The following is a 57,671-nucleotide window of genomic DNA, read 5'->3' as shown; positions in this document are numbered from 1 at the left end:
GGCGGGTGACCGTACGGGCGGCCCTGGGCGAGGGGCTCGGTTTCGTCCGCCGGCAGCCGATCCTGGTGAAGCTGCTCGCCTGCACCACCACGTCGAACTTCTTCGTCATGGCCGCGAGCGCGATCGAGGTGCCGTTCCTGCGCCGGGAGCTGCACGCCTCGCCGCTGGTGATCGGGCTGGTCTTCTCCGCCGGCGCGGTCGGCGGCCTGGTCGCCGGCGCCCTGGCCGAGCGGCTCTCCCGGCGGATCGGCACCGCCCGGATCATCTGGGTGGCGATGGCCGCGCCCGGACCGCTCTACCTGCTCATCCCGCTGGCCCGCCCGGGCTGGGGCGTGCTGCTCTTCGCGGTCGGGTTCGCCGCGTTCTCCGCCAACGCGGTGCTGTTCAACGTGGCGGCGATGTCGTACCGGCAGCGGATCACCCCGGCGCCGCTGCTCGGCCGGGTCAACGCCGCGTTCCTGTGGATCTGCTACGGGGTGATCCCGCTCGGCGCGCTGCTCGGCGGCACGCTCGGCAGTCAGCTCGGGCTGCGGCCGGCGCTCTGGATCTGCGTGCTGGGCATGTGGGGCGCCGCGGTCTTCGTGGTCTGCTCCCCGCTGCGCCGGATGCGTGACTTCCCGGCCGACGCCTGACGTCAGCCGGCGGAACGTCCGTCCGCCGCCGCACTAGCTCCATGCCAGCCTGGCGAGTTCCTGCTTGAACTGCTTCAGCGTCAACGTGCCGCCCTCGGGTGGCTCCAGCCGGAGGGAGTACGTCACCTGCCGTGCCTCCCACCACACCGTCCATGACCCTCCGTCGTTGCCGGTAATGGTGCCTTGGCGCGAGCCGATGGGGAGGGTCGCGACGGCGGCGGGAAGGTCCACTGCGGCGGTGCGCCGCGCGCTCACGCTCAGCACGGAGCCCCCAGGGCCGTTGTAGCCCTGATACCAGGCCTCGTCGGTCGACATCCAGTGTCCGGAGAACGGACTCCACCGCTTGTCCGAGCGCAGGCCCGGCAGATCACGCTCGAAGTAGGTCGGAGGCGTCGACGCGGTGGCGGCGTCGCGGAGGATCCGGTCGCCGAGGGGTTCCCGCAGCGACGCGACGACGGGCACAGCCGAATTGGCGGTGGCGCAGTCGACTGCGTCAATGACTCGAGCCTTCACCGCGACGACCAGCTGACTGTTCTGCTCCGTGATCGTGGCCTGCGGTTGCCGGAGCTCCTTGCACTGTACGTCCGAACCGGTGTACACGGTGATGTCGGTGCCGTTGCTGGCGACCATCGCTGATGCCCATGGCAGCGTGGCGAGCCCGTCCGGGGACGCCGTAGGGGCGGCCGACGGTCGGGGCACCGCCTGCTCGGTCGCGCGTCGACTGAACCAGAGGCCGCCGATGAACGCTGGAACGACGACGACGACAGCTACGGCGACGTTCGTAATTTGCCGACGACGGGACACCCGGGCCGGCAGGGGCCCAACTGGTACCTCGCCGGCATCGGCGGCCCTGCGCTCGCGGAGCCCGTCATCGATCGCCATAGCCGCCTCCGCATTGTGGTGGGACGTGCGGGAACGGATCGTACGGGATCACTCGGCCTATCGAGGCGCACGGTGGCGACGGTCTCGTCGGACAGCCGACCCCGACCCCGCACCCGTGAGCCGGAAGCGAGAATCCGGCTGGACCCGCTCGTCGCGATGGCAGCGAAGCCTCCCGCGGGCAGCGACGGAGAGGCTACGCGAACCAGTCGATCGCCTGTCCGTGTCCTCGGGTCCAGGCCAGCGGCGTCCCGTCCAGCGCGAGCACGTTGAAGAACGCCTCGCCCGGCGGCTGCGGCAGCGCGTCGTGGGGCAGCACGTCCGGGGACTCGTTCGCTATCCAGTGCCCGGGCAGCCCGCGTACCACCTCGGCGAACGCCCGCCGGCGCGGAGCCGGGACCTGGTAGAGCACGGAGGTGTGGAACACCACCAGGGTCGCGCCGGCTGGCGCCCGCGCGACCAGCGCCGGTAGGTCGTCCACCAGGTCGCCGCGCATCAGCACCGGCGGGTCGGCCGCGGCGACGGCCGCCGCGGCCCGCAGTCGGGCGCGGCGGTGCGTGTGCTCCGGCCAGATGAGGGCGTCGAGCCAGGCGACGTCCGCGGGGTCGGTCACGTCGAGCGGGTTCAGGTCCAGGCCGGCCCGCCACACCACCTCGGGTAGCCGGGTCGGCGGTGCCATGCCGGTCGCCGCGCACTCGAGGACCGGTGCACCGGAACCCACCTGGTGGTCGCCGTAGCGGTAGGCGTACCGATCGGGATAAAGGCAGAGCCCGGCGGACGCGCCGACCTCCAACATTGCGAGTGGCTGCGGTAGCGCGGCGAGCACCGGTAGCAGTACGGCACACCGCCCGGCCTCGTTCGTCTGCGTGGCCCGGCTGCGCATCTCCGCCGCGATCGCCGGCCAGTTCGCCACCGCGTAGTCGTGAAACGCGGCGGGGTCCTCTACCGGGCCCCCGAGCAACCGAACGACGCCGAACAGCAGATTCGGCTGCCGCTTGCTCGGGGGCAGCGTGCCGAGCAGGGCGAGCACCTCGTCGTCGCGGGAGACCGCCAGTGCCAGCCGCTCGTACGCGGGTGACACCCCGGGTGCCTCGCGCGTGGCGAACTCGAGGTAGCTCGCGGCGATCGACATGTCCCCATGGTCGCACCGCACTCCGCAGGGCGAGGTCACGCCGATCAAGGTGGGCGGGGCAGAATTTTCCCGGACCGCTGTCGAATCCGGCCGGACCCGCTCGTCGGGATGGCAAGAAGGTGGAACGACAACCTGAGGAGAACCTGATGGCCCAGTACGCAGTCCTGATCTACTCGCCCGCGCCGGCCGACCCCATGGAGATCACGCCCGACTACCTGGCGCTGCTGGAGCGGTACCCGGCCCAGGTCGAGGAGCTGGGCGGGAAGATCGTCACGGGGTTCGCGCTCCAGCCCAGCACCACCGCCACGGCGGTCCGCGGCGACCTCGTCACCGACGGCCCGTTCATCGAGGCCAAGGAGGTGGTCGCCGGGTTCTTCATCCTGGAGGCGCCGGACCTGGACGTCGCCCTGAAGATCGCCAAGCTGAACCCGGCCACCATCGACGGGGGCGTCGAGGTACGGCCGCTGTTCGTCCCCCCGTCCGAGTGAGCAACGCCGGCACGGCCGCGGCCGAACGCGCCGTGGCGGACGCGCACCGTCGCGAGTGGGCCTTCGTGCTCGCCGCGACGGCGCGCGTCGCCGGCGACCTCGACGTCGCCGAGGAGTGCGTGCAGGACGCGTACCTCGCCGCGCTGGACGCCTGGGCGCGGGACGGCGTACCCCACAAGCCCGGCGCCTGGCTGACCGCCACCGCGAAGCGCAAGGCGCTGGACGTCCTGCGCCGGGAGAAGGTGTTCCGGTCGAAGATGCCCCTGCTCGTGGAGCCGGCGGAGGAGGAGGTCGTGGAGGAGCCCGACGAGGACGCGGTGCCCGACGACCGGCTGCGGCTGGTCTTCACCTGCTGCCATCCGGCGCTGGCCCGGGAGGCCCAGGTGGCGCTGACCCTGCGCCTGGTGTGCGGGGTGAGCACCGGCGACATCGCCCGCGCGTTCCTCGTCTCCGAGCCGACCATGGCCGCCCGGGTCACCCGGGCCAAGAAGAAGATCGCGGCGGCCCGGATCCCGTACCGGGTGCCGGAGGCCAGCGAGCTGCCCGAACGGCTGGACGCGGTGCTGACGGTCGTCCACCTGCTCTACACGACCGGGCACACGGCCCCGTCCGGCGCCGACCTGGTCCGCGCGGACCTGGTGGACCGGGCGCTGCACCTGACCCGCATGCTGCTGGCCCTGATGCCCGACGAGCCGGAGGTCCGCGGGCTGCTCGCGCTGCTGCTGCTCACCGACGCCCGCCGGGCCACCCGGACCGACGCGGAGGGGCGGCTGCTGGTGCTGGCGGAGCAGGACCGGTCCGTCTGGGACCGGGCCGTCATCTCCGAGGGCAACCGCCTGGTCGTCGGCGCGTTCCGGACCGGCCGGGTCGGCCGGTACGCCCTCCAGGCCGCGATTGCCTCGCTGCACGCCGTTGCCTCCAGCTACGCCGCCACCGACTGGCCCCAGGTGGTACGCCTCTACGACGAGCTGCTGAAACGCTGGCCCTCGCCGGTCGTCGCGCTCAACCGGGCCGTGGCGGTGTCGATGGCCCACGGCCCCGAGGCCGCCTTGGACGAGGTCGAAGCGCTGGCCCGGGACGACCGGCTGGCCGGATACCACTACCTGCCGGCGATCAGGGCCGACCTGCTGCGCCGGCTCGGGCGGCAGCGGGAGGCGGCGGACGCGTACCGGGCGGCGCTGGACCTGGTGGACAACGACGCCGAGCGGGAGTTCCTCACCGCCCGCCTCGCCGAGGCCGACTCCGGTCGATCGTCGTGAGCCATCCGCCGCCCGCGCCCGGGTGACGAGGGGTCCGCCGTCGGGAGATCTCCTCGAGGTGCTGACGCTGGTGCTGCCGGACCATCTCGTCCCGGCCTCCTGGTCGTAGTCGGGATCCGGCGGGACCCACCGATGCGAGCCGTCGCTGTAGTGGAACCGCTCGTCGCCGCGCCGGATGACGCTCACCGGACCCAGGAACCAACGATCCAGCTGGCCGGCCGGCACCCAGGTCAGGTCCTCGGCGGCCCACACCAGGTACGACCCCATATACAGGGCCATCGACACCGCCGCGCCGTCGAACTCGGCCCGCAACTCCATGCGCCGGGTCTCGCAGGGCCAGGGCGAGCCGCAGCCGCCGCAGCTCCAGATCGGCAGGACCGGGCCGTGTGTCGTCACGGCAGGCTGTCCTGGAAGCGGCGGATGGCAACGCGAGCATGCCAGCAAGAGGCCCATTCCGCCTGATAACAGGGGTACGGACCCAGCCCCGCCCACCACCACCGACCCGACCCGATCCGACACCATGCTCGGCCAAGGCAGCGAGCCCCGGGCGCGGGAACGCCCGGGGCTCGCTGGTGCCGACGTACGTCAGCTGCAGCCGCTGGTGGAGCCGCAGCCCTCGCAGACGTAGCAGCTACCGGCGGGCCGCATCTTCGTACCGCAGGTGAAGCAGAGCGGCGCGTCGGCGGCCTTGCCGAGCACGGCCTCCAGCAGCTCGGTGCTGGAACCGACGGACGGCGCCGGCTTGGCGGCGGCGACCTCCGCGACCTCCTGCGCCGGCTGGGCGACCGCGCCGGTCTTCGGCTCCTCCGGCTTGGTTTCGACCGGGGCGGAGGCGGCCATCGCGGTGAGGTCCGCACCGCTCGCCTCCGCCTCCGCCTCGGCCCGCAGCTGGGCGGCCCGCTCCTTGGCGGTGAAGATGCCCAGCTCCGCGCGGCGCTCGTACGGCAGGAAGTCCAGGGCCAGGCGACGGAAGATGTAGTCCATCACCGAGGCCGCCATCCGCACGTCCGGGTCGTCGGTCATGCCGGCCGGCTCGAAGCGCATGTTGGTGAACTTGCTGACGTACGTCTCCAGCGGGACGCCGTACTGGAGACCGATGGAGATGGCCACCGAGAAGGCGTCCATCACGCCGGCCAGGGTCGAGCCCTGCTTCGACATCTTGAGGAAGACCTCGCCGAGGCCGTCGTCCGGGTAGGACGACGCGGTGAGGTAGCCCTCGGCACCGCCGACGGAGAAGGAGACCGTCTCCGACGGGCGCTTCTTCGGCAGCCGCTTGCGCACCGGCCGGTACTCGACGACCTTCTCCACCACCGGGGCGGCCGGGGCGGCCTCGACGGCCGCCGGCTCGGCGGCCTTGTTGGACTTGGCCACCGAGAGCGGCTGGCCGACCTTGCAGTTGTCCCGGTAGATCGCCAGCGCCTTGAGGCCGAGCTTCCAGCCCTCGAAGTAGATCTTCTCGACGTCCTCGACGGTGGCCGCCTCCGGCATGTTGACCGTCTTGGAGATGGCGCCGGAGACGAACGGCTGGATGGCCGCCATCATCCGCACGTGACCCATCGGGGCGATCGTCCGCTCGCCCATGGCGCAGTCGAATACCGGGTAGTGCTCCGGCTTGAGCCCGGGGGCGTCCACCACGTGGCCGTGGTCGGCGATGTGCTCGACGATCGCCTCGACCTGCTCCTCGGGGTAGCCGAGGCTGCGCAGGGCGCGCGGCACCGTCTGGTTGACGATCTGCATCGAGCCGCCGCCGACCAGCTTCTTGAACTTGACCAGCGCCAGATCCGGCTCCACGCCGGTCGTGTCGCAGTCCATCATGAAGCCGATGGTGCCGGTCGGCGCGAGCACGCTGGCCTGCGAGTTGCGCCAGCCGTTCTTGTCGCCGATCTTGTTGCCGAGGGTCCACTGCTTCGTGGCCTCCCGCTGGATGGCGGTGGCCACGGTGCCGGCCGGCTTGATCTCGTCGTTGGCCGCGGCGTGCTTGCGCATGACCCGCTTGTGCGGCTCCGCGTTGCGGGCGTAGCCGTCGTACGGGCCGACGACGCCGGCCAGCTCGGCCGAGCGGCGGTAGGCGGTGCCGGTCATCAGCGAGGTGATCGCCGCGGCGACCGAGCGGCCCTGCTCCGAGTCGTACGGCAGGCCGGAGGCCATCAGCAGGGCGCCCAGGTTGGCGTAGCCGATGCCGAGCTGCCGGTAGGCCCGGGAGGTCTCGCCGATCTTCTCGGTCGGGAAGTCGGCGAAGCAGATCGAGATGTCCATCGCGGTGATGACGAACTCGACCGACCGGACGAACTTCTCCACCTCGAAGCCGCCGTCGGCGCGGAGGAACTTCATCAGGTTGAGCGAGGCCAGGTTGCACGAGGAGTTGTCCAGGTGCAGGTACTCCGAGCACGGGTTCGACGCGGTGATCCGGCCGGTCTCCGGGCAGGTGTGCCAGTCGTTGATGGTGTCGTCGTACTGCAGACCGGGGTCGGCGCACTCCCAGGCGGCCTGGGAGATGCTGCGGAACAGCTTCTTGGCGTCGACCGTCTCGATGGTCTGCCCGTCGAGCCGGCCGCGCAGGTCGAAGCCGCCGCCGTTCTCCACCGCGGTCATGAACTCGTCGGAGACCCGGACCGAGTTGTTGGCGTTCTGGTACTGCACGCTGACGATGTCCGCGCCGCCCAGGTCCATGTCGAAGCCGGCGTCGCGCAGCGCACGGATCTTGTCCTCCTCGCGCGCCTTGGTGACCACGAACTCCTGGATGTCCGGGTGGTCCACGTCGAGGATGACCATCTTGGCCGCGCGCCGGGTGGCGCCGCCGGACTTGATGGTGCCGGCCGAGGCGTCCGCGCCGCGCATGAAGCTGACCGGGCCGGAGGCGTTGCCGCCGGAGGAGAGCAGCTCGCGGGAGGAACGGATCCGGGACAGGTTGACGCCGGAGCCGGAGCCGCCCTTGAAGATCAGCCCCTCCTCCTTGTACCAGTCGAGGATGGAGTCCATCGAGTCGTCGACGCTCAGGATGAAGCAGGCGCTGACCTGCTGCGGCGACGGCGTGCCCACGTTGAACCAGACCGGCGAGTTGAAGCTGAACACCTGGTGCAGCAGCATCCAGGTCAGCTCGTGCGCGAAGATCTCCGCGTCCGCCGGGGTGGCGAAGTAGCCGTGCTCCGCACCGGCCTTGCGGTAGGTGGTGACCACCCGGTCGATCAGCTGCTTGAGCGACCACTCCCGCTCCGGGGTCCCCACCGCGCCCCGGAAGTACTTGGTGGTCACGATGTTGGCCGCGTTGACGCTCCAGGACTCGGGGAACTCCACCCCGCGCTGCTCGAAGTTGATCGAGCCGTCCCGCCAGTTCGTCATCACGACGTCGCGGCGCTCCCACGCCACCTCGTCGTACGGGTGGACCCCCTCGGTCGTCCACACCCGCTCGACCTTCAGCCCCGCCGGCGCACCGGCCCGGGTCCGCGACTTGCTTGCTGTCACGCCGTCCCCCGCCATCTCATCCGCCCCCTCGTCTGCGCGGTCACCCACCGCGCATCGTCGCTGTCAGAAATCCGAAAAACTCAAGTGGTACGGCCGGCGGCCTCGGCCGGCTCGGCCCCGGCGCCCTCCCGGGCGATTGCGGCGGCCCGTAGCGTCTCGATCTCGCGCTCGAAGTCGGCGAGCGAGTCGAAGGACCGGTAGACGCTGGCGAAGCGCAGGTAGGCCACCTCGTCCAGGTCGCGCAGCGGCCCCAGGATGGCCAGCCCGACCTCGTGGCTCGGGAGCTCGGCGGCCCCCTTGGCCCGGACGGTCTCCTCGACCTTCTGCGCCAGCAGCGCGATCGAGTCGTCGTCGACCGGCCGGCCCTGGCACGCCTTGCGCACCCCGCCGATGATCTTCGTACGGCTGAACGGCTCGGTCACCCCGCTGCGCTTGACCACCGCGAGCACCGCCTCCTCGACGGTGGTGAACCGCTTGCCGCACTCCGGGCAGGAGCGCCGCCGCCGGATGAGCTGGCCGTCGTCGGCCTCCCGCGAGTCGACGACCCGGGAGTCGGCGTACCGGCAGTACGGACACCGCATCGCCTGACCTCCTTCATCGATCCGCGGGCGCACCGACGCGCTCCCGGGCACGCCGTCACCCGCGGCGAGACCATCGTCGGATGGCCGCCGCCGGGGTCGGCGGTACGGGAGTGCGGTCGGTAGCCGAACCCAACCTGTAGGCGACTTACGCCCGTGTGACTACTACATCTAGGGGTCGACCGTATGTCGTCGCCCAGGCGAGGTCAAGTTGGCCGGCGTGTCCGGCGCGTCATCAGAATCACTCACCCGCCCCACCTCCCCCGAGGGTCGCCGAAAGCCCAACGGGCGACTCCCGCCACGGTGACGCTCAGTTGTTTCATCGAACACGCGTTCGAAGTCGACGTATCATTTATCAGAACAGGCGTTCGGAATTCTCGGATTTCGCCCCGACACGCCGACAAGAGGTCGTACAGATGTTTGAAAATGGCCGATCTCACCTATACGGTCAACAACGACCGGGCGCGGCGTGTCGCCTCCGGCCGGTCGGCAGCACCATCAGCGCGCACCACGAGCCGCCAAGGCACCCAGCGCCGACCAGGGAGGGACGGACGTGACCGAGGACCGGGCCAGCCGGCAGAAGAACCCGCAGCCGATCGACGGGGCGGGTCCGCCGGCGACCCGACGGCCCCGCGCCGCGCGCAGCCGGACGGGCCAGCCCGCCGTGCGCCCGGTCACGCCGGTGGTCAGCAGCTTCCCCGACCCCGCCACCGTCGACCTCACCGCCCGGCAGCGCCGGATCCTGGAGTTCATCCGCACCTGGGTGGAGCGCCACGGCTACCCGCCGAGCGTGCGCGAGATCGGCGAGGCGGTCGGCCTGGTCTCCCCGTCCAGCGTCGCCTACCAGCTCAAGGAGCTGGAGAAGAAGGGCTTCCTGCGCCGCGACCCGAACCGGCCCCGGGCGGTCGACGTCCGCGCCCCCAGCGACGCCGACGACGAGTTGAGCCGCGCACAGCGGCCCACCCCGGCGTACGTGCCGATGCTGGGCCGGATCGCCGCCGGTGGCCCGATCCTCGCCGAGCAGGCGGTGGAGGACATCTTCCCGCTCCCCCGCGAGCTGGTGGGTGAGGGCGAGGTCTTCATGCTCCAGGTCAAGGGCGACTCGATGCTCGACGCGGCGATCTGCGACGGCGACTGGGTGGTGGTCCGGCAGCAGCCGACCGCCGAGGCCGGCGACATCGTGGCGGCCATGCTCGACGGCGAGGCGACCGTGAAGACCTACCGGCGGCGCGACGGCCACGTCTGGCTGATGCCGCAGAACCCGGCCTTCGAGCCGATCCCCGGCGACGACGCCACCATCATGGGTCGCGTCGTCGCGGTGCTGCGCCGGATCTGACGCCCGTCCCGGGTGACCGCCGCACGGCGGTCACCCGGTGAGGCGTCGCTCAGTAACGGTCGCCGCGGTACTCGCGGCCGCCGGGCACCTGCCCGTACTGGCCCCGGCCGTCGTCGTAGCCGTTGCGGCGGCCCGCGCGCGGCTCACGGTAGTCCGGGTCTCGCCGGGGCGGCTCGGCCCGGCCACCGCCGTACACGCCTCCGCCCTGCGGTGCACCGCCGTAGACCCCGCCGCCCTGCGGGCGACCGCCACCGCCGCCGTAGACACCGCCGCCCTGCGGACGGCCGCCCTCCGCGGGACGCCCGCCGCCGTACACCCCGCCCGAGGCGGGTCGGCCCGGCGCGCCGTTCACCGGCCCGGCACCGTAGCCGCCGCCGTACACGCCGCCGGGCGGACCGTCCTCGGCACGGCGGTCGTCGAAGCCACCACTCAGCGGGGTTCCGTCCCGGTCCGGCCCGTCCGCCCGGTCGGTCGCCGGTGCGGGCCGGCGCCGAGCCCGGAGGATGCCGAAGATGCCCGCGCCGACCAGCAGGGCGCCGAGCACGCCGACCGCCGCGATCAGGTACGTGATCTCGTCCAGGCTCAGCCCCTCGACCCAGGACTTCTCGGCGGCCGGCTTGGCCACCCCACCGGCCGTCGGCAGCGCCTCGATCCCCTTTGTCGACGGGACGTAGCTGAGGATGTCGATCGGGTCCTCGGGGGCGAGCTGACCACCGTCGGAGACCGTGACGAAGGACTTACCGTCCGGGGTGTAGGAGATCGCCTCGCCGAACGGGTCGGTCAGCGGGGTGACCCGGGGGGTGCCCTTGGTCAGGGCACCCACGATGTCACCGCCGGTCACGTCGTACTCGAAGGCGTCCGCGTACGTCCGCAGCACCACCTTCTTGCCGTCGGGCGAGCGGGCCGCGCCGGTGACCAGGAGCCGGCCGGTCGGGCCCAGCTTGTTGTCCGTGGTGGTCTTGGGGAGCGCGACGTCGCCGACCTTCCGCATCGGCACCGGGTCGGTGTCGCCGGTCTTCAACGCGGCCGCCGGAGTGAAGATCTCCGACTTGCCGGAGAGCTCCTTGGTGATGATCAGCGGCTTGTTGTCGTCGCCGATCAGCAGCGCCTCGGCGTCGTGCGGCTTCTTCTCCGGGTACGCCAGCCGGTGCAGCACCGGCTGCTTCGACCCGTTGACCGGCATGTGCCAGACCGCGACCCGCTCCCGGCGCGACTTGCTGGTGATGTTGTCGCCGGTGTCGGCGATCCAGAGGGTCTTACGGTCCGGCGAGAGCGCCAGGTCCTCGGTGTCGAACGGCCCGGCCCCGGAGTAGCGGACCGGGTCCTTCGCGATCTTGCACTTGGTGTCCAGGTAGAAGACCCGCTTGCGGCTGTCCTGGTCGCTGCTGTCGTTGATGACGATGTAGCCGCTGCTCGTGGCCACCAGGCCGGAGAGCTCCTTCAGCCGATCGTCCTCGACGGTGCACTTCTTCTTGCCGGGGGCCGCGGCCTGCACGGGGGCCGCGGCGGGACCTGCCAGGGCGATCCCGGCGGGCGCCACGGTTGCGCCGAGCAGGCCGAGCGCAACCGTGACCGAGGAGACAACGTGCCGCATGGAGCCCAGTGTCGCATGCCCGGTTACCCGGGTGGGTGACACCGGAGGCCTCATCGGCCGGCGCCGACCCGCTCCTCCTCGAGGAGCCGCTCGCCGGCGCGGAACGGCACCAGCTCGGCGGCGAGCGCCTCGCCCACCCGCACGTGCAGCAGCGTCCCCTCCGGGAGGTGGGAGGTGCTCAGCACCTCGCCCTGCCGGTGCAGCCGGGCCACCAGGTCACCCCGGTCGTAGGGGACCACCGCGTGCACCTCCACCGCCGGGCGGGGCAGCCGCTCCTCGATCGCCTCGCGCAGCCCGTCGACCCCCCGCCCGCTGTGGGCGGAGACGAAGACCGCATCCGGCCAGAGCCGCTTGAGCCGCAGCAGCGTCTCCTCGTCGGCGGCGTCGGTCTTGTTGACCACCAGCAGCTCGGGCAGCCGGTCAGCGCCCACCTCGGCGAGCACCTCGCGGACCGCCCGGACCTGCTCCTCCGGGTCCGGGTGGGTGCCGTCCACCACGTGCACCACCAGGTCGGAGTCGGCGACCTCCTCCAGCGTCGAGCGGAACGCCTCGACGATCTGGTGCGGCAGGTGCCGGACGAAGCCGACCGTGTCGGAGAGGGTGTAGAGCCGCCCGTCGGAGGTGGTGGCCTTGCGGGTGGTCGGGTCGAGGGTGGCGAAGAGCGCGTTCTCGACCAGCACACCCGCCCCGGTCAGGCGGTTGAGCAGGCTGGACTTGCCGGCGTTGGTGTAGCCGGCGATGGCGACCGAGGGCACCGCGTTGCGGGACCGACGGGCGCGCTTGGTCTGGCGTACCGTCTTCATGCCCTTGATCTCGCGGCGCAGCCGCGCGATGCGGTGCCGGATCCGGCGCCGGTCGGTCTCGAGCTTGGTCTCACCGGGACCGCGCAGGCCCACGCCGCCGCCGGCGCCGCCGCCGCGGCCGGAACCACCGGTCTGCCGGGAGAGCGTCTCACCCCAACCGCGCAGCCGCGGGAGCAGGTATTCGAGCTGGGCCAGCTCGACCTGCGCCTTACCTTCCTTGCTCTTGGCGTGCTGGGCGAAGATGTCGAGGATCAGCGCCGTCCGGTCGACCACCTTGACCTTGGTGCGCTGCTCCAGGTTGCGCAGCTGGGACGGGGAGAGCTCACCGTCGCAGATCACCGTGTCGGCGCCGGTGGAGAGCACCACCGCGCCGAGGTCGTCGACCTTGCCCCGGCCGACGTAGGTCGCCGGATCCGGCCGGTTACGCCGCTGGATCAGCCCCTCGAGCACCTGCGAACCGGCCGTCTCGGCCAGCGCCGCCAGCTCGGTGAGGCTGTTCTCCGCGTCGCCCTGCGTGCCCTCGGTCCAGACGCCCACCAGGACGACCCGCTCCAGCCGCAGCTGGCGGTACTCGACCTCGGTGATGTCGGTGAGCTCGGTCGAGAGGCCGGGGACCCGCCGCAACGCCTGCCGCTCCGACAGCTCGAACTCACCGGTGGTGGCGTCGAGCTCGTCGTCTTCGAAGGGAACGTAGGTCTCCTGGTCTCGCAAACTGATCTCCTGTCCGTTCTGTCTGCTACCGAGCGGTTTCGCGCGTGTACCGGTCATCCTGACATGTGGCAACGCGCGACGCACCTGCTATATGCCCGTGGCGCACGTCCCCAAAGGCGGGGCCGGATGCCGGGCGACCTGGGTGGGCGGGTAGAAATGCGGAGCGAGCCGCTCAGCGTCGACGGAGGGATTTTCCGTGGCCATCACCCGACTTCCGAGTGCAGGATTCTCGATCACTATCCGGATCGCGGTGACCGCGGACGCCTCCTCGATCGGCCGACTGACCACCGCGGTGGGCGAGGCCGGCGCGATCGTCACCGCGCTCGACGTGGTCGACTCCGATCCGACCAGCGTGATCGTCGACCTCACCTGCGACACCGCCGACGCCAGCCACGCCGACCAGGTGGTCGACGCGCTGACCGCGCTCGACGGCGTGGACGTCCGCAAGGTCTCCGACCGGACGTTCCTGCTGCACCTGGGCGGCAAGATCGAGGTCAACTCCAAGGTCTCGCTGCGCACCCGCGACGACCTGTCCCGTGCGTACACCCCGGGCGTGGCCCGGGTCTGCATGGCGATCGCCGAGAACCCGGCCGACGCCCGCCGGCTGACCATCAAGCGCAACACGGTCGCCGTGGTCAGTGACGGCTCGGCCGTGCTCGGCCTGGGCAACCTCGGGCCGGCCGCGTCGCTGCCGGTGATGGAGGGCAAGGCGGCGCTGTTCAAGCGCTTCGGCGGGGTGGACGCCTGGCCGGTGGTGCTGGACACCCAGGACACCGACGAGATCGTGGCGATCGTCAAGGCGATCGCACCCGCGTACGGCGGGATCAACCTGGAGGACATCGCCGCGCCGCGCTGCTTCGAGATCGAGGCCCGGCTGCGCGAGGCGCTGGACATCCCGGTCTTCCACGACGACCAGCACGGCACCGCGATCTGCGTGCTGGCCGCGCTGACCAACGCGCTGCGCGTCGTGGGCAAGCAGCTCGCGGACGTCCGGGTCGTGGTCTCCGGGGCCGGCGCGGCCGGCACCGCGATCATCAAGCTGCTGCTGCGCCAGGGCGTGGGCGACATCATCGCGTACGACCGGCAGGGCGCCCTGCACCGCGGCCTGCCCGACCTCAACCCGGCCTGGCAGTGGCTGGCGGAGCACACCAACAAGGAGAGCTACTCCGGCGACCTGCCGGGGGCAATCCGGGGCGCGGACGTCTTCATCGGGGTCAGCGCGCCGAACCTGCTCACCGGCGACGACATCGCCACGATGGCCAAGGACGCGATCGTCTTCGCGCTGGCCAACCCGGACCCGGAGGTCGACCCGCGGGAGGCGCGCAAGCACGCCGCCGTCGTCGCCACCGGCCGCTCCGACCAGCCGAACCAGATCAACAACGTGCTCGCCTTCCCGGGCGTCTTCCGCGGCATGCTGGACGCGCACGCCGAGGAGTTCACCGAGGAGATGGCGATCGCGGCGGCCCGGGCCATCGCGGACGTGGTCGGCGAGGAAAAGATCAACCCGACGGTGATCGTGCCGAGCGTCTTCGACTCGCGGGTGGCCCCGGCGGTCGCCGCCGCGGTCCGCGCCGCCGCCCAGAACCCGGCGACCACCCCGCCCCCGGCCGCCGACCCGGGCCCGACCGACCTCCCGGAGATCGCCGCCAACGCCAGCGCCACCCCCTGATCCCACCTCCGGGTGCGTTTCTCGTCGCCCTGGCGGCAGGAAACGCACCCGAACCCGCACCGCCGGCGCCGCCGCTTCCGCCAATGCCGCCCGCAACTCCCGGCGGATGACCGACCGCGGGTGGTGGGTGCCGGCGGGTGGAGGCGGACCGGGCGGGCCGGCGGCCTCAGCCGAGCAGGGCCCCCGGGGTGAGCTCACCGGTGGCGACCAGGACCGCCGGGCCCGACAGCCAGCAGGAGTCCTCGGTCACCGTGACCGTGAGGCGTCCGCCGGACACATCGACCGCGACCGCGCCGGTGTCCAGGCCCGTGTCCCGCAGGGCCACCGCCGCCACCGCGCAGGCGCCCGTGCCGCAGGAGAGCGTCTCCGCCGAGCCGCGCTCGTAGACCCGCATCAGCACGTGCCCGGCGGTGCCGCCCACCGGCTCCCCCGGGACGGTGAACTCGACGTTCACCCCGGCCGGGAAGACCGCCGGGTCGACGTCCGGCGCGCGGGTCAGGTCGAGCCCCGCCAGGTCCAGCCCCGCCGGCAGGGCGCAGACCAGGTGCGGGTTGCCGACGTCCACCGCGGCGCCGGGCAGGGTCAGCCCGCCCAGGGTGGCGGTGGCGGTGGCGTACAGCAGGGGGCGGCGCATCTCCACGGCGATGGCCTCACCCTCGACCCGCGCGCGCACGACGCCGGCCCGGGTGGCCACCGGCAGCGCCGCGCCGGACGGCGTGGCCAGGCCGGTCTCCAGCAGGTACCGGACGAAGACCCGGGCCCCGTTGCCGCACATCTCGGCGAACGAGCCGTCGGAGTTCCAGTAGTCCATGAACCACTCGGCGTCGCCCGCCAGGGCGGCGCCCTCCGGGTGCTTGGCGGCCCGCACGACGCGCAGCACGCCGTCCGCGCCAATCCCGCGCCGCCGGTCGCAGATCGCCGCGACCAGCCCCGGGGTGAGGTCGAGCGCGCCGTCCGGGTCGGGCAGGATCACGAAGTCGTTGCCGGTGCCGTGGCCCTTGGTGAACTCCACGCCCCCATCATCCCCGATGGTCGGCGACCAGCCGCAGCGCAGTCTCGACAAACGCCGGTGACGCCGAGTCCAGCCAGTGGATGCGCGGGTCGCGCCGGAACCAGGACCGCTGCCGCCGGACGAAGCGGCGGGTGGCCCGGATTGTCTCGTCGTGCGCCTCCACCTCGGTCAGCTCCCCGGCGAGGAACCGCAGCACCTGCTGGTAGCCGAGCGCCCGGCTGGCCGTACGCCCCTCGGGCAGGCCCTGACCGACCAGCGTCTGGGTCTCGGCGACCAGGCCGTCGGCCCACATCCGGTCCACCCGCAGCGCGATCCGCTCGTCCAGCAGGGCGGTGTCCAGGTCGACGCCGAGCTGCACGGAGGGGTAGTACGGCGTCGGCTCGGGCAGCGAGGCGGTGAACGGCGCGCCGGTCAGCTCGATCACCTCCAGCGCGCGGACGATCCGCCGGCCGTTGCCGGGCAGGATGCCGGCCGCCGCGGCCGGGTCGGCCTCGGTCAGCCGGGCGTACAGCGGGGCCGGGCCGACCGCCGCCAGCTCCGCCTCCAGCCGGGCCCGCACCGCCGGGTCGGTGCCGGGGAACTCGAACTGCTCCAGCACCGCCCGCACGTACAGCCCCGACCCGCCGACCAGCAGCGGCACCTTCCCCCGGGCCAGGATGTCGTCGACCGCCGCGCGGGCCAGCCGCTGGTACTCGGCGACGCTGGCCGGCTCGGTGACGTCCCAGATGTCCAGCAGGTGGTGCGGCACGCCCTCCCGCTCGGCCGGGGTCAGCTTCGCGGTGCCGATGTCCATGCCCCGGTAGAGCTGCATCGAGTCGGCGTTGACCACCTCGCCGTCGAGCGCGTGCGCCAGGGCGATGCTCAGCGCCGACTTGCCGGCTGCGGTCGGCCCGACCACGGCCACGACCGTGCCCCTCACGCCGGCGCCAAGTTCGCCACGAAGTAGGAGACGCCGTAGGGCGCGGCGGCGTAGCTCAGCTCACCGCGCCAGGCGCCGCCCGCCGCGCGGACCGCGCCGGCCAGCACCTGCCAGGGCGCCCACCCGGCGACCTTCAGCTCCGCCGAGAGCACCGGGTCCAGGCCGAGCAGGGCGTCGGGGTCCGCGTCGGCCAGGGCCTTGGCCACCCCCTCGTCGTACGCCTCGGCGCGCGGGTCGTCGTAGCCGGGGGCCTGCCGCCCCCGGCACGCCGACCCGTCCCCCATCACCAGCAGCGCCACCCGGGGGCGGTACTCGTGCACCTGGTCGACGAAGCCGCCCAGCTCCCCGGCCGTCGCCTCCGGGCTGACCTGGGCGCCGACCACGCGCACACCGACCCGGTGCTGATGGAGCAGCCACGCCCCGACGGTGAGGCTCAGCGGCAGCGCCGCCCCGCCGTCGGGCAGCGCCGGCACGAGCGGGACGGTCAGATCGAGACCCCAGGGGCGCAGCGAGCCGGCGGCGGGCGGGATGATCCAGCCCGTCGTCGGGCCGGAGCCGAGCACGACCACGCAGTCCGGTCCGGCGGCGAGGAGCCGGGTGACGGCCCCGGCGGCGGCGGCGCGGAGGTCGTCCAGCTCGGGCGCGGCGGCGCCGGCCAGCTCGGGCACGATCAGCGGCGGGTGGGGGCAGACGGCGGCGGCGACCAGAGGCACGCCCTCACCGTAGCGGGATCCCCCGGTGCGTCCCCGCGCCGATCCGGTCATTCGAGCGGTAGGACACCGTATGGTCACGGTCGACGACAGGCGCTCGACGCGGACGGGGTCGGACCTGTGACAATGCCCGGAGTAACTTTGCTGCGCCGTGGCGGCGATCGCGGGGGCTCTACCCGTCGACGCCGGGAGAACGAGGATGGGCACATGAGCGACTGGACTGCCTTCGGACGGGTGGACGCGGACGGCACCGTGTACGTCAAGACCGCCGAGGGCGAGCGGGTGGTCGGATCCTGGCAGGCGGGGGCCCCGGAGGAGGGGCTGGCCCACTTCGCCCGACGCTTCGCCGACCTGGTGACCGAGGTGGACCTGACCGAGGCCCGGCTCAACTCCGGCGCCGCGGACGCCGGCGGGTCGCTGACGACGATCCGGCGGATCCGCGCCTCACTGGCCGAGGCGCACGTCGTCGGTGACATCGACGCGCTGGCCGCCCGGCTCGACAAGCTCGCCGAGGTGGCCGAGGCGAAGGCCGGCGAGGCGAAGGCCGCCCGGGACGCCGCCCGGGGCGAGGCCCTGGCGCGCAAGACCGCCCTGGTCGAGGAGGCCGAGAAGCTGGCCGCCGAGTCGACCGGCTGGAAGACCGCCGGGGACCGGCTCAAGGAGATCCTCGACGAGTGGAAGACCATCCGCGGCGTCGACAAGAAGACCGACGGTGAGCTGTGGAAGCGGTTCGCCGCCGCCCGGGACGGCTTCACCCGCCGCCGGGGCGCCCACTTCGCCTCCCTCGACCAGCAGCGCAAGCAGGCGCAGACGGTCAAGGAGGAGCTGGTCGCCGAGGCGGAGAAGCTGAAGGAGTCCACGGACTGGGCGGTCACCGCCAACCAGCTCAAGGACCTGATGACCCAGTGGAAGGCCGCGCCGCGGGCGTCCAAGGAGGCCGAGCAGAAGCTCTGGGAACGGTTCCGGGCGGCGCAGGACGAGTTCTTCACCCGGCGCAGCGAGGTCTTCTCGGCGCGGGACAACGAGCAGCGCGCCAACCTGGAGCGCAAGCAGGCCCTGCTCGCCGAGGCCGAGGCCCTCGACGTGGACGCCGACCCGAAGGGCGCCCAGGCGAAGCTGCGGGAGATCCAGGCGCAGTGGCACGAGGCCGGCCGGGTGCCGCGGGAGGCCGCCGCCGGGCTGGAGCGCCGGCTGCGGGCGATCGACGACAAGGTCCGCGAGGTGATGGACTCGGCGTGGCGCCGTACCACCAAGGAGGAGAACCCGCTGCTCGCGCAGATGCGGGCGCAGGTCGCCGAGGCCGAGGAGCGGCTGTCCCGGGCCCGGGCCGCCGGTGACGCACGCCGGATCAAGGAGGCCGAGCAGGCGCTCGCCTCCAAGCGGCAGTTCCTCCAGCTGGCCGAGCAGGCCGGCTGAGCTGAGCCGTTCCGGGAGCTCCGGTCCCGCTTCGGGACCGGAGCTCCCGCATGTCCGGGCCGGCACGGGGCGGTCCCGGCCGTCGCCGGTCGGTCAGTGCGCGGCGCAGCCGGTGGTCGGCGCGGGCGCCGCGGCCGGCGCGCCGATCGTGGGCAGGCCGAGCAGCACCCCGGGGGTACGCGGGGAGCGGCCGGCCTCGGCTGCGTCGCCGGCCCGGGTACGCCGGTGCGACAGCGGCTCGCCGTCGGCGTTGAGGTGGTGCGGGGCGGCGTACGTGACGGTGGTGTGCACGATGTCGCCGGGGCGGATCTGCCCCGCGAGGGAGCCCGCGTCGAAGTGCACCAGGCGGCCGTCGCGGGCGCGGCCGGACATCCGGCCGGTGCGCTCGTCCTTGCGCCCCTCGCCGACGGCGACCAGCACCTCGACGGACTCCCCCACCAGCTTCCGGTTCTCCGCCCAGGTGATCTCCTCCACCGTGGCGATCAGCCGCTCGTAGCGTTCCTGCACGACCTGCTTGGGGAGCTGGCCGTCCATCGTCGCGGCGGGGGTGCCGGGGCGCTTGGAGTACTGGAAGGTGAAGGCCGAGGAGAACCGGGCCGCCCGGACCACGTCGAGGGTCCGCTCGAAGTCGGCGTCGGTCTCGCCGGGGAAGCCGACGATGATGTCGGTGGTGATCGCCGCGTCCGGCATCGCCGCCCGGACCTTCTCGATGATGCCCAGGTACTTCTCCGACCGGTACGACCGGCGCATCGCGCGCAGCACGTCGTCGGAGCCGGACTGCAGCGGCATGTGCAGCGAGTGGCAGACGTTCGGCGTCTCGGCCATCGCGGCGATCACGTCGTCGGTGAAGTCCTTCGGATGCGGGCTGGTGAACCGGACCCGCTCCAGCCCGTCGATGTCGCCGCAGGCGCGCAGCAGCTTGCCGAAGGCGTACCGGTCGCCGAACTCGACGCCGTAGGAGTTGACGTTCTGCCCGAGCAGGGTCACCTCCAGCACGCCCTCGTCGACCAGGGCGCGCACCTCGGAGAGGATGTCGCCGGGGCGGCGGTCCTTCTCCTTGCCGCGCAGGGCGGGCACGATGCAGAACGTGCAGGTGTTGTTGCAGCCCACCGAGATCGACACCCAGCCGGCGTACGTCGACTCGCGCCGGGTGGGCAGCGTGGAGGGGAAGACGTCGAGGGATTCGAGGATCTCCACCTCGGCGGCGGCGTTGTGCCGGGCCCGCTCCAGCAGCACCGGCAGCGAGCCGATGTTGTGCGTGCCGAAGACCACGTCCACCCAGGGGGCCTTGCGGACGATCTCGCCGCGGTCCTTCTGGGCGAGGCAGCCGCCGACGGCGATCTGCATCCCGGGATGCTTGTCCTTCACGGGGCGCAGATGACCCAGGTTGCCGTAGAGCCGGTTGTCGGCGTTCTCCCGGACGGCGCAGGTGTTGAACACCACCACGTCGGGGTTATCGTCGGCCTCGGCGGCGCGCACGTAACCGGCCTGTTCGAGCAGGCCGGCGATGCGCTCGGAGTCGTGCACGTTCATCTGGCAGCCGTACGTACGCACCTGGTAGGTGCGCGGGCTGCCCGCGGCTGCGGTAGTCATGACCCGGACAGCGTATCCGGGCCGAGCTGGTCTGACCGAACGAGGAGGAGCCGTGTGCCGGAGCATCAAGACCCTGCGTGAGCCGTACGTCCCGGTGGTCACCGAGGAGGACGTCCGCGCGGCGGCGTTGCAGTACGTCCGGAAGATCTCGGGCTTCCGGACGCCCGCCGCCCACAACGCGGCCGCCTTCGACGCCGCGGTGGACGCCGTGGCCGCCGCCACCGCGGCCCTGCTCGACCAGCTGGTGGTGCGCGGCCAGCAGCCGACGGCCCGCGCCTGACGCCGCCCGACGCGCGCCCCGGTCGGCCCGCCGACCCGCGCCGGCGGGCCCCGGGCTCAGGCTGCGGCGAGCGCCGGGGCGACCGAGTCGGGGGCCCACCGGGAGCGGTGGCACTGCGACCAGCCCCGGCAGCCCGGGTGGGCCACGGTGCAGAGCCGCTGCTCGCTCAGCACCTCGCCGTCGTCCGTCTCGGTGACGGTGAAGTGCACCGGGCGGATCGTGCCGTCGGGGGCGACCAGCAGGTGCCGGCCGGCGTCGAGGGTGTCGTCGCGCATCAGGCAGTTGCGGTCCAGCAGCCGGGCCAGCGCCGCGATGCTGGGCAGCTCGGGCAGCCGCTCGGGCACCCCGTAGCAGTCGACCATCGTGCCGAACTCCCCCGGCGCCTCCCACACGTCGCAGATCACCGCGTACGTGGGCAGCCGGGCCGGGTCGGCGACGGCGAGGGGCATCACCACCCGGCCGAGCGCCTCGGCCAGCGCGGGGTACACCTCCACCGGTGCCGCCCCGTCGATTCTCCAGTTCCACAGCTCGGTCATGCCGCCTCCTCGCTGTGCTCGTCCCACCGGCCTCCGGATCGGGCCTTACTGACGATGGTGGGGTGCATATGACCTCAGCCGGGGGCAAGTTACCGGTCTGTGACCATTCCGGGCAAAGATTCCTCGGGCGCCGTTGCCCCGAGTAGCGGGAAGATGACAGTTTATCGGGTATGGTGCCCCGTCCGGGCGGACGACATGACAGTCAGCGGACCCGGATCAGGTGCTCGCCCCGGGGCAGCAGCTCGCCGATCACCGTGCCGCCGGGCACCTCGCCGGCGACCAGCAGGCCACCGGAGGTCTGCGCGTCGGCCAGCAGCAGCCGCTCCCCCTCGTCGGCGGCGCCGAAGTCCGTCCACGGGGTCACCCAGTCCAGGTTGCGGCGGGTGCCGCCGCTGACGTACCCGTCCCGCAGCGCCTCGCGGGCCCCCGCCAGGTACGGCACCCGGGCCGCGTCGATGGCGACCGTCAGCCGGCTCGCCCGGGCCAGCTTGGCGGCGTGCCCGAGCAGGCCGAAGCCGGTCACGTCGGTGCCGCAGCGGACGCCGGCGGCGACCGCGGCCCGCGCGGCGTCCCGGTTCAGCGCGCTCATCGAGGCAACCGCCTCCGGGAAGCGCTCGCCGGTGGCCTTGTGCCGGGTGTTCAACACCCCGACGCCGAGCGGCTTGGTCAGCGAGAGCGGCAGGCCGGCGCGGCCGGCGTCCAGGGTGATCAGCTCCTCGGGCCGGACCACGCCGGTGACCGCGAGGCCGTACTTCGGGCCGTCGTCGTCGACGCTGTGCCCGCCGGCCAGGTGGCAGCCCGCCTCCCGGGCCACGTCCTGGCCGCCGCGCAGCACCTCCCGGGCCAGCTCCACCGGCAGCTTCTCCCGCGGCCAGCAGAGCAGGTTGAGCGCCACCAACGGGGTGCCGCCCATCGCGTACACGTCGGAGAGCGCGTTGGCGGCGGCGATCCGGCCCCAGTCGTACGCGTCGTCGACGACCGGGGTGAAGAAGTCGGCGGTGCTGACCAGGCCGGTCCGCTCGTCCAGCCGGACCACCGCGGCGTCGTCGCCGTGCTCCAGGCCCACCAGCAGGTCGGCGGTGCCGCTGGCCGGTCCCAGCCCGGCGACCATCGCCTCCAGCTCGCCGGGCGGGATCTTGCAGGCGCAGCCGCCGCCGCGGGCGTAATCGGTCAACCGGATCGCATCGGTCATCCCCACATGATCTCCGTGAAACGCGGCCGCCGCCACCCGGGCGGACCGGCGCGTGACGGAATTCGGACTCCCGGGGACGGCGGGGACCGGTGTTACCGCACCGTGACCATCTGAGTTGCATTCCGCCACGTGGGCCCGCCTACAGTGGCCCAACCGGGGGTCGACCGACCCCGCTTCCGGGACGAATGGCAGGGACGGTGGACGACGTGACGACGGGCGAACCGCTCATCGTGCTGGACGGGGTCAACAAGTACTTCGGCCCGCTGCACGTGTTGGACGACGTGTCGCTCTCCGTCGGCAAGGGCGAGGTGGTCGTGGTCATCGGCCCCTCGGGCTCCGGCAAGTCGACGCTCTGCCGGGCGATCAACCGGCTGGAGCCGATCAACTCCGGCACCATCACCTTCGACGGCCAGCCGCTGCCCGCGGAGGGCAAGGCGCTGGCGAAGCTGCGCAGCGAGGTCGGCATGGTCTTCCAGTCGTTCAACCTCTTCGCGCACAAGACGATCCTGGAGAACGTCACCCTGGGCCCGGTGAAGGTCCGCAAGGAGAAGCCGGCCGCCGCCCGCGAGCGCGGCCTGGCCCTGCTGGACCGGGTCGGCATCGCCAACCAGGCCGAGAAGTACCCGGCGCAGCTCTCCGGCGGCCAGCAGCAGCGGGCGGCGATCGCCCGCGCGCTGGCCATGCAGCCCAAGGCGATGCTCTTCGACGAGCCGACCAGCGCGCTGGACCCGGAGATGGTCGGCGAGGTGCTGGACGTGATGACCTCGCTGGCCCGTGACGGGATGACGATGGTCGTGGTCACCCACGAGATGGGCTTCGCCCGGCACGCGGCCAACCGGGTGATCTTCATGGCCGACGGCAAGCTGGTCGAGGACGCCCCGCCGACGGAGTTCTTCGCCAACCCGCGCAGCGAGCGGGCCAAGGACTTCCTCTCCAAGATTCTCACGCACTGAGCGTCCCTAGTGGAGCGCGCCGTCCCCCGGTGGGCTCCCGTCGAAGAAGGAGAAAAGTATGCGTATGAAGCGCGTGGCGGCGGTCGCCGCGGCGGCCACTCTGGCGCTCGGCATGAGCGCCTGCGGCGGCGACGGCGGCAGCGGCTCCGGCAGCGGGGGCGGCAAGGGCATCGTCGGTAAGGCGCAGAGCCAGAAGAAGCTGGTCATCGGCGTCAAGGCCGACCAGCCGGGCCTGGGCCTGCAGACCGGTAGCACCTACGAGGGCTTCGACGTCGAGATCGCCAAGATCGTGGCCAAGGGCCTGGGCGTCGACGCGAACAACATCGAGTGGAAGACCACCGTCTCCGCCAACCGCGAGCCCTTCATCCAGCAGGGCACCGTCGACCTGGTCGTGGCGACGTACACGATCAACGACGAGCGCAAGCAGAAGGTCAACTTCGCCGGCCCGTACTTCGTCGCCGGTCAGGACCTGCTGGTGAAGGCCGACTCGACGATCACCGGTCCTGAGGGCCTGGACGGCAAGAAGGTCTGCTCGGCGCAGGGCTCCACGCCGGCCAAGCGGATCCAGACCGACTACCCGAAGGCCAAGCTCCAGCAGTTCGACGCCTACTCGAAGTGCATCACGGCGCTGGAGGGCGGTCAGGTCGACGCGGTGACCACCGACGACATCATCCTCGCCGGCTACGCCTCGCAGTCCCAGTACGCCGGCAAGTTCAAGGTGGTCGGCAAGACCTTCTCCACCGAGCCGTACGGCATCGGCCTGAAGAAGGACGACAAGGAAGGCTGCGAGAAGGTCAACGAGATCCTCAAGGCCGCCGCCTCGGACGGCACGTACAAGGCCGCCTGGGACGCCACCCTGGGCAAGAGCGGCAAGGCCGCGCCCGAGCTGGACACCACCAAGCTGACCAACTGCGGCAGCGTCTGACCGGTTCCGGGGCCGGCATCCGTACGGGTGCCGGCCCCGGCCTGTCGCGACGCCGACGAAGTGCCCCGGGAGTCGACGCATGCACGTATTCGCTGATCCGACCAACCTCGACGCCTACCTGTCGGGTTTCCTCTGGATCCTCAAGCTGACCGGCGCGTCAGCGGTGATCGCGCTGGTGCTCGGCGTGCTGCTCGCCGCGTTCCGGGTCTCCCCAGTGCCCGTGCTGCGCGGCTTCGGCGCGGCCTGGGTGAACATCTTCCGCAACACGCCGCTGACGCTGATCATCTTCTTCTGCTACTTCGGCCTCTTCTCGACCCTCGGGCTGAGCCTCTCCGACGACCTGAACCTGAACAACTTCTGGCTCGGCGTGGTCGGCCTGTCGGTCTACACCGCGGCGTTCGTCTGCGAGTCCGTCCGCTCCGGCATCAACACCGTTCCGTCCGGCCAGGCGGAGGCGGCCCGGGCGATCGGGCTGACCTTCTTCCAGACCCTGCGGATCGTGGTGCTGCCGCAGGCCGGGCGGGCGGTGGTCGCGCCCCTGGGCAGCGTGCTCATCGCGCTGTGCAAGAACGCCACGATCGTCGGCACCATCGGCCTGATCGAGGCCTCCAGCGTGATGAAGCAGCTGATCAACGACAACGGCGACGCGGTCATCCCGATCTTCCTGGTCTTCGCCGGCACGTTCGCCGCGATCCTCGTCCCCACCGGCTACTTCTTCGGCTGGCTGGCCAACCGACTGGCGGTGAAGCGCTGATGAGCACCGGCGTTCTGTACGACCACCCGGGACCGCGCGCCCGCGTCCGCAACGCGGTGCTCAGCGTCGTCTTCGGCCTCGGCCTGGTCGCGTTGCTGTGGTGGATCTACACCAGGTTCGACCAGGCCGGCCAGTGGGAGGCCTCGCTCTGGAAGCCCTTCACCCAGTCGGCCACCTGGACCCAGTTCATTCTTCCCGGCCTGCGGCAGACGTTGCTCGCCGCGGCCACCGGCATGGTGCTGTCGCTGGCCTTCGGCATCATCTTCGCGGTCGGACGGCTCTCCGACCACTGGTGGATCCGGGTGCCGGCCGGTGTGGTGGTGGAGTTCTTCCGCGCCGTCCCGCTGCTCCTGATGATCTTCTTTATCTTCTACGGCGTGCCGTTCCTCATTCAGGGCCCGGTCACGGCGTTCACGGCCGTGGTGGCCGGTCTCACCCTCTACAACGGCTCGGTGCTGGCCGAGGCGTTCCGGGCCGGCATCCGGTCCATCCCGGCCGGCCAGTCCGAGGCGGCCTACGCGGTGGGCATGCGCAAGAGCCAGGTCATGCGGCTGATCCTGGTGCCGCAGGCCGCCCGCGCCATGCTCCCGGTGATCGTCAGCCAGCTCGTCGTCCTGCTCAAGGACACCGCGCTCGGCTACATCGTGGCCTTCCCCGAGCTGCTCGCGCGCGGGGTGAACGACTTCTCCGCCAACTACGGCAACGTGGTCGCCGCCGCGATCGTGGTGGCCGTGATCTACATCCTGATCAACTCGCTGCTCACCGCGCTGGCGAACTGGCTTGACCGGCGCACCGGCCGGCGCGCGTTCCGGATCCCCAAGCAGACCGCCCCGGACTCGACCCCGGCCGGCGGGGTGGCCGTCTCCGAACCGCAGGGCTGACCGGCCCGCCACGACGCCGTGCCGCGTCCCGTCCTGACGGGAGTGGCACGGCGTCCGCCGTTCCGGGGGCGATTCATCCACGACATCAGCTTCGTAGCGTCCACGTGGTGGCCGCCCCGCCGGCGCGGCCGACCGGTGGCGGTGGTGGTTCAGCGGGCGATCTCGGTGACCCGGGACTCGCGGACCACGGTCACCCGGATCTGACCGGGGTAGGTCAGCTCCTCCTCGATCTGCTTGGCCACGTCCCGGGCCAGCACCGCCGCGCCGATGTCGTCGACGTCGTCCGGCTTCACCATCACGCGGACCTCCCGGCCCGCCTGCATCGCGAAGACCTTCTCCACGCCGACCTTGCCGGCCGCGATCTCCTCGATCCGCTCCAGCCGCTTGACGTACGCCTCCAGGCTCTCCCGCCGGGCGCCCGGCCGGCCGCCGGAGCAGGCGTCGGAGGCCTGGGTGAGGACGGCCTCGATGGTCTGCGGCGGCACCTCGTTGTGGTGCGCCTCGATGGCGTGCACCACGTCCTCGCTCTCGCCGTACTTGCGGGCGAGGTCGGCGCCGATGATGGCGTGGCTCCCCTCCACCTCGTGGGTGAGCGCCTTGCCGATGTCGTGCAGGAACGCCGACCGCTTGATGGTCGGCACGTCCAGCCGCAGCTCGGCGGCCATGATGCCGGCGATGTGGGCGGTCTCCACCAGGTGCTTGAGCACGTTCTGCCCGTACGACGTCCGGTAGCGCAGCCGGCCGAGCAGGGTGACCAGCTCCGGGTGGATCTCGGTGATGCCGACCTCGACCAGGGCGTCCTCGGCGGCGCGGTGGCAGAGCTCCTCCACCTCGTGCCGGGCCAGCTCGTAGACCTCCTCGATCCGGTGCGGGTGGATCCGCCCGTCGAGGACCAGCTTCTCCAGGGTGAGCCGGCCGACCTCCCGGCGGACCGGGTCGAAGCAGGAGAGCAGCACCGCCTCGGGGGTGTCGTCGATGATCAGGTTGACCCCGGTGACCGACTCGAAGGCGCGGATGTTGCGCCCCTCCCGGCCGATGATCCGCCCCTTCATCTCGTCGCCTGGCAGGTGCAGGACGCTGACCACGCTCTCCGCGGTCTGCTCGCTGGCCACCCGCTGGATGGCGTCGACCACGATGTGCCGGGCGCGCTGCTCGGCGGTGTTGCGGGCGTCCGACTCGATGTCCCGGACCAGCAGCGCGGCCTCCCGCTTGGCCTGGCCCTCGATCGCCTCGACCAGCTCGGCCCGGGCGGCGTCGGCGGTCAGCCCGGCCACCCGCTCCAGCTCCCGGCGACGCTGCTCCTCCGCCTCGGCCACCGCCCGCTCCCGCTCCGCCAGGGCGTTCTCCCGGGCGGCGAGGGCGGCGCTGGCGGCGGTGAGCTGCCGCTCCCGCTCGGCGAGCCGCTCCACCTCCTCGGTGTGCAGCCGCTCCCGCTCGTCCATCCGGGCGGCCCGGCGCTCCACCTCGGCAGCCTGCTCCCGGGTGGTCGCGGCGAGCACGGCGACCTCCCGCTCGCCGCTGCGCCGGGCGGCCGTGCGGAGCTGCTCGGCGTCCGCCTCGGCCTGCTTGTGTGCCCGCTCCAGGACGGTGTCGGCCTCCGCGCGGGCGTCGTCGAGCACCCGCCGGGCCTCGGCCCGGGCCGACTTCGCCTCGGCCTTCGCGGCGGCCGCCTCGGCGCGAGCCGCGGCGGCGGCCGACTTCGCCACGTCGATGGTGCTGTTCGCCTCGTCGGCGGCGGAGCGCAGGGCAGCCAGGGACTGCTCCTGGCGGTCCTTCTCAGCGATGAAGGCCGGGTCCCCGGGGGCCGGCGCGACGCTGATCCGGCGCATCGTCCGGACGCCCACCAGGACGGCCCCGACCACCACGACGGCCAGGATCAGCACCACCGCGAGGATGACGACCTCGAAGGGGCTCATGCCGTCGCCCCGGAGCCTGGGGCCGTCTCGCGACCGCCGGTTTTGGCGTGGTCGGCGCCCGACCGGCCGGCGATCCGTGGAAGCCCGCCGGTGAACCTGTGCCGCCCCGCCATGGCCGCCTCCCCCTGAACGTCGGACTCCGCAGGAGACGTGCCGGGGGCACGCACCTGCGGCTCTGGACGCCCGACCGGAGCGGCTGGCAGTGGGTAGCTCTCCGTCGGCGGTGCCCCCGAAAGGGCATCGCCGACGGCCGGTTGCAGTTGTCGGTCGGCTCCGGACCGGCTGTCCGGAGCTGCCGTCAAGGGCCGGTGAAGCTGGCCAAAGTGATGCTGTTCTGTTACGAGATCTATGTTGTGCGCTTAGCCTGCGCTGGTCGGGCAATGTGAACCTGTATGGCGAGGCTAGGTCGCCGGGGGCCGTTCGGTCAAGAACTCATGATCAAACCACCCGGACGGAGAGAAGTTGTGGCATCACCCAGCGCTGACCAGATGCCGGACACGGGCGGACAAACGCGGCGAGCCGGCGGGCCGGCGAGCGGTGTCGGCCCTGCTCAGCGGGCACCCGACGCGACGGCGGCGGCGACCAGCGCGGAGTTGTCGGCCGCCGGCGAGCCGTCCGGCAGCACCATGGTGTCCTCGAGGCCGATCCGGGCGTCCAGGCCGCGGCGTACCGCGTCGGCGAGCACCGGCCAGGTCGCCGGACCCTCGCCGTGCAGCAGTACCGGCGGGCCGTCCGGCGGGAGCGCGCCGAGGATCGCCGCGGCGTCGGCCAGCGCCACCTCGGGCTCCTCGGCCAGGCACTCGACCAGGACCCGGCCGGCCGGCACCCGCCACCGGCGCCAGGCCTCGACCGCCGGCACCGTCCAGAGCCCGACCTCGACCAGCACACCCCGCTCGCGCAGCGCCGCGGCGACCGCCTCCGCGCCGGGCTCGTGGGCGTTCACCGAGGCGAAGTCGGGCAGCACCGGCCAGGCTCGGACGGCGGCCACCCGGGCGGCCGGGTCCGGCTCGATCCAGGCGCCGGTGCTCACCCCCACCGGCAGCCCGGGCACGACGGCCCGCAGCGCGGTGACCGCCTCGGCGATCACCGCCGGATCCAGCGACTCCGCGCCGGTGGCGTCGCGCGGGTGGACGTGCACCGCGGCGACCCCCCGCGCGGCGCAGCGGGCGGCGTCCGCCGCCAGCTCGGCCGGGGTGACCGGGACGGCGGCATGCTCGTCGCGGCGCCGGCCGCCGTTGAGGCAGGCTTTCAGCACCCGGCCCTCCCGTCAGCGCCTCGGCACCCCGCCCGGCCGTCAGCCGAGGGCGCGGTTGTCCCGGTCGAGCTCGCCCTCGGCGTCGGCGAGGGCGTCGGCGTCGATCTGCTCGGCGAACTCGGCCGCCTCCGCGCTCTGCGCGGCGAGCGCGTCCTTCACCGCCCGGATCGCCACACCCGGCGGGTAGCCCTTGCGGGCGAGCATGCCCACCAGCCGGCGGAAGACCGCGTCCGGCTCGCCCCGGACGGAGCGCAGCTTCCGGTCCACCAGAGCGCGGGCGGTCTCCGCCTCGGTCTCCTCGTCCAGCTCGCCGAGGGCCTCGCTGGCGGTGTCGCCGTCCACCCCGCGGTGGCGCAGCTCGTTGGCGAGCGCCCGCCGGGCCAGCCCTCGGCCGGCATGCCGGCTGGAGACCCAGGCCCGGGCGAAGGCGGCGTCGTCGATGATGCCGACCTCGTCGTACCGGTCGAGCACCTGCGCGGAGACCTCCTCGGAGATGCCCCGCTTGGCCAGCGCACCGGCCAGCTCCGCCCGGGTACGCGGCCGCACCGCGAGCTGCCGCAGGCAGATCTCCCGGGCCACCTCGGCCTCGTCGCGCGGTGGCGCCGGGGTCGCCTCCGGACCGGGCTCCTCGGAGCGGCCGCGGCGGCCCCTTCGGGGCCGGGGGGTCGTGTTGTCGTCACCCGGCCGGGGCGGGCTGGCATCCCAGCCCCGCCCCGAGCGGGCGCGTCGTCCTGCCACTTAGCCGGCGACCGGTCAGAAGTCGACCGGCGGCAGCTCCGGGCCACCGGCGGCGTCGCCCGCGCCGACCCCGACGCCGAGCTTCTCCAGGATCTTCTTCTCGATCTCGGCGGCCACGTCGGGGTTCTCCTTGAGGAACTCCCGGGCCTTCTCCTTGCCCTGGCCGAGCTGGTCGCCGTCGTAGGTGTACCAGGCGCCGGACTTGCGGATGATCGCCTGCTCCACGCCGACGTCGATCAGCGAGCCCTCGCGGGAGATGCCCTTGCCGTACATGATGTCGAACTCGGCCTGCTTGAACGGCGCGGCGACCTTGTTCTTCACGACCTTGACGCGGGTACGGTTGCCGACCACGTCGGTGCCGTCCTTGAGGCTCTCGATGCGGCGGACGTCGAGCCGGACCGAGGCGTAGAACTTCAGCGCCCGACCACCGGTGGTGGTCTCCGGGCTGCCGAACATCACGCCGATCTTCTCGCGGAGCTGGTTGATGAAGATCGCCGTGGTGCCGGTGTTGTTGAGCACACCGGTGATCTTCCGCAGCGCCTGGCTCATCAGCCGGGCCTGGAGACCCACGTGGCTGTCGCCCATCTCGCCCTCGATCTCGGCACGCGGCACCAGGGCCGCGACCGAGTCGATCACGATGACGTCGATCGCGCCGGAGCGGACCAGCATGTCGACGATCTCCAGCGCCTGCTCACCGGTGTCCGGCTGGGAGACCAGCAGGGCGTCGGTGTCGACACCGAGTGCCTTCGCGTAATCCGGGTCGAGCGCGTGCTCGGCGTCGATGAAGGCGGCGATGCCACCGGCCCGCTGGGCGTTGGCCACCGCGTGCAGGGCGACCGTGGTCTTACCGCTGGACTCGGGACCGTAGATCTCGACGACCCGGCCGCGGGGCAGACCGCCCACGCCGAGCGCCACGTCGAGCGCGATCGATCCGGTCGGAATCACCGCGGTCTGGATGACCGGCCGCTCGCCCAGCCGCATCACCGAACCCTTGCCGAACTGCTTGTCGATCTGAGCGAGAGCAAGGTCGAGTGCCTTCTCCCGGTCGGGCCCTGCGGCCATGTTTGCCACCCCTGCCTTCGCCGGCGTCTTTCCTGAGCTTCGCGTCACGCGGGACACGCTAGGCGCTGGGTCCGACAGAAAACCAGCCGACGGGCCGCGAGCTGTGGACGAGCACCCCGCTGTGGACAATAGCCGAACAGGTGTACGACTCGGCAAGCGACACGCGGAAGTGGCGAACGGGCCGCTCAGCGCAGCCGCGCGGGCACCCGGTCGGGGTAGGCGGCGACGACGGCCCGCCAGACCACGTGGGTCTGCTCACCCGACCGGAGCGCCTGCTCGATGGTCCGCCCGCCGAGCTGGGGCAGCACCTGGTCGCGGGCGATGCTGGCCGCGTAACCCGGCCCGAACGCCTCCTCCAGCCGCGCCCAGAAGTCGGTCAGCCGCACGTGATCAGTCCTCCTCGTCGGGCACCCGCCCGGGCACCGGACGCAACGCTAGCGCCACCAGGGGCACGACCGCGATCGCCGCCAGCAGGGTGAGCACCGGATAACCGGCCGCCCGCATGACAAACCCGCTGACCGCGGCGGCCCCCGCGCCGGCCAGCCCCATCGTCAGGTCGGAGAACCCCTGCACGCTCGGCCGGACCGCGGCCGGCACCGACTCCGACAGCAGCGTCGAGCCGGCCACCATGGTGCCGGACCAGCCCAGTCCGAGCAGGACCAGGCCGATCGAGAGCCGGGGCGTGTGGTGCCCGGCGGTGCCGGCGACCGCGCACGCGGCCAGCAGCGTTGCGACCCCGCCCAGGATGACCGCGCGCCGGCCCGCCCGGTCGGTGAGCCAGCCCACCAGCGGGCTGAGGGCGTACATGCCGGCGATGTGCAGGCTCAGCACGATGCCGACCACCCGCAGCACGTCGGCGTCGCCGTGCGACTCGCCGAGGCGTACCGGTGTCATCGACATCACCGCCACCATCACCACGTGGCCCACCGCCACCGCCGCGATGCCGAGCCGGGCGGCCGGGCGCCCGCGTACCACCTGCCAGGCCGCCCGCATCCCCGCGCCGCGCCGGGCGGTCGGAGCTGGCGGGGCGACGGCGTCCGCCGGCGGGGTGAGGTCCGGCGGCGCGACGGCGGCCGCCACCGGGGCCTCGGCCGCCGCCAGCCGGCGGGCGGTGAGCAGCGGGTCGGGCCGCAAGAGCACGAGGAGTACGACGGCGGCGAGCACGAAGGCGGCAGCGCTGAACGCGAACGGGCCGGCCAGCGCCGGCAGCCCCCAACCCGTGGTGGTGCGGTCGGCGAGCGCGGCGAAGTTCGGCGCCGCCACGGCGCCGATGGTGGTGGCCCAGACGATCAACGAGAGCTGACGGCCCCGGCGGGCCGGCTCGGCGAGGTCCACCGCGGCGTAGCGGGCCTGGAGGTTCGCCGCGGTGCCCCCACCGAAGAGCAGCATGCCGAGGAAGAGCAGTGGCACGGAGCGGGTGACGGTGGCGAGCACCACCAGCACGGCGCCGACCGCGCCGGCCAGGTAGGCGACGGCCAGTCCCGGCCGGCGTCCGTGCCCGTTCATGATCCGGGTGACCGGGACGGCAAGCAGGGCCCCACCCACCACGGCGGCGCTCTGCGCCAGGCCGGCCATCGCGGTGCCGGCGACCCGCGCGGCGAGCAGCGCCCCCACCGCGATGCCGATGGTGACGCCGACCCCGCCGATGATCTGGGTGGTGAAGAGCAGGCGCAGGGTCCGCCGCTGGATCGGCGCGACGTCCGGCCGGGTACGGGCCGGCGCGGTCAGGTCGGTGGCCATCCCGGCCTCCTCGGTAAGGGGTCAGACGAAGCCCCATCCTTGCGCATCCGCCCCACCCGGCGGCACCCGGTTTCGCTACAGGCCGAGACCTCGGCCGATGATCTCCTTCATGATCTCGGTGGTGCCGCCGTAGATGGTCTGCACCCGCCCGTCCAGCCAGGCCTTCGCCACCGGGTACTCCAGCATGAAGCCGTAGCCGCCGTGCAGCTGCACGCAGCGGTCGGCGACCTTGTTCTGCAGCTCGGTGGTCCACCACTTGGCCTTCGCCGCGTCGGTCACCGACAACCGGCCGGCGTTGAACTCGGCGACGCAGTGGTTGACGAAGGTACGGGCGATGGTCACCTCGGTGTCCAACTCGGCCAGGAGGAAGCGGTTGTGCTGGAACTTCCCGATCGGCCGGCCGAACGCCTCCCGCGAGCGGGCGTAGTCGAGGGTGACCGCGAGCAGCTTCTCCGCCGCCGCGACCGCGGCCACCGCGATGCTCAGCCGCTCCCGGGGCAGGTTCCCCATCAGGTGGTAGAAGCCGTGGTTCTCGGTGCCGATCAGGTTCTCCGCCGGCACCCGGCAGTCGTCGAAGAAGAGCTCGGCGGTGTCGTTGGCCTTCAGCCCGACCTTGGCCAGCCGGCGGCCCCGGGTGAACCCGGGGGTGCCGGTCTCCACCGCGACCAGGCTGACCCCGTGCGCGCCCTGGTCCGGGGCGGTCCGGACGACCAGCACCACCAGGTCGGCCATCTCGCCGTTGGTGATGAACGTCTTCTGACCGTTGAGCAGGTACGTGTCACCGTCGCGGACCGCGCTGGTGCGGATCCCGGCCAGGTCGCTGCCCGCGCCGGGCTCGCTCATCGCGATCGCGGTGACCAGGTCCCCGGAGCAGAAGCGCGGCAGCCAGCGCTTGCGCTGGTCGTCGGTGGTCAGCTCGGTCAGGTACGGCGCCACCACGTCGTTGTGCAGGCCGAAGCCGAGCCCGGAACAGCCGGCCGCGACGACCTCCTCGACCAGCACCGCGTTGAACCGGAAGTCCCGCTGGCCGCCGCCGCCGTACTCGGTGTCGACGTCCATGCCGAGCAGCCCCGCCGCGCCGGCCTTGCGCCACACCTCCCGGTCGACGATCCCGTCGGCTTCCCAGCGCTCGTGGTGCGGGACGGCCTCCCGGGTCAGGAACTGGCGGCACAGGTCCCGGAACTCTTCGTGGACGGGCTCGTAGAGATGCTGCTCCATGGCGGCCAGTGTGGCACCGCTCACCGGCTCTGCCCAGAGGCGAGGCGCGCTCGCCGGAGCCGGCGCGATCAGGCGGCGAGGGCGCGGGCGGCGACCGCCAGGTCGGAGACCAGGCCGGCGTACGCGCTGTCCTGGTCGTCGGCGCGGAGCACCGCCGACGGGTGGATGGTGGCGAGCAGGCGGGCCTCGGGGGCGTCGGCGACCTTCCCGGTGTTGTCCACCGGCACCCGGGTGAAGTCCTCGGGATGCTGCGCGGACGCCGGCCAGGGCAGCAGCTCGCCGCGCTGCCGGGTGACCCGGAACGTCGGGCCGAGCAGCGCCTTGGCGGCGGTGGCCCCGAGCACCACCACGACCTCGGGGTGGAGCCGGGCGAACTCGGCCACCAGCCAGGGCCGGCACGCGGTGATGTGCACCCGGTCCGGCGACTGGTGGATCCGGCGCTTGCCGCGCAGCTCGAATCTGAAGTGCTTGACCGCGTTGGTCAGGTAGATGTGACCGGGGTCGATGCCGGCGTCGTCCACCGCCTTGCGCAGCAGCCGGCCGGCGGGGCCGACGAAGGGCAGCCCCTTCTGGTCCTCCATGTCGCCGGGCTGCTCGCCCACGAGGACCACCCGGGCGCTCTCGTCGCCCCGGCCGAAGACGGTCTGCGAGGCGTCCCGGTAGAGCTCGCACCCCCGGCAGCCGGCCGCCGCGGCGCGCAGCTCGTCGATGGTGTCGGCCTGCGGCGGGATGAACTGCTGGGCGCCGGGGGCGCTCTCGGTCTCGGCCATGCCGACTTTATATACCGGTTTCATCCCGGACGCCGGGTACCGCCCGCCGCGCGGCGGGGTTTTCCGTGCGTCAGTAACCGCCACCTCCGCCGCCGCCGCGCGAGGCCAGCGCGATCGCGATGATCACGACGATCACCGCCACCGCGATGGCGATCCAGAGTCCGGTCCGGGGCCTGTTCGAAGACCTGTTCGAAGCCATGTCGACCACCTCCCGCCGCGGCATTCCCGCAGGTGCCGCCGCCATGCCCCGGGCCGGTCAGGCGGTGAACCCGAACGGCGCGGTGGGGCGTACCGCGCGGGCGATCGCGGCGGCGAGCGGGGCGAGGTCGGCCTTGTCGAGGGCGCTGACCGTGATCCGGACGCCCGGGCCGGCGGCGATCCGGTTGAGCGCGCCGGGGGCGACCGACCAGCCGGCGTCCCGCAGGGCGGTGACCACGACGGTCTCGTCCGGTACGGGGACCCAGACGTTGATCCCGGTGCGGCCGTGCGCGGTCACGCCCCGGGCGGCCAGGGCGGCCAGCAGCCCGTCCCGGCGCCGTTCGTAGCTCTCCCCCGCCCGGTGCACCAGCTCGGCGGTGACCGGGTCGCGCCAGAGCGCCAGCACCAGCCGTTGCAGCACCGTGGAGACCCAGCCGGCGCCGACCCGGGCCCGCCCGGCCACCCGGGAGACGGTGGCCTCGTCCCCGGCGACGATCGCCAGCCGCAGGTCGGGCCCGTAGGGCTTGCTCACCGAACGGACGAAGGCCCAGGCCGGGGTCGCCCCGGCGAGCGGGTGCAGGGGTACGCGGGCCAGCTCGGCGGCGTGGTCGTCCTCGATCAGCAGCAGGTCGGACCGGCCGGCGAGCAGCGCCCGCAGCGCCTCGGCGCGGTCGGCGGAGACGGCGGCGCCGGTCGGGTTCTGGGCGCGGCTGGTGACGACCAGCGCACGGGCCCCGGCCGCGAGGGCGGCCCGGACGCCGGGCTCGGTGGGACCGTCGTCGTCGACGGGCACCCCGATGGGGCGCAGCCCCAGCGCGGCGACGAGGTCGAGCAGGTTGGCCCAGCCGGGGTCCTCGACGGCCACCGCGTCGCCGGGGCGCAGGTGGGCGGCGAGCAGGCGTTCGATGCCGTCCAGCGCGCCGCCGGTCACGGTGATCTCCTCGGCCGGTACGCCGTCGGCGGCGAGCCGGTCCCGGGCGGCGTCGGCCAGCTCGGGGAGGACGGCGGCGGCGGCGTACCCGGTGGGCGCGCCGATCTCGGCGGCGAGCGCGGCCAGGTGCGGACCGAGCGGCGGCAGCAGCCGCCTGTCGGGCTGCCCGGCGGAGAGGTTGCGGGTGCCGGGCAGCGGTGGCGGCATCAGCCCGGCGCGGCGGGTGGCGACCGGCGGGCGGGGCCGGACCCGGGTGCCGTGCCGGCCGGCGGTGACGACCAGGCCGCGCTGCCGCAGCTCCTGGTACGCCCGGGCGACGGTGGCCGGGCTCACCGCCAGCCCGGTGGCCAGGGCGCGGACGGCGGGCAGGGCGTCGCCCGGGGCGAGTGCCCCGCTGCGGATCCCGCTCTCCACGCTGGCCGAGATGGCGGCCGACGTCGACCCCTCGATCTGATAATGTGCTGCCACAGTTTGGAGATTGTACTAGAACAAAGGTGGGATGTCGCATGTACCCCCGCACCGAACGGACCACCGCCAGCCGCACCCGCGACCGGATGAGCTACGACGAGACCGCCGCGCACGCCGTCCTCGACGAGGCGTACCACTGCGCGCTCGGGTTCACCGTGGACGGTGAGCCGCGGGTGCTGCCCACCCTGCACGTCCGGGTCGGCGACACCCTCTACCTGCACGGCTCCACCGGCAGCCGGCCGCTGCTCGCCGCCCGGGACGACGCCGGGCTGCCGGTCTGCGTCGCGGTGACCCTGCTCGACGCGCTGATCTACGGCCGCTCCCAGTTCCACCACAGCGCCAACTACCGCTCCGTGGTCGCGCACGGCACCGCGCGGCTGGTCACCCACGAGCGGGAGAAGACCGCCGTCCTCACCGCGCTGGTCGAGAAGGCCGCCGCCGGGCGCAGCGCGGACAGCCGGCCGCCGAGCCGCCGGGAGCTGGCCGAGACGGCCGTGCTGGCGCTGCCGCTGCGCGAGGTGTCGGTCCGCACCCGCACCGGCGGGGTCAACGACGACCCCGCCGACCTCGACCTGCCGTACTGGGCCGGGGTGCTGCCGCTGCGGCTGACCGCCGGGGTGCCGGAGCCGGCCCCCGGGGTGACCGCGCCGCTGCCGGCATACCTGCGGCCGGCCCGGTCGGCCTGGCTGGAGCCGGTGGTGCTGCGCGGCGAACACGTCGTGCTGGAACCCCTCGACCTGTCCCACGCCGAGGAGCTGTACACCGCGCTCGACGACCCCGAGGTGTGGCGGTACGTCGGCAGCCCCCGCCCGACGAGCGCGGCCGAGATGGCCGGCTACGTCCGGGCCGCGCTGGCCGGCCACCAGCGCGGCGTACGGGTGCCGTGGGTGCAGCGCTGCGCGGCCACCGGGGCGGTGGTCGGCACCACCTCCTACTACCAGCCGGACGAGGACCTCGGGTCGGTCGAGATCGGCTTCACCCAGCTCGGCCGGGCGTGGTGGCGCACCGGGATCAACACCGAGGCGAAGCTGCTGCTGCTCACCCGGGCCTTCGAGGAGCTGGACGCGATCCGGGTCACCTGGCAGACCAGCACGCTCAACGAACGCTCACAGCGGGCCATCGAGCGGCTCGGGGCCACCCGGGAGGGGACGCTGCGCGCCAACCGCCGCCGCGCCGACGGCACCTGGCGGAACTCGGCGCTCTACTCGATGCTGGCCGAGGAGTGGCCGAACGCACAGGTCAGGCTGCGGGAAAGGCTTCGCCCGGCGGCACCGGTGGCGTCATGATGACCGGCGTGCTGGGCATCACCGACATCTGGACGTACCTGCTGGGGACCGTGGCGATCATCCTGCTCCCCGGGCCGAACTCGCTCTTCGTGCTCTCCACCGCCGCCCGGCGCGGGGTGGGGGCCGGCTACCGGGCCGCGGGCGGGGTCTTCGTCGGCGACTCGGTGCTGATGATCCTCTCCGCCGCCGGGGTGGCGTCGCTGCTCCAGGCGTACCCGCCGCTCTTCCTGGTGATCAAGTACGCCGGCGCGGCGTACCTCGGTTATGTGGGGTTGACGATGCTGCGCGGCGCCTGGCGGCGCTGGCGCGACCGCAACGACCCGACCACGCCGCGGCTGATCGACGCGGCGGAGCCGGCGGCGCTGCGCAGCCCGTTCCGCAAGGCGCTGGTGATCAGCCTGCTCAACCCGAAGGCGATCCTCTTCTTCATCTCGTTCTTCATCCAGTTCGTCGACCCCGGGTACGCCTGGCCGGCGCTGTCGTTCCTGCTGCTCGGCCTGATCGCCCAGGTGACCAGCGCGCTCTACCTGACCGCGCTGATCTTCGCCGGGACCTTCCTCGCCGCCCAGTTCCACCGCCGTCGCCGGCTCGCCGCCACCGGCACCACCGCCGTCGCCGCCCTCTTCCTCGGCTTCAGCATCAAGCTCGCCACCGCCTCGGTCTGACCACGCGGCGGTCAGGTGCCGTCGCCACCGCCGCCGATGCCGCCACCGCCGGCCGTGCCGCCCAGGCCGTAGCCGGGCGCGACCGGCTCGTCGGGGTGGCGGCTGACGTGCGCGGACTCACTGATCGTGGCGGACCAGTCGGCGTGCGCGGCGGCGGCCGCATGCCGGTTGACGGCGTGCCGCAGCCACCCGTCGACCGTGGCCACCCAGTCCCGCCGGTCCTGACCCGCGTGCCAGACCCGGAACCGGCTGATGCTCTGGTGGGTCACCCCGGCCAGGGCGAGCCGCCGGTCCAGCCAGAGCAGCACCTCCACCCCCGCCGCGTTGGTCACGAAGATCAGTTCCAGCTCGGTGATCGGGCCGGCGTAGAGCGGCGCCACCCAGTAGCCCAGCCGCTCGTACAGGGGCAGCGTCTGCTCCACCCCGGGCAGCCGGCCCAGCTGCAGACCCGCCTGCCGCATCACGAAACCCAGAGTGTCCAGCGCGGCGAGGATGTGCTGCTGGGTGGGGAGCGGGTGGACGAAGACCGGCACCATCGCGCCCTGGTCCAGGTCCGGATCCACCGACACCTCGGTACGCAGACCGGTGCGCAGGCTCATCAGCGGCACCTCGCCGAAGATCGTCACCGGGGTCTCCCAGGGCAGCGGCAGCGCGAAGTCGATCGCCCGCCGCCGCCCCGCCGGCACCACGAACCGGCCGGCGACCGGCACCTGGTGGAACTGCACCAGGCGGCGCGGCGAGCCCGGATCCTCCGGCTCGGCCTGGGCGATCAGGCCCAGCCGGATGTGCCGGACCGGCACGTCCTCTCCCCCGGCGGCGAGCGTCACCCGCCCCGGCAGGCGCAGGCCGGGACGGGTGCTCGGGTTGGTCAGGGTGGTGGTCACCGACAGCCCGGTCCAGCCGGACTCCGAGGACACCCCGGTCAGCCGCACCCCGCCCCCCCCGTTCCCGTCGCCGCCGCCGCGGCGGCATTCCCGGTCCCCGGCCCGGCACTCCTGTGCCGGCGCCGGCCGTCGGTCCGGACGGGAGTGCGGGAAGCGTCAGCGCAGGCGACGACCCCTCGGCACCGGGTCGGTCTCGTCGTCGAACTCGCCGATGACCTCCTCCAGGAGGTCCTCCAGGGCCACGAAGCCGATCGGCCGGGTCGGGCCCCCGCCGTTGCTGACCAGCGCCAGCTGGGCCTGCCGGCCGCGCATCGCCGCCACCGCCTCGGTCACCGAGGCCGCCCCGGGCAGCGTGAAGGCCGGGCTCATCAGCTCACCGGCGGTCGCCGCCCGGCCGGTGGTGACGGCCCGGACCGCCTCCCGGACGTGCACCAGGCCGCAGACCTCGCCGCCGGCGTCGAGCACGGCCAGCCGGGACCGGCCGCTGTCCCGGGAGACGTGCTCGATCCGCTCGGCGGTGTCGTCCCGGCGGACCATGACGATCCGGTCGAACGGCTCCATGATCTGCGCCACCGTGGTGCCCTGCAGCTCCAGCATGCTGGTCAGCAGCTGGTGCTGCTCCGCGCCGAGCAGCCCGTGCTCGCGGGACTGCTCCAGCAGGATGCGCAGCTCGTCCGGGCCGTGCACCATGGCGAGCTGGTCCTGCTGCCGGACGCCGACCAGCCGCAGCACCAGGTTGGCCAGCGCGTTCAACGCCGAGAGCACCGGGCGGGAGACCCGGGCGAAGGCCCGGAACGGCAGCGCCAGCAGCGTCGCCGAGCGCTCCGCGTCGGTGATCGCCCACGACTTCGGGGCCATCTCGCCGACCACCAGGTGCAGGAACGTCACCAGGCCGAGGGCGAAGAGCAGCGCCACCAGGTGGCTGACCGCGTCCGGCAGGCCCACCGCGTGCAGCAGCGGGCTGAGCAGGTGCTCGATCGCCGGCTCGGCCAGGGCGCCCAGGCCCAGGGTGCAGAGCGTGATGCCGAGCTGCGCGCCGGCCAGCATCAGGGACAGCTCGCGGACGCCGTCCAGCGCCGCGCGGGCGGCCCGCCCGCCGCCGGACGCCGCCTGCTCCAGCCGGTACCGCTTCGAGGCCACCAGGGCGAACTCGGCGGCCACGAAGAAGCCGTTCAACGCCAGCAGCACGGCGCTGAAGAAGAGTGCGAAGCCGGGGCTCATGCGGGGACCGCCCCGCGCCGGGCGGCGGACATGGTCGACCCGCTCATGCCGCCTCCTCCCCGCGTTCGGCCGCGGCCATCCGGAGCCGGACGGAGTCGGCGACGTGCCGGTCCACGGCCAGCACCTCGACCAGGGCGCGCGGCTCGACGTCGGGCTCGCCGCCGTCGGCGGCGAGGCTGATCTCCAGCCGGTCGCCGACCTCGGGCACCCGGCCCAGCTCCCGCATGACCAGCCCGGAGAGGGTGTCGTACTCGGGAGCCTCGGGCAGCGAGATGCCGGTGCTGTCGGCGACCTCGTCGATCCGCCAGCGGGCCGGCACCACCCAGGAGCCGTCGTCCTGCCGGGCCGGGGCCCGCTCCGGCGGGTCGTCCTCGTCGCGGATCGGCCCGACCAGCTCCTCGGCGATGTCCTCCAGGGTGATCACGCCGGCGAAGCCGCCGTACTCGTCGACCACGCAGGCGAGCTGCCGGTGGCCGACCCGGAGCCGGTCCAGCACCGTCGGCAGCGGCAGCGTCTCCGGCACCAGCAGCGGCGGTACGGCCACCGCGCCGACCCGGGTGGTCGCCCGCTCGGCCGGCGGCACGCCGAGCACGTCGGCGATGCCGACCACGCCCACCAGGTCGTCAACGCCCTCGGCGCCGCGGACCGGGAAGCGGGAGTGGCCGGTGTCGAGCAGTTCGACGATCCGGCTGACCGGCTCGTCGGCGCGCACGGTGTGCACGTCGACCCGGGGCACCATGGCCTCCCCGGCGGTCAGCTCGCGGAAGTCCAGGCCCCGGTCGAGCAGGTCGGACATCTCGGCGTCGAGGCGGCCCTCCTCGCGGGACTCGGCGATGATCTGTTCCAGGTCCGCCGGGGTGGCGCCGCTGGGCAGCTCCTCGATCGGCTCGATGCCGATCCGGCGGAGCAGCCGGACGGCGGCCCGGTCGAAGAGGGTGACCACCGGGCCGGCGAGCTTCAGGTAGATCAGGGTGGACCGGCTCAGCGCCCGCGCGAGGGGTACGGCGCGGGCGATGGCCAGGTTCTTCGGGGCCAGCTCGCCGAGGACCATCTGCACCACGGTGGCGATGATCAGGGCCAGCACCACCGAGAGCGGCAGGCTGACCGCGGTGGAGACCCCGGCGAGGCCGAGCAGGTCGGCCAGCCCGGCGCCCAGGTACGGCTCGGCGACGTAACCGACGAGCAGGGCGGTCACGGTGATGCCGAGCTGGGCGCCGGAGAGCATGAACGACAGCCGGCCGGTCACCTCCAGGGCCCGGGCGGCGGGCACGTCGCCGGCGTCGGCGAGCTGCTTGAGCCTGCCGCGGTCCACGGCGACGTAACCGAACTCCTGGGCCACGAAGTAACCGGTGGCGGCGGTGAGCACGATGATGAGTACGAGACCCACGACGATCAGCACGGGAGGTTCAGGGCTCCCGGGGTCGTCGGGGCGAGGGAATGCCGGGCACGACCCGGCTGGCTACTGCTGCCCTCCTGGGCAGAGGAGTCGATCATGCCCCCATTTTATCGGGGCTGGCTGGATGCCCGCTGAAGGTGGCGCAGTTGTCCGGTTCCACCCCGGTCAGCGGTCGGCCAGCTCGTCCGGGTCGAGCAGGGCCCGGTCGACCCGACCCGACCGGTACGCGGCCCGACCGACCATCTGGGCGGCGACCGGCGCGGTGGCCAGTTGGAAGATCGCGACCAGCGCCAGCATGCCCAGGTCCGACGGCGTACGCAGGCGCAGCGCCACCCCGACCAGCAGCAGCAGCACGCCGAGCACCTGCGGCTTGGTGGCCGCGTGCATCCGGTCCAGCACGTCCGGGAAGCGCAGCACGCCGATCCCGGCGGCCAGGCTGAGCAGGGCCCCGGCAACCAGGCAGGCCGCGCCGAGCCAGTCGGCGACCACCCCCATCACGCCTCCTCGCGGACGGCGAAGCGGACCATCGCCACCGAGCCGACGAAGCCGAGCAGGGAGAGCACCACCAGCACGGGCAGCGTGGTGGCGTGCCGGTTGACCGCCGCCTCGGCGCCGACCGCGCCGAGCATGATGGAGAGCAGCAGGTCGGCGGCGACGACCCGGTCCAGCAGCGACGGCCCCCGGTAGATGCGGGCCAGGGCGAGCAGGGCGGTGACCGAGAGCAGCACGGTCAGCACGACGGCGAGGAGCGTGGTCACGGATTGTTCCTCCGGTCGACGGGTTCGGTACCCAGCTGGCGTACCTCGGCGGGCGAGCCGATCGCGCGGACAATGCGCCGCTCGACGGCGAGGATCCGGTCGCGGCTCGCGGTCAGGTCCGCCGGGCCGCGGACGTCGAGCACGTGCGCGTAGAGGACGCCCTGGTCCCGGTCCACCTCGAGGATGAGGGTGCCCGGGACCAGGGAGATCACCTCGGCGGTGAGCGCCAGGTTGAGGTCGGTGCGGACCCGCAGCGGCACCGCGATGATCGCGCCGCGCGGCCGGTAGCCGGGGCGGACGGCGATCGCGGCGACGTGGACGCTGGCGCTCACCAGCTCACCGGCGAAGGTGGCGGCCAGCACGAGCAGCGCCCCGGGACGGAGCCGGCCGCCGAAGGTGACCGGCGGCAGCGGGAAGAAGAGCAGCACGGCGCCGCCGACGACCAGCCCGCCGAGCACGTTGCCCCAGGTCACGTCTCCCCAGAGCAGCAGCCAGGTCAGCACCAGCCAGCCGAGCGCGACCGCCTCGTCCCGCCACCGGCGGCCGCGCCCGACGGTGGCGTTGCGACCCGGCGGCCCGGACGGCCCGCCGGCCGTCACGGGACGCCGCCCGGGAAGACGGCCCGCACGTAGGGGGTACGTGCCCGCAGGTCGGTGGCGGCGTCCGCGGTGACCTCGAAGAGCGGCCCGGCGGCGAGGGTCAGCGCCACGCCGAGCACGACCAGGGCCGTGGTCGCGCCGACCATCAGCGCCGGCAGCCGTACGGTGGGATCGGTGGTGGCGAGCCGGGGCGAGCGCCAGAACGCGATGTTCCACACCCGGGAGGCGGCGTAGAGGGTGAGCAGGCTGGTCACCGTGCCGGCCCCGACCAGCACTCCGGGGAGCACCCCGGGCGCCGCCACGCCGGCCTGGAGCAGGCCGAGCTTGCCGAGGAAGCCGGACAAGGGCGGCACGCCGGCGAGGTTCATCGCCGGGACGAAGAAGAGCACCGCGAGCAGCGGGGCGACCCGGGCCAGCCCGCCGAGGCGACGCAGGTCGGTGCTGCCGGCCCGCTCCTCGACCAGGCCGGCGACCAGGAAGAGGGTGGTCTGGATGGTGATGTGGTGCACCACGTAGAAGATCGCCCCGGAGAGGCCGGCGACGCTGCTCAGCGCCACCCCGAAGATCATGAAGCCGATGTGGCTGACCAGGGTGAACGAGAAGAGCCGCTTCATGTCGGACTGGGCCACCGCGCCGAGGATGCCGACCACCATGGTCAGCCCGGCGACCACCATGAGCAGCCGGTCGACCTGCCCGCCGGGGAAGAGCAGCGTCTCGGTGCGGATGATGGCGTACACGCCGACCTTGGTGAGCAGGCCTGCGAAGACCGCGGTGACCGGGGCCGGGGCGGTCGGGTAGCTGTCCGGCAGCCAGGCCGAGACCGGGAAGACCGCCGCCTTGATGCCGAAGGCGAGCAGCAGCATGAGCTGCAACGCCAGCCGTACGCCGGTCGGCAGGCCGTCCAGCCGCCCGGCGAGCTGGGCCATGTTGAGGGTGCCGGTGGCCGCGTACACCAGGCCCACCGCGGCCAGGAAGATCATCGAGGAGAGGACGCTGACCACCACGTACGTCGAGCCGGTGCGGATCCGGGTCTCGGTGCCGCCCAGCGTGATCAGCACGAAGCTCGCCGCCAGCAGGATCTCGAAGCCGACGAAGAGGTTGAACAGGTCCCCGGCCAGGAAGGCGTTGGTGACGCCGGCGGTCAGCACCAGGTAGGTGGGGTGGTAGATGCTCACCGGCGCGGTCTCGCTGGTCTCCCCGCGCCCCTGGCCGATCGAGTAGAGCAGCACGCAGAGCGTCACCGCCGACGAGACCACCAGCATCAGCGCGGCGAGCTGGTCGGCGACCAGCACGATGCCCACCGGCGCCGGCCAGCCGCCGACCTGCACCACCACCGGCCCGTGCCGGTACGCCTCGACCAGCAGCGTCACGGCGACCGCCAGGGTGGCGGCGAGGCCGACCACGCTGACCGACCGTTGCAGCCGGGGCCGGTTGGCGAGGATCAGCGTCAGCGCGGCGCCGAGCAGCGGCACCACCACGGGCAACGGCACCAGCGCCGGGGTCACCGCTGCTCCCCGCGGCGCAGCCGGCGCAGCGCGGGCCCCGGGTCCACCTGCTCCGGGTCGTTGTCCGGGCCCTCGCCGCCGAGGTCCGCGGTGGAGACCTCGTCCCGCTCGGCGAGCCGGACGACCTGCCGGTCCTCCAGGTCGTCCTGCACCTCGTCGTCGCCGCTGAGATACCAGCTCCGGTACGCGACCGCGAGCAGGAACGCGGTCAGCCCGAAGGTGATCACCACGGCGGTCAGCACCATCGCCTGGGGCAGCGCGTCGCTCATCTCCCCGATGGGCGCGGTGCCCACCACCGGCGCGGCCCCGGACCGGCCGCCGAGCAGGATCAGCAGGTTCACCCCGTTGCCGAGCAGGATGACCCCGAGCAGGATCCGGCTCAGGCTCCGCTCCAGCAGCAGGGTGACGCCGGTGGCCACCAGCACCCCGACGGCGACCACCAGCACCAGGGTCGGTCCCGCCCCGACCTCCGTCACCGCGCCACCTCTGTTCGCGACTGCGGGGCTCGCAGAACCGGCTCACTCCTCGCGCTCACGTCCGGTCCCCCTCCCGGTCGACCGCCAGGCCGCCCTCCGGACCGCCGCTCGCCTCGACGTGCCGGTCCACCTCGGCGCCGAGGCTGCGCAGGATGTCCAGCACCAGCCCGACCACGATCAGGTAGACGCCGACGTCGAAGAAGAGTGACGTGACCAGGTAGCAGTGGCCGACGGCGGGCAGCCAGAGGTCGACCTTCACGCTCTCCAGCACGGATCCGGTGCGGAGCAGCCCGATCGCGCCGGTGCCGACGGAGACGGCCAGCCCGGCGCCGAGCACCGTCCCCGCCCCGACCGGCGCCGCCTCGGCCAGCTCGTACCGGCCGCCGGCCAGGTAGCGGACCGCGAGGGCGAGTCCGGCGACCAGGCCGCCGGCGAAGCCACCGCCGGGGGCGTTGTGCCCGGAGAAGAGCAGGAAGAGGGAGAAGAGCAGCACCGTGTGGAAGATCAGCCGGGTGACCACCTCGAAGACGATCGACCGGCGCCGCTCGCGCAGCATGGCCCCGCCGCGCAGCCAGACCGGCCGCCGGTCCCGACGGGGCGCGGACGGCACGGGGCGGCGCGGCCGCGGCCCGGTGCGGGACCGCTCGAAGATCAGGCTGGCCACCCCGGTCGCGGCCACCACCAGCACGGAGATCTCGCCCATGGTGTCCCAGGCCCGGATGTCGACCAGGGTCACGTTGACCACGTTGCGGCCGTAGCCCTGGGCGACCGCCAGGTCGGGGAAGGCGAGCGAGATCGACGGCGTCCGGCGGGCGCCGGCCGCCGCGAGCGCGAGGCCGGCCATCACCACCCCGGCCGCCACCCCGATGCCCCGCCGCAGCCAGCGGCTGCGGCGCAGCGGCCGGGCCGAGAAGCGGTCCGGCAGACGCCGCAGCACCAGCACGAAGAGCACGATGGTGGCCGTCTCGACGAGGAACTGGGTGAGCGCCAGGTCGGGCGCCCCGTAGAGGACGAACATCATCGCGGTGCCGTAGCCGGTCACCCCGACCAGCAGCATCGCGGTGAGCCGGCGGCGGGCGCCGACGGCGAGCACCGCCGCCACCGCGATCACCAGGCAGACCACGAGCTGGGCGGGGGTGTCCCAGAGCGCGATCCGTTCCCGCCAGGGGCGGGCGGCCAGCATCGCCGCGCCGGGCAGCAGCACCAGCGCGAGCAGGATGGCGCCGAGGTACTGCGGCAGCGAGCCGCGCTGGGTGGCGCCGGTGACCTCGATGGCGAACCGGTCGAAGCGGTGGGTGACCCACTCGTAGCCCTGGTTGCCGCCGACCGGTACGTGCAGCCGGGCCAGCGCGGGGGCGAGCGGGCCGCGTACCAGGTGCAGCGCGACACCGGCGGCGACCGCGGCCGCGGAGAGCGCCAGCGCCAGGTTCGGCCCGGGCCATAGCGCGAGGTGCGCCTCTCCCGGGCCGAAGAGCTCGGCGTACGGGTGGAGCAGGCCGCCCAGCCAGCCGGCGGCTGGACCGAAGGCCAGCCCGGCGGCGGCGAGCAGGGCCGGTGGCGCCAGCATCGCGGCCGGGGCGGCGGCCAGCTCGGTGGCCGGCCTGCCGGGACGGGTGGCGAAGGCGCCCCAGAGGAACCGGATGCTGTACGCGACGGTGAGGGCGGTGCCGCCGACCAGCACGGCGAGCACGAGCGGCTGGTCGGTGAAGGCGGCGAGGACCGCCTCCTTCGCGACGAAGCCGAGCAGCGGCGGCAGCCCGGCCATCGACGCGGCGGCGAGCCCGGCGATCACCGCCAGCAGCGGCGCGGTACGTCCGACTCCGGAGAGCTCCCGCAGGTCACGGGTGCCGGCGCAGTGGTCGAGGAGGCCGACGACGAGGAACAGCGCCGCCTTGAACAGCGCGTGCGCGAGCAACATCGCGGTGCCGGCCAGCGCGGCCTTCGGGGTGCCCGCGCCGATCACCACGGTCAGCAGGCCGAGCTGGCTGACCGTGCCGTACGCCAGCAGCAGCTTCAGATCGGTCTGCCGCAGCGCCGCCCAGCCCCCGGCGACCAGGGTGACCAGCCCGGCGACCACGGTGACCGGACGCCACGGGCCGGCGACCGCGAGCACCGGGGCGAGCAGCCCGACCAGGTAGACCCCGGCCTTCACCATCGCCGCCGCGTGCAGGTACGCGCTGACCGGCGTCGGCGCGGCCATCGCCACCGGCAGCCAGGAGCTGAACGGCACGACGGCGGACTTGGCCAGCGCCCCGGCCAGGATCAGCAGCACCGCCGCGGCGAGGTACCCGCCACCGGGCAGCGGCGCGGCGACGATCGCCGACCAGCGGTAGCCGCCGGCGTGCCGGCCGAGCATCAGGAAGCCGACCAGCATGGCCAGCCCGCCGAGGGTGGTCACGGTCAGCGCCTGGGCGGCCGCCCACCGGCTGGACCGCCGCTCGGTGCTGTGCCCGATGAGCAGGTAGGAGAAGACCGTGGTCAGCTCCCAGAAGACGTAGAGCAGCAGCAGGTCGTCGGCGACCACCAGGCCGAGCATCGCCCCGGCGAAGGCGACCAGCACGGCCGCGAACCGGGCCACCCCCGCCGAGCCGGGGTGGAAGTAGCGGGCGGAGTAGACCAGCACCAGCGCGCCGACGCCGCCGACCAGCAGCACCATCAGCCAGGACAGGGTGGTGACCCGCAGCGCCAGGTCGAGCCGGAGCTGGCCGATCCACCGGTACGTCTCGACGACCGCGCCGCCGTCGCGGACCGCCGGGGTGTGGGCGACGGCCCAGCCGAACGCGGCGGCCGGCGCGAGGGCGAGCGGGTAGCAGGCGCGCGGACCCCACCGGCGGACCAGCAGCGGCGCGAGCAGGGCCGCCACCAGGTGCAGGATCAGCAGTACGAGCACGCGCGCTCCAGGTCGAGTGGGACCGCACGCCGGGACGGGCACGCTCCGGCCACGACCGATCAGACGCCAGATCCCCGGCCCAGGGGTGGATTTGCGGAAAACGGTCCGACCGGGACCGGGCCGGGCCGGCGACGCGGTACGGCGTACCGGAGCGGGGTCAGCGCAGCGCGCTGTCGCCGGTGGAGAGCGCGGGCGCGCGGGACGGCCGCTCCCGGCGGGCCTCCACCAGCAGGTCGGGGCGGCCGAGCTGGCGCACGGCCTTGTTGACCACCCGCTGGGCGGCGGCGAGGGAGCGCACCGAGAGCAGCCGGCCGCGGCTCTCCCGGCGGAGGACGAAGTAGTGCACCGCGGCGCGGACCAGCCCCCGGTCGGCGGCGCTGGAGTGGGCGGTGGCGATGACCAGCTCGCGCAGGCAGCGGGCGAGCTGCTCGGCGAGTTCCAGCTCGGGGCCCTGCAGGCCGGTGCGGAGCGCGGCGAGATGGCCGTCGACCTTACGGATGAGCACGTCGGTCCCGGGCCCGGAGCCTCGCTCCTCGACGGTCATCCAAAGCCCTCCACCCCACGCTGCGTTGCGAGTGAAGTTACTTTATGTTGCGCGGCACAAGCAAGCAGTTAAGTGAGACTTAACGCGTTCAACGTCGCATCCGTCGCGTAAGAGCCGGAGCCGGACAGAACCAGCGTCCGCCGGGGGCGGATCGTCACACCGGCGGGGCAGGATGGGAGGCGTGGCGAAGAAGGTGACCGGCGGCGACGCGGCGGTGCTGACGGATTTCGGCGCGGCGACCCGGGAGTGGTTCACCGCGGCGTTCGCCGCGCCCACCGCCGCCCAGGCCGGCGCCTGGCGTTCGGTGGCCGCCGGGCGCAACGCCCTGGTCGTCGCCCCCACCGGCTCCGGCAAGACCCTCGCCGCGTTCCTCTGGTCGCTCGACCGGCTGGCCAAGGAGCCGCCGCCCGCCGAGGCGCGGCAGCGCTGCCGGGTGCTCTACGTCAGCCCGCTGAAGGCGCTCGCCGTCGACGTGGAGCGCAACCTGCGCGCCCCGCTCGCCGGCATCCGGCAGGCCGCCACCCGGCTCGGCGTCGCCCCGCCGGACATCACCGTCGGGATGCGCACCGGCGACACGCCGGCCGACGAGCGCCGCGCCTTCGCCCGCACCCCGCCGGACATCCTCATCACCACCCCCGAGTCGCTCTTCCTGCTGCTCACCTCCGCCGCCCGGGACTCGCTGCGCGGGATCGAGACGGTGATCGTCGACGAGGTGCACGCGGTGGCCGGGACGAAGCGCGGCGCCCACCTGGCCCTCTCCCTGGAACGCCTCGACGAGCTGCTGGAGACGCCCGCGCAGCGGATCGGCCTCTCCGCCACCGTCCGGCCGATCGACGTCTGCGCCCGCTTCCTCGGCGGCGCCCGCCCGGTCGACGTGGTGCAGCCGCGCAGCAGCAAGACCATCGAGGTCAGCGTCCAGGTCCCGGTGGAGGACATGACCCGCCTCGACGAGCAGGAGCAGTCGCCGGACGACCTGGGCGGCCCCGGCGGCCCGCGGCGGCCGTCGATCTGGCCGGCCGTGGAGGAGCGGGTCTTCTCGCTGATCCGGGCGCACCGCTCGACCATCGTCTTCACCAACTCCCGGCGCAGCGCGGAACGGCTCTGCGCCCGCCTCAACGAGCTGGCCGCCGAGGAGCTGGCGGCGGCGGCCGGCCCGGACGCCGGCCGCGCCGCCGACGGCGCCGGGCCAATGGGCGTACCCGACGGTTCGGTGCGGGCGCCGCGCCAGCCGGCGGAGGTGATGGCGCAGTCCGGCGCGGCGGCCGGCGCGGCCCCGGTGATTGCGCGGGCCCACCACGGCAGCGTCTCCCGGGAGGAGCGCAAGCACATCGAGGAGGCGCTCAAGTCCGGCCAGCTCCCGGCCGTGGTCGCCACCTCCAGCCTGGAGCTGGGCATCGACATGGGCGCGGTCGACCTGGTGGTGCAGATCGAGGCGCCGCCGAGCGTCGCCGCCGGCCTGCAACGGGTCGGCCGGGCCGGGCACCAGGTCGGCGCGGTCTCCCGCGGCGTGGTCTTCCCCAAGCACCGCGGCGACCTGCTCTCCTGCACCGTGGTCGCCGAGCGGATGGCCGAGGGCGCCATCGAGGAGCTGCACTACCCGCGCAACCCGCTCGACGTGCTGGCCCAGCAGATCGTGGCGATGGTGGCGCTGGAGCCCTGGCGGCTCGGCGACCTGGCCGTGCTGGTCCGCCGGGCCGCGCCCTTCGCCGAGCTGCCCGACTCGGCCCTGCACGCGGTGCTCGACATGCTCTCCGGGCGGTACCCGTCGACCGCCTTCGCCGAGCTGCGGCCCCGGCTGGTCTGGGACCGGGCCACCGACGTGCTCACCGGCCGCCCCGGCGCGCAGCGGCTCGCGGTGACCAGCGGCGGCACCATCCCCGACCGGGGTCTCTTCGGGGTCTTCCTGGCCGGGGCGGAACGCGCCGCCCGGGTCGGCGAGCTGGACGAGGAGATGGTCTACGAGTCCCGGGTCGGCGACGTCTTCCTGCTCGGCTCCTCCTCCTGGCGGATCGAGGAGATCACCCCCGACCGGGTGCTGGTCTCCCCCGCCCCCGGCCAGGCCGCCCGGATGCCGTTCTGGAAGGGCGACCAGCTCGGCCGCCCGGTCGAGCTGGGCCGGGCCATCGGCGCCCGGGTCCGCGCCCTGCTCAGGCAGGACGACGAGACCGCGACCGCCGCGCTGCGCGCCGGCGGACTCGACGACTGGGCCGCCGGCAACCTGATGGCGTACCTGCGCGAGCAGCAGGCGGCCACCCGCTCCCTGCCCGACGACCGGACCGTGGTCGTCGAACGGTTCCGCGACGAGCTGGGCGACTGGCGGCTCGCCGTCCACTCGGTGCTCGGCGCTCGGGTCAACGGCCCGTGGGCCCTGGCGATCGGCCGCCGGCTCGCCGAACGGTACGGGGTGGACGCCCAGGTGATGCCCTCCGACGACGGCATCGTGGTCCGGCTGCCCGACACCGCCGACGAGCCACCCGGCGCCGACGTGGTGGTCTTCGAGCCCGACGAGATCGCCCAGCTCGTCGAGGAGTCCGTCGGCACCTCCGCGCTCTTCGCCGCCCGGTTCCGCGAGTGCGCGGCCCGGTCGCTGCTGCTGCCCCGCCGCGACCCGCGCCGCCGCCAGCCGCTCTGGCAGCAGCGCCAGCGCGCCGCCCAGCTCCTCGACGTCGCCCGCGACTACGCCGACTTCCCGGTCACCCTGGAGGCCGCCCGCGAGTGCCTCCAGGACGTCTTCGACCAGCCCGCCCTCGCCGAGCTGATGCGCGACCTGGGCAGCCGCAAGGTGCGGCTGGTCGAGGTGGAGTCCGAGCGGCCCTCGCCGTTCGCCCGCTCGCTGCTCTTCGGCTACGTCGGGGCGTTCCTCTACGAGGGCGACGCGCCCCTCGCGGAGCGCCGGGCCGCCGCCCTGGCCCTGGATTCGGGCCTGCTCGGCGAGCTGCTCGGCCGGGTCGACCTGCGGGAGCTGCTCGACCCGACGGTGCTCGCCGAGACCGAGCGGCAGCTGCGCTGGCTGACCGAGCAGCGCCGCCCCCGCGACGCCGAGGACGTGGTCGAGCTGCTCCGGGTGGTCGGCGACCTGAGCGAGGCCGAGCTGGCCGAGCGGGGCGCGCCGGTGGCGTGGCTGACCGAGCTGGAGGCCGCCCGCCGGGTGCTGCGGGTCCGCATCGCCGGCGAGGAGCGCTGGGTGGGCGTCGAGGACGCCGCCCGGCTGCGCGACGCGCTCGGCGTGGCGCTGCCGGTCGGGGTGGCCGAGGCGTACCTGGCGCCGGTGGCCGACCCGCTCGGCGACCTGGTGGCCCGCTACGCCCGCACCCACGGCCCGTTCGCGGCGGCCAGCTGCGCCGCCCGGTTCGGGCTGGGCGTCTTCGTGGTGGAGCAGGCGCTGCGCCGGCTCGCCGCCACCGGCCGGGTGGTCTCCGGGGAGTTCGCCCCGGACAGCGTCGGCACCCAGTGGTGCGACGCGGAGGTGCTGCGGCTGCTGCGCCGCCGCTCGCTGGCCGCGCTGCGCCGGGAGATCGAGCCGGTGCCGCCCCGGGCCCTCGCGGCGTTCCTGCCCCGCTGGCAGCAGATCGGCTCGTCGGCGCGGGGGGTGGAGGCGCTCGCCGCCGCCGTCGAGCAGTTACAGGGCGCGGCGGTGCCCGCGTCCGCGCTGGAACGCCTCGTGCTGCCCGCGCGGGTCGCCGACTACTCCCCCGCCCAGCTCGACGAACTCTGCGCCAGCGGCGAGGTGGTCTGGGCCGGGTCCGGGGCGATCTCCGGCGGCGACGGCTGGGTCACCCTGGCGTACGCGGACGCCGCGCCGCTGCTGCTCCCGCCGCCCGACGAGGCGCTCACCCGCACCCCGCTGCACGACGTGGTGCTCGACGCGCTCGCCGACGGCCAGGCGCTCTTCTTCCGCTCGCTGTCGGACCGGGTGGGGGCCACCGACGACGCCGCGCTGGCCGCCGCCGTCTGGGACCTGGTCTGGGCCGGTCACCTCACCAACGACACGCTCGCCCCGCTGCGGGCGGCGCTCGGCGGCGGGGGCGCGCACCGGTCCCGCCCGTCCGCGCCGCGGACCCGCTACCGCCGTCCCGGCCGGGTGGCGCTGCCCAGCCGCAGCGGCCCGCCGACGGTGGCCGGGCGCTGGTCGCGGCTGCCCGAGCGGGACCTCGACCCGACCCGCCGGGCCGCCGCCCTCGCCGACCTGCTGCTCGAACGGCACGGCGTGGTCACCCGGGGCGCGGTCATGGCCGAGCAGGTGGTCGGCGGCTTCGCCGCGGTCTACCCGGTGCTGTCGGCGCTGGAGGAGCGCGGGGCGGCCCGCCGGGGCTACTTCGTCGAGGGGCTCGGCGCCGCCCAGTTCGCCGTCCCCGGCGCGGTGGACCGGATCCGCGCCCTGGCCGATCCGGCCGACGGCGGCCGGGGCCGGGGCGGGCCGACCCTGGTGCTCGCCGCCACCGACCCGGCCAACCCGTACGGCGCGGCACTGCCCTGGCCGGAGCGGGTGGTCGACTCGGGTGACGGCGCGGCCCCGGCCACCGGGCACCGGGCCGGGCGCAAGGCCGGCGCGCTGGTGGTGCTGGTCGGCGGCGACCTGGTGCTCTACGTGGAGCGGGGCGGGCGGACGATCCTCTCCTTCACCGACGACGCCGACACGCTCGCCGTGGCCGGCAAGGCGCTCGCCGACGCGGTGCACTCCGGCGCGCTCGGCGCGATGTCGGTGGAGCGGGCCGACGGCGAGGCCGTGCACTCCTCGCCGCTGCGCGACGCGCTGACCGCCGCCGGCTTCCGGGCCACCCCCCGCGGCCTGCGGCTGCGCGGCTGACCGGAGCTTTCCACCCGGCGGGGGGACGCGCGTGCCGGGGCGCGCTTCGGAACCTGACCCCGCCGACGGCGCTAGCCTGCCGAAATGGGCGGATACACCTGCATCTCGTTGACCACCGACTACGGTCTCGCCGACGGTTTCGTGGCGGCGTGCCACGGCATGATCGCCCGAATCGCGCCGGCGGTACGGGTGATCGACGTGACCCACCTGGTACCGCCGGCGGACGTGCGCCGGGGCGCGGCGGTGCTCGCCCAGACCGTGCCGTACCTGCCGGCCGGGGTACACGTCGCGGTGGTCGACCCCGGCGTCGGCACCGCCCGCCGGGGCGTGGCCCTGGCCACCCCGGGCGGTGTGCTGGTCGGGCCGGACAACGGGTTGCTGGCGGACGCCGCGGAGGCCCTCGGCGGGATCACCGCGGCGGTCGAGCTGACCAACCCGGGGTGGCTGGCGCCCACGGTCTCCCGCACCTTCCACGGCAGGGACGTCTTCGCCCCGGTCGCCGCCCGGCTCGCGCTCGGCGCGCCGCTGGGCGGGGCCGGCCCGGCGGTGGACCCGGGGACGCTGGTCCGGCTGCCGACGCCGGTGCTCCGGCGGACCGGCGCGGGGTTCGCCGCCGAGGTGCTCACCGTGGACCACTTCGGCAACGTCCAGCTCGCCGCCCCCGGTGACCTGCTGGAACAGCTCCCGGACCGGATCCGGGTGGACGGCCGGGCGGCGGTACGCGGGCGTACCTTCGGCGACGCCGAGGTCGGCGCCCTGGTCGTGCACGTCGACTCCGCCGGCCTGGTGGCGGTGGCGGTACGCGACGGCCGGGCGGTCGACCTGCTCGCCGTACGCCCCGGGGACGTCCTGTCGCTGAGCGGCGAGTGAGATCACTCCTTACCGGTCGTCGTCGAGTATGGAATGCTGCTCCGGTGGGTGAGCAGTGGGTTCCCGTCGCATGTCCGTGTTGCGCGTCCCGGACCGGCGGGGGCACGTGCCCGGTCTGCTTCTGGACGGACGACGGCCAGTCGGACGGGGACGCCGACGTGGTGCGCGGCGGCCCCAACGGCGACCTGAGCCTCACCCACGCCCGGCTGAATTTCGCCGTCTACGGCGCCAGCCACCCGCGCTACCAGGACATGGTCCGCTCGGCCCGCCCCGACGAGCGGCCCTGACCGACGGCCCGCCCGGTCCGCCGGCGGGGGACGCGGGTCAGCAGGACGGGGCCGTGCCGCCGTGGACGGCGGAGCCGCGCCCCGAAGCCCTCTCGGCATTCCCCTGAGAGCCCGCTGCTGGCGCGTTGTCGGCGGATCAAGGGGGAATCTCACTACAAATAGCGACACATGCAGATCCCGCTCGGGCGAGGGAAGATGGAGCGGTGCCCGAAGGCGACACCGTCTGGAACACCGCCCGCGTCCTGCAACGGGCGCTGGCCGGTGCCCGGCTCACCGGCTCCGACTTCCGGGTGCCGCAGCTCGCCGCGACCGACCTGACCGGCTGGACCGTCCGCGAGTCGGCCAGCCGCGGCAAGCACCTCCTGCTCCGGCTCACCGCCCCGACCGGCACGCCCGGCCCCGAGGGCACATCCGGCGGCGGGCGGGACTGGACGCTGCACTCGCACCTGCGGATGGACGGCGCCTGGCGGGCGTACGCGCCGGGCGAGCGGTGGGCGGCCCGGCCGGCGCACCTGATCCGGGTGGTGCTCCGCTCCGCCGGGGCGGTCGCGGTCGGGTACCACCTGCACGAGCTGGCGTTGATCCCGACCGACCAGGAGCAGTCGCTGGTCGGTCACCTCGGACCGGACCTGCTCGGCAAGGACTGGGACCCGGCCGAGGCGGTCCGCCGGCTGGCCGCGCAGCCGGAGGCCACCATCGGCGAGGCGCTGCTCGACCAGCGCAACCTGGCCGGGGTCGGCAACCTCTACAAGTGCGAGGTGCTGTTCCTGCGCGGTGTCTCCCCGTGGACGCCGGTCGGCGCGGTGCCCGACCTGACCGGCACGGTCACCCTGGCGCAGCGGCTGCTGGCCGCCAACCGGGGGCGGTGGACGCAGAGCACCACCGGCTCGCTGCACCGCGGGCAGACCAGCTACGTCTACGGCCGCCGGGCCCAGCCGTGCCGCCGCTGCGGCACCGCGATCCGCAAGGAGGAGCTGGGCGAACGGGTCACCTACTGGTGCCCGGTCTGCCAGCCGGAACGCCCCGGTCCCGCCGGACCGTAGAACTTCCACGAACCGGTCAAGATCGCCCGAGATAGGGACGATTGGGTAGTTCCCTCTGCGGGCGTACGCGTCGCATGCTGCGGTGGAGTGCTCACCGATCGTCAGCAGGGCGTCCGTCGCGCCGGAGTGACGGCCGTCGCGTCCCGATCCCGGGGAGAGCCATGGTGCTGTTCCGCAGACTGCGGCCGAGCTGGGCGAACCGCGCGGTCCGCACCGGCGAGGACCACGCCCCGACCGTGCCCGCCGCCCGCGACGGCGAGCCGGGCGACCCCGCGCCGGCCAGCCTCGACCCGGCTGCCGTGCCGCGCTGCTTCGGTCCGGTGCCGAACGTCGCCGGCAGCCCGCTGCCGGTCGTGGACCGACAGGGCCGGCCGCTGCCCGGCACCGGCATCCGCAAGTTCCTCGACGCGCTGCCGCTGCCCGGGCCGCTGGGCCGCAACGGGTTGGGCGCCCACCTGCCGGTGGCGGTGCCGGACACCATCACCTGGCCGGGCTGCGACTACTACGAGATCGGTTTGCAGGAGTACACCCAGCGGCTGCACCGGGACCTGCCGGCCACCCGGCTGCGCGGCTACCGCCAGCTCAACCTCGGCACCGACTCGTCCGGGCACAACACGGTGGCCCCGCCGGACCGCCCCTGGCACCTCGGACCGCTGATCCGGGCCCGGCGCGGCCGACCGGTCCGGATCAAGTTCATCAACCAGCTCCCGACCGGCCGGGCCGGGGAGCTCTTCCTGCCGGTCGACGAGACGGTCGACGGGGCGGGCGTGGGGCCGCTGGACGGGCCGGCGCCGTACCCGCAGAACCGGGCGGCGCCGCACCTCGCCGGCGCGCAGACGGCCTGGATCAGCGCGGGCAACCCGTGGCGGTGGGTCACTCCGGCGGGCGAGATCACCCCGTACCCGACCGGGGTCGGGGTGACGCCGGTGCCGGACATGCCGCCGCCGGGCGCGGGCGCCACCACGCTCTACTTCCCGAACGAGCAGAGCGGCCGGCTGATGTGGCTGCACGACAACACCCTCGGCCTGTCCCGGCTCACCGTCTACTCCGGACAGCTGGCGCTCTACCTGCTCACCGACCCGGCGGAGGAGCGGCTCGTCGCCGACGGCGTGCTCCCGGCCGACCAGCTGCCGCTGGTGATCCAGGACAGGACCTTCGTGCCGGACGACGACCAGCTCGCCGCGCAGGACCCGACCTGGGACCGGGACCGCTGGGGCGCCAAGGGCAACCTCTGGTACCCGCACGTCTACCAGCCCCGGCAGAACCCCTACCGGGCGGACGGGCGGAACCCCACCGGTCGCTGGGACTACGGGCCGTGGACGCACGACCCCGACGGCGGCGGCAGCCCGTGGGTCGCCCCGGTGCCGAACCCGCACCACGACCCGGTCGCGGAGCCGGACGAGCCGCCGCTGACGCCGGGCGTGCCGCACCCGTCGGCCGTCCCCGCGGCGTACGGGGACACCATGCTGGTCAACGGCGCGGCCTACCCGTACCTGACGGTCGAGCGGAGGGCGTACCGGTTCCGGATCCTCAACGCCTGCGCCGACCGCAGCCTCAACCTCCAGCTCTACCGGGCCCGCTCCGACGGGCCGCTGTGGCCGGACGACGGCAGCCCGGCCGACCCGGACGCCGGTGAGGTGCCGATGGTCGAGGCGGTCCGGGCGGCGGACCGGCCGGCGGCCTGGCCGACCGACGGGCGGGACGGCGGCGCGCCGGATCCCCGCGCGGCCGGCCCGGCGCTGATCCAGATCGGCAACGAGTGCGGCCTGCTGCCCGCCCCCGTGGTGCTGCCCAACCGCCCGGTGGGCTACCGGTACGACCGGCAGGACCCGACCGTGCTCAACGTGGACGGGCACACGCTGCTGCTCGCCCCCGGCGAGCGGGCCGACGTGGTGGTGGACTTCTCCACCGTGCCCCCGGGCGCCACGCTGATCCTCTACAACGACTGCCCCGCCCCGCTGCCCCGCTTCGACCCCCGGTACGACCACCACACCGACGCCCCGGACCGCACGGCCGTCGGCGGGCTCCCGCCCAGCCGTCCCGGGTACGGCCCGAACACGAGGACCCTGCTCCAGATCCGGGTGGCCGGCGCCCCCGCGCCCCGGTACGACCTCGCCCGGCTCGCCGAGCGCCTGCCCGGCGCGTACGCGGCCAGCCAGCGACCGCCGATCGTGCCGCAGCCGGCGTACGACCCGGCGTTCGGCACCCGGACGCCCCGGGAGACGCTGGTGCCGGCGCGCGCCACCTCGGTCAGCTTCACCCCGCCCGGCGCCGCCGGCCCGGTCACCCTCCCGCTCGCCGTGAAGGCGGTGGGGCAGGTCTTCGAGCCCCGGCACGGCCGCGCGGTGGGCCGGCTCGGCGTCGGCCATCCGCACGCCGGCCCGCTCACCGCGGCCACCCTGCCACTCGGCCCCGCCGATCCGGCGACCG

The 57,671-nt window shown here is 73.8% G+C and carries 50 protein-coding genes (2 of these 50 cut by a window edge); 18 read left to right on the top strand and 32 right to left on the bottom strand.

Annotated features, from left to right (window positions below; translation table 11 throughout):
* A protein-coding gene (locus ACTWO6_RS08845) for an MFS transporter (RefSeq protein ID WP_446219165.1) crosses the window boundary here: on the top strand, nt 1-632 show its 3' portion. 637 nt of this gene lie to the left of the window's left edge; the window shows 632 of its 1,269 coding nt (coding positions 638-1,269); its start codon lies off the left edge, out of view; its stop codon occupies nt 630-632.
* Nucleotides 633-665: 33 nt separating this feature from the next.
* Here ACTWO6_RS08845 and ACTWO6_RS08840 read toward each other — a convergent pair whose 3' ends face one another.
* Nucleotides 666-1,514, bottom strand: coding sequence for a hypothetical protein (locus ACTWO6_RS08840; protein WP_446219164.1), 849 nt, complete (start codon nt 1,512-1,514; stop codon nt 666-668).
* A 193-nt stretch (nt 1,515-1,707) separates the two neighbouring features.
* Nucleotides 1,708-2,643, bottom strand: a complete 936-nt coding sequence (locus ACTWO6_RS08835; RefSeq protein ID WP_446219163.1) for a DUF2332 domain-containing protein — start codon at nt 2,641-2,643, stop codon at nt 1,708-1,710.
* A 146-nt stretch (nt 2,644-2,789) separates the two neighbouring features.
* On the opposite strand from ACTWO6_RS08835, the gene ACTWO6_RS08830 reads away from it, so the two are divergent.
* Together ACTWO6_RS08830 and ACTWO6_RS08825 are read left to right on the top strand one after the other, a co-directional pair.
* On the top strand, nt 2,790-3,131 hold the full coding sequence (locus ACTWO6_RS08830; protein ID WP_446219162.1) for a YciI family protein: 342 nt from the start codon (nt 2,790-2,792) through the stop codon (nt 3,129-3,131).
* A 65-nt stretch (nt 3,132-3,196) separates the two neighbouring features.
* Nucleotides 3,197-4,390 (top strand): RNA polymerase sigma factor, encoded by a 1,194-nt coding sequence (locus ACTWO6_RS08825; protein ID WP_446220595.1) that lies wholly within the window; start codon nt 3,197-3,199, stop codon nt 4,388-4,390.
* A gap of 585 nt (nt 4,391-4,975) precedes the next feature.
* Here ACTWO6_RS08825 and ACTWO6_RS08820 read toward each other — a convergent pair.
* Nucleotides 4,976-7,867, bottom strand: coding sequence for a vitamin B12-dependent ribonucleotide reductase (locus tag ACTWO6_RS08820; protein WP_446220594.1), 2,892 nt, complete (start codon nt 7,865-7,867; stop codon nt 4,976-4,978).
* 65 nt (nt 7,868-7,932) lie between these two features.
* Nucleotides 7,933-8,433: a transcriptional regulator NrdR gene (gene nrdR, locus ACTWO6_RS08815; RefSeq protein ID WP_130333182.1), complete on the bottom strand. Its 501-nt coding sequence runs from the start codon at nt 8,431-8,433 to the stop codon at nt 7,933-7,935.
* 550 nt (nt 8,434-8,983) lie between these two features.
* On the opposite strand from nrdR, the gene lexA reads away from it, so the two are divergent.
* A complete protein-coding gene (gene lexA / locus ACTWO6_RS08810) occupies nt 8,984-9,766 on the top strand; it encodes a transcriptional repressor LexA (protein ID WP_130333180.1) in 783 nt (260 codons plus the stop codon).
* Between the two features lie 49 nt (nt 9,767-9,815).
* Here lexA and ACTWO6_RS08805 read toward each other — a convergent pair whose 3' ends face one another.
* Entirely contained in the window at nt 9,816-11,360 is a 1,545-nt protein-coding gene (locus ACTWO6_RS08805) for a hypothetical protein (RefSeq protein ID WP_446219161.1), read from the bottom strand.
* A gap of 50 nt (nt 11,361-11,410) precedes the next feature.
* Nucleotides 11,411-12,874 (bottom strand): GTPase HflX, encoded by a 1,464-nt coding sequence (hflX, locus tag ACTWO6_RS08800; RefSeq protein ID WP_446219160.1) that lies wholly within the window; start codon nt 12,872-12,874, stop codon nt 11,411-11,413.
* Nucleotides 12,875-13,070: 196 nt separating this feature from the next.
* Here hflX and ACTWO6_RS08795 point away from each other — a divergent pair, with 196 nt between their 5' ends.
* Nucleotides 13,071-14,543 (top strand): malic enzyme-like NAD(P)-binding protein, encoded by a 1,473-nt coding sequence (locus ACTWO6_RS08795; RefSeq protein ID WP_446219159.1) that lies wholly within the window; start codon nt 13,071-13,073, stop codon nt 14,541-14,543.
* A 166-nt stretch (nt 14,544-14,709) separates the two neighbouring features.
* Here the strand turns inward: ACTWO6_RS08795 and dapF are convergent, their stop codons facing one another.
* Genes dapF through ACTWO6_RS08780 form a run of 3 tightly spaced genes read right to left on the bottom strand, consistent with a single transcriptional unit; the run spans nt 14,710 to nt 17,238 of the window.
* The gene (dapF, locus tag ACTWO6_RS08790; RefSeq protein WP_446219158.1) at nt 14,710-15,555 is read right to left on the bottom strand and encodes a diaminopimelate epimerase; all 846 of its coding nucleotides are present in this window, start codon (nt 15,553-15,555) and stop codon (nt 14,710-14,712) included.
* Between the two features lie 7 nt (nt 15,556-15,562).
* Nucleotides 15,563-16,474: a tRNA (adenosine(37)-N6)-dimethylallyltransferase MiaA gene (gene miaA, locus ACTWO6_RS08785; protein WP_446219157.1), complete on the bottom strand. Its 912-nt coding sequence runs from the start codon at nt 16,472-16,474 to the stop codon at nt 15,563-15,565.
* Nucleotides 16,471-17,238 carry a class III extradiol dioxygenase subunit B-like domain-containing protein gene (locus ACTWO6_RS08780; RefSeq protein WP_446219156.1) on the bottom strand — a complete coding sequence of 256 codons (768 nt, stop codon included), beginning with the start codon at nt 17,236-17,238 and terminating at the stop codon, nt 16,471-16,473. Before ACTWO6_RS08780 ends, miaA begins: the two co-directional genes overlap by 4 nt.
* Nucleotides 17,239-17,391: 153 nt before the next feature.
* On the opposite strand from ACTWO6_RS08780, the gene ACTWO6_RS08775 reads away from it, so the two are divergent.
* Nucleotides 17,392-18,600: a DUF349 domain-containing protein gene (locus tag ACTWO6_RS08775; protein WP_446219155.1), complete on the top strand. Its 1,209-nt coding sequence runs from the start codon at nt 17,392-17,394 to the stop codon at nt 18,598-18,600.
* A 93-nt stretch (nt 18,601-18,693) separates the two neighbouring features.
* On the opposite strand, the gene miaB is transcribed toward ACTWO6_RS08775, so the two are convergent.
* The gene (gene miaB / locus ACTWO6_RS08770) at nt 18,694-20,193 is read right to left on the bottom strand and encodes a tRNA (N6-isopentenyl adenosine(37)-C2)-methylthiotransferase MiaB (protein WP_446219154.1); all 1,500 of its coding nucleotides are present in this window, start codon (nt 20,191-20,193) and stop codon (nt 18,694-18,696) included.
* Nucleotides 20,194-20,245: 52 nt separating this feature from the next.
* On the opposite strand from miaB, the gene ACTWO6_RS08765 reads away from it, so the two are divergent.
* Nucleotides 20,246-20,473, top strand: a complete 228-nt coding sequence (locus ACTWO6_RS08765; RefSeq protein WP_446219153.1) for a DUF2277 family protein — start codon at nt 20,246-20,248, stop codon at nt 20,471-20,473.
* 56 nt (nt 20,474-20,529) lie between these two features.
* On the opposite strand, the gene ACTWO6_RS08760 is transcribed toward ACTWO6_RS08765, so the two are convergent.
* Together ACTWO6_RS08760 and selD are read right to left on the bottom strand one after the other, a co-directional pair.
* Nucleotides 20,530-21,009, bottom strand: a complete 480-nt coding sequence (locus ACTWO6_RS08760; protein WP_130333164.1) for a hypothetical protein — start codon at nt 21,007-21,009, stop codon at nt 20,530-20,532.
* Nucleotides 21,010-21,211: 202 nt separating this feature from the next.
* The gene (selD, locus tag ACTWO6_RS08755) at nt 21,212-22,201 is read right to left on the bottom strand and encodes a selenide, water dikinase SelD (protein WP_446219152.1); all 990 of its coding nucleotides are present in this window, start codon (nt 22,199-22,201) and stop codon (nt 21,212-21,214) included.
* Nucleotides 22,202-22,398: 197 nt separating this feature from the next.
* Between selD and ACTWO6_RS08750 the strand changes: the two genes are divergently transcribed.
* From ACTWO6_RS08750 to ACTWO6_RS08735, 4 genes are all read left to right on the top strand, one after another.
* A complete protein-coding gene (locus ACTWO6_RS08750) occupies nt 22,399-23,154 on the top strand; it encodes an amino acid ABC transporter ATP-binding protein (RefSeq protein ID WP_446219151.1) in 756 nt (251 codons plus the stop codon).
* 58 nt (nt 23,155-23,212) lie between these two features.
* The gene (locus ACTWO6_RS08745; RefSeq protein ID WP_446219150.1) at nt 23,213-24,079 is read left to right on the top strand and encodes a glutamate ABC transporter substrate-binding protein; all 867 of its coding nucleotides are present in this window, start codon (nt 23,213-23,215) and stop codon (nt 24,077-24,079) included.
* A gap of 79 nt (nt 24,080-24,158) precedes the next feature.
* Nucleotides 24,159-24,833: an amino acid ABC transporter permease gene (locus tag ACTWO6_RS08740; RefSeq protein WP_446219149.1), complete on the top strand. Its 675-nt coding sequence runs from the start codon at nt 24,159-24,161 to the stop codon at nt 24,831-24,833.
* Nucleotides 24,830-25,714 (top strand): amino acid ABC transporter permease, encoded by an 885-nt coding sequence (locus ACTWO6_RS08735; RefSeq protein WP_446220593.1) that lies wholly within the window; start codon nt 24,830-24,832, stop codon nt 25,712-25,714. The genes ACTWO6_RS08740 and ACTWO6_RS08735 overlap by 4 nt, the downstream gene beginning before the upstream one ends.
* A gap of 149 nt (nt 25,715-25,863) precedes the next feature.
* Here the strand turns inward: ACTWO6_RS08735 and rny are convergent, their stop codons facing one another.
* From rny to ACTWO6_RS08685, 10 genes are all read right to left on the bottom strand, one after another.
* The gene (gene rny / locus ACTWO6_RS08730; protein ID WP_446219148.1) at nt 25,864-27,630 is read right to left on the bottom strand and encodes a ribonuclease Y; all 1,767 of its coding nucleotides are present in this window, start codon (nt 27,628-27,630) and stop codon (nt 25,864-25,866) included.
* 550 nt (nt 27,631-28,180) lie between these two features.
* Nucleotides 28,181-28,885 (bottom strand): 3-keto-5-aminohexanoate cleavage protein, encoded by a 705-nt coding sequence (locus ACTWO6_RS08725; protein WP_446219147.1) that lies wholly within the window; start codon nt 28,883-28,885, stop codon nt 28,181-28,183.
* 39 nt (nt 28,886-28,924) lie between these two features.
* Nucleotides 28,925-29,623 carry a regulatory protein RecX gene (locus tag ACTWO6_RS08720; protein ID WP_446219146.1) on the bottom strand — a complete coding sequence of 233 codons (699 nt, stop codon included), beginning with the start codon at nt 29,621-29,623 and terminating at the stop codon, nt 28,925-28,927.
* Nucleotides 29,624-29,638: 15 nt separating this feature from the next.
* On the bottom strand, nt 29,639-30,685 hold the full coding sequence (gene recA, locus ACTWO6_RS08715; protein ID WP_109799633.1) for a recombinase RecA: 1,047 nt from the start codon (nt 30,683-30,685) through the stop codon (nt 29,639-29,641).
* Nucleotides 30,686-30,870: 185 nt separating this feature from the next.
* Entirely contained in the window at nt 30,871-31,071 is a 201-nt protein-coding gene (locus ACTWO6_RS08710) for a DUF3046 domain-containing protein (RefSeq protein WP_446219145.1), read from the bottom strand.
* 4 nt (nt 31,072-31,075) lie between these two features.
* Nucleotides 31,076-32,425: an MFS transporter gene (locus ACTWO6_RS08705; protein WP_446219144.1), complete on the bottom strand. Its 1,350-nt coding sequence runs from the start codon at nt 32,423-32,425 to the stop codon at nt 31,076-31,078.
* 75 nt (nt 32,426-32,500) lie between these two features.
* Complete coding sequence (locus ACTWO6_RS08700; RefSeq protein WP_446219143.1) at nt 32,501-33,643, bottom strand: acyl-CoA dehydrogenase family protein; 1,143 nt, start codon at nt 33,641-33,643, stop codon at nt 32,501-32,503.
* 68 nt (nt 33,644-33,711) lie between these two features.
* Nucleotides 33,712-34,413, bottom strand: coding sequence for a UdgX family uracil-DNA binding protein (locus tag ACTWO6_RS08695; protein ID WP_446219142.1), 702 nt, complete (start codon nt 34,411-34,413; stop codon nt 33,712-33,714).
* 70 nt (nt 34,414-34,483) lie between these two features.
* On the bottom strand, nt 34,484-34,612 hold the full coding sequence (locus tag ACTWO6_RS08690; protein WP_446219141.1) for a hypothetical protein: 129 nt from the start codon (nt 34,610-34,612) through the stop codon (nt 34,484-34,486).
* Between the two features lie 57 nt (nt 34,613-34,669).
* Nucleotides 34,670-36,010, bottom strand: coding sequence for an aminotransferase class I/II-fold pyridoxal phosphate-dependent enzyme (locus tag ACTWO6_RS08685; RefSeq protein ID WP_446219140.1), 1,341 nt, complete (start codon nt 36,008-36,010; stop codon nt 34,670-34,672).
* A gap of 38 nt (nt 36,011-36,048) precedes the next feature.
* On the opposite strand from ACTWO6_RS08685, the gene ACTWO6_RS08680 reads away from it, so the two are divergent.
* Both ACTWO6_RS08680 and leuE read left to right on the top strand, forming a co-directional pair.
* Nucleotides 36,049-37,296, top strand: coding sequence for a bifunctional pyridoxamine 5'-phosphate oxidase family protein/GNAT family N-acetyltransferase (locus ACTWO6_RS08680; RefSeq protein ID WP_446219139.1), 1,248 nt, complete (start codon nt 36,049-36,051; stop codon nt 37,294-37,296).
* On the top strand, nt 37,293-37,961 hold the full coding sequence (gene leuE / locus ACTWO6_RS08675; protein WP_446219138.1) for a leucine efflux protein LeuE: 669 nt from the start codon (nt 37,293-37,295) through the stop codon (nt 37,959-37,961). Before ACTWO6_RS08680 ends, leuE begins: the two co-directional genes overlap by 4 nt.
* 11 nt (nt 37,962-37,972) lie before the next feature.
* Here the strand turns inward: leuE and ACTWO6_RS08670 are convergent, their stop codons facing one another.
* The 10 genes from ACTWO6_RS08670 to ACTWO6_RS08625 form a co-directional block, all read right to left on the bottom strand.
* Nucleotides 37,973-38,893 (bottom strand): sporulation protein, encoded by a 921-nt coding sequence (locus ACTWO6_RS08670; protein ID WP_446219137.1) that lies wholly within the window; start codon nt 38,891-38,893, stop codon nt 37,973-37,975.
* Nucleotides 38,894-39,001: 108 nt separating this feature from the next.
* On the bottom strand, nt 39,002-40,066 hold the full coding sequence (locus tag ACTWO6_RS08665; RefSeq protein WP_446219136.1) for a hemolysin family protein: 1,065 nt from the start codon (nt 40,064-40,066) through the stop codon (nt 39,002-39,004).
* A gap of 43 nt (nt 40,067-40,109) precedes the next feature.
* Nucleotides 40,110-41,465, bottom strand: a complete 1,356-nt coding sequence (locus ACTWO6_RS08660) for a hemolysin family protein (RefSeq protein WP_446219135.1) — start codon at nt 41,463-41,465, stop codon at nt 40,110-40,112.
* A gap of 162 nt (nt 41,466-41,627) precedes the next feature.
* Nucleotides 41,628-41,957 carry a monovalent cation/H(+) antiporter subunit G gene (gene mnhG, locus ACTWO6_RS08655; RefSeq protein WP_446219134.1) on the bottom strand — a complete coding sequence of 110 codons (330 nt, stop codon included), beginning with the start codon at nt 41,955-41,957 and terminating at the stop codon, nt 41,628-41,630.
* On the bottom strand, nt 41,957-42,220 hold the full coding sequence (locus tag ACTWO6_RS08650) for a monovalent cation/H+ antiporter complex subunit F (RefSeq protein ID WP_130333121.1): 264 nt from the start codon (nt 42,218-42,220) through the stop codon (nt 41,957-41,959). The genes mnhG and ACTWO6_RS08650 overlap by 1 nt, the downstream gene beginning before the upstream one ends.
* Nucleotides 42,217-42,819: a Na+/H+ antiporter subunit E gene (locus ACTWO6_RS08645; RefSeq protein WP_446219133.1), complete on the bottom strand. Its 603-nt coding sequence runs from the start codon at nt 42,817-42,819 to the stop codon at nt 42,217-42,219. The genes ACTWO6_RS08650 and ACTWO6_RS08645 overlap by 4 nt, the downstream gene beginning before the upstream one ends.
* Nucleotides 42,816-44,324, bottom strand: a complete 1,509-nt coding sequence (locus ACTWO6_RS08640; protein WP_446219132.1) for a Na+/H+ antiporter subunit D — start codon at nt 44,322-44,324, stop codon at nt 42,816-42,818. Before ACTWO6_RS08640 ends, ACTWO6_RS08645 begins: the two co-directional genes overlap by 4 nt.
* Nucleotides 44,321-44,800, bottom strand: a complete 480-nt coding sequence (locus tag ACTWO6_RS08635; RefSeq protein ID WP_446219131.1) for a Na(+)/H(+) antiporter subunit C — start codon at nt 44,798-44,800, stop codon at nt 44,321-44,323. Before ACTWO6_RS08635 ends, ACTWO6_RS08640 begins: the two co-directional genes overlap by 4 nt.
* Before the next feature lie 55 nt (nt 44,801-44,855).
* Complete coding sequence (locus tag ACTWO6_RS08630) at nt 44,856-47,690, bottom strand: Na+/H+ antiporter subunit A (RefSeq protein ID WP_446219130.1); 2,835 nt, start codon at nt 47,688-47,690, stop codon at nt 44,856-44,858.
* Between the two features lie 157 nt (nt 47,691-47,847).
* Nucleotides 47,848-48,234 carry a hypothetical protein gene (locus tag ACTWO6_RS08625; RefSeq protein WP_446219129.1) on the bottom strand — a complete coding sequence of 129 codons (387 nt, stop codon included), beginning with the start codon at nt 48,232-48,234 and terminating at the stop codon, nt 47,848-47,850.
* A 172-nt stretch (nt 48,235-48,406) separates the two neighbouring features.
* Between ACTWO6_RS08625 and ACTWO6_RS08620 the strand changes: the two genes are divergently transcribed.
* The 5 genes from ACTWO6_RS08620 to ACTWO6_RS08600 form a co-directional block, all read left to right on the top strand.
* Nucleotides 48,407-53,041 carry an ATP-dependent helicase gene (locus ACTWO6_RS08620; RefSeq protein WP_446219128.1) on the top strand — a complete coding sequence of 1,545 codons (4,635 nt, stop codon included), beginning with the start codon at nt 48,407-48,409 and terminating at the stop codon, nt 53,039-53,041.
* 84 nt (nt 53,042-53,125) lie between these two features.
* Nucleotides 53,126-53,911, top strand: a complete 786-nt coding sequence (locus ACTWO6_RS08615; RefSeq protein WP_446219127.1) for an SAM hydrolase/SAM-dependent halogenase family protein — start codon at nt 53,126-53,128, stop codon at nt 53,909-53,911.
* Complete coding sequence (locus ACTWO6_RS08610) at nt 53,908-54,198, top strand: CPCC family cysteine-rich protein (RefSeq protein ID WP_446219126.1); 291 nt, start codon at nt 53,908-53,910, stop codon at nt 54,196-54,198. The genes ACTWO6_RS08615 and ACTWO6_RS08610 overlap by 4 nt, the downstream gene beginning before the upstream one ends.
* Nucleotides 54,199-54,401: 203 nt before the next feature.
* Nucleotides 54,402-55,241, top strand: a complete 840-nt coding sequence (locus ACTWO6_RS08605; protein WP_446219125.1) for a DNA-formamidopyrimidine glycosylase family protein — start codon at nt 54,402-54,404, stop codon at nt 55,239-55,241.
* 161 nt (nt 55,242-55,402) lie between these two features.
* On the top strand, nt 55,403-57,671 hold the 5' portion of the coding sequence (locus ACTWO6_RS08600; protein WP_446219124.1) for a multicopper oxidase domain-containing protein. The gene runs 1,340 nt beyond the window's last position; the window shows 2,269 of its 3,609 coding nt (coding positions 1-2,269); the start codon lies at nt 55,403-55,405; the stop codon falls past the right edge of the window.

This window comes from Micromonospora sp. IBHARD004 (assembly GCF_052814115.1).
This window is presented reverse-complemented; position numbering and strand designations above follow the sequence as displayed.

Coding starts and splice junctions, on each gene's coding strand:
- ACTWO6_RS08840 (WP_446219164.1), bottom strand. CDS start 1,514: ATGGCGATCGATGACGGGCTCCGCGAGCGCAGGGCCGCCGATGCCGGC.
- ACTWO6_RS08835 (WP_446219163.1), bottom strand. CDS start 2,643: ATGTCGATCGCCGCGAGCTACCTCGAGTTCGCCACGCGCGAGGCACCC.
- ACTWO6_RS08830 (WP_446219162.1), top strand. CDS start 2,790: ATGGCCCAGTACGCAGTCCTGATCTACTCGCCCGCGCCGGCCGACCCC.
- ACTWO6_RS08820 (WP_446220594.1), bottom strand. CDS start 7,867: ATGGCGGGGGACGGCGTGACAGCAAGCAAGTCGCGGACCCGGGCCGGT.
- nrdR (WP_130333182.1), bottom strand. CDS start 8,433: ATGCGGTGTCCGTACTGCCGGTACGCCGACTCCCGGGTCGTCGACTCG.
- ACTWO6_RS08805 (WP_446219161.1), bottom strand. CDS start 11,360: ATGCGGCACGTTGTCTCCTCGGTCACGGTTGCGCTCGGCCTGCTCGGC.
- ACTWO6_RS08780 (WP_446219156.1), bottom strand. CDS start 17,238: ATGACCGGATCGGCGCGGGGACGCACCGGGGGATCCCGCTACGGTGAG.
- ACTWO6_RS08775 (WP_446219155.1), top strand. CDS start 17,392: ATGAGCGACTGGACTGCCTTCGGACGGGTGGACGCGGACGGCACCGTG.
- miaB (WP_446219154.1), bottom strand. CDS start 20,193: ATGACTACCGCAGCCGCGGGCAGCCCGCGCACCTACCAGGTGCGTACG.
- ACTWO6_RS08760 (WP_130333164.1), bottom strand. CDS start 21,009: ATGACCGAGCTGTGGAACTGGAGAATCGACGGGGCGGCACCGGTGGAG.
- selD (WP_446219152.1), bottom strand. CDS start 22,201: ATGACCGATGCGATCCGGTTGACCGATTACGCCCGCGGCGGCGGCTGC.
- ACTWO6_RS08745 (WP_446219150.1), top strand. CDS start 23,213: ATGCGTATGAAGCGCGTGGCGGCGGTCGCCGCGGCGGCCACTCTGGCG.
- ACTWO6_RS08740 (WP_446219149.1), top strand. CDS start 24,159: ATGCACGTATTCGCTGATCCGACCAACCTCGACGCCTACCTGTCGGGT.
- rny (WP_446219148.1), bottom strand. CDS start 27,630: ATGAGCCCCTTCGAGGTCGTCATCCTCGCGGTGGTGCTGATCCTGGCC.
- recA (WP_109799633.1), bottom strand. CDS start 30,685: ATGGCCGCAGGGCCCGACCGGGAGAAGGCACTCGACCTTGCTCTCGCT.
- ACTWO6_RS08705 (WP_446219144.1), bottom strand. CDS start 32,425: ATGGCCACCGACCTGACCGCGCCGGCCCGTACCCGGCCGGACGTCGCG.
- ACTWO6_RS08700 (WP_446219143.1), bottom strand. CDS start 33,643: ATGGAGCAGCATCTCTACGAGCCCGTCCACGAAGAGTTCCGGGACCTG.
- ACTWO6_RS08695 (WP_446219142.1), bottom strand. CDS start 34,413: ATGGCCGAGACCGAGAGCGCCCCCGGCGCCCAGCAGTTCATCCCGCCG.
- ACTWO6_RS08690 (WP_446219141.1), bottom strand. CDS start 34,612: ATGGCTTCGAACAGGTCTTCGAACAGGCCCCGGACCGGACTCTGGATC.
- ACTWO6_RS08680 (WP_446219139.1), top strand. CDS start 36,049: ATGTACCCCCGCACCGAACGGACCACCGCCAGCCGCACCCGCGACCGG.
- leuE (WP_446219138.1), top strand. CDS start 37,293: ATGATGACCGGCGTGCTGGGCATCACCGACATCTGGACGTACCTGCTG.
- ACTWO6_RS08665 (WP_446219136.1), bottom strand. CDS start 40,066: ATGAGCCCCGGCTTCGCACTCTTCTTCAGCGCCGTGCTGCTGGCGTTG.
- mnhG (WP_446219134.1), bottom strand. CDS start 41,957: ATGGGGGTGGTCGCCGACTGGCTCGGCGCGGCCTGCCTGGTTGCCGGG.
- ACTWO6_RS08625 (WP_446219129.1), bottom strand. CDS start 48,234: ATGACCGTCGAGGAGCGAGGCTCCGGGCCCGGGACCGACGTGCTCATC.
- ACTWO6_RS08620 (WP_446219128.1), top strand. CDS start 48,407: ATGGGAGGCGTGGCGAAGAAGGTGACCGGCGGCGACGCGGCGGTGCTG.
- ACTWO6_RS08615 (WP_446219127.1), top strand. CDS start 53,126: ATGGGCGGATACACCTGCATCTCGTTGACCACCGACTACGGTCTCGCC.